Genomic DNA, 53,550 nt, shown 5'->3' on the forward strand with positions numbered 1-53,550 from the left:
GACGGTCCAGCCTTTGTCGCCCGGATCAGTCAGCGAACGGCCATCGAAGCCGTGCAGCCAGTCGCTCTTGCCCAGCTCGATGCGGTCGCCCTGGCCGGGTGTCTCGTGGTGCGCCACGACCCGCACGCCGAGCAGGCGGCCTTGTGCGGTCACGCCCACCAGCAGCTGGATCGAGCCGCCATAGCCATCCCGCGCCACGGGCTGGAGCACCACCGCCGTGGTCTGCCCCTGGAGCCGGGCGAGGTAGGCGGGCGCCGGCTCGTCGCGGCCCAGCAGCTTGGGATCGAAGGCGCTGATTTCGCTCTCCAGCGGATGGTTGTCGTAGCTGCCCCTGGGCAACAGCTCCAGCACTGCGCGACCTTGGAATTCGCGCTGGGCGGTGTCGATGCGCTGGGCGGTGAACTGGTGCACGGCCGCCACCACGCCAGCGGCGATCAGCGCCACCAGGCCCAGCGCCAGGAGGCTCTTGAGCAGCTCGCGGTTCATCGATCACCTGCCTTGAAGCCTTGTTCCGGCTTCTTGTGCCCATAGGTGCGCGGCCGGGTGAAGTAGTCGAGGGTCGGCGCGGCCAGGTTCATCAGCAGCACGGCGAAGGCCAGGCCATCGGGATAGCCGCCCCAGGCGCGGATCACGTAGGTGAGCAGGCCGACGCCGATGCCGAACAGCAGCCGGCCGCGGTTGCTGGTGGCGCCGGAGACCGGGTCGGTGACGATGAAGAAGGCGCCGAGCATGGTCGCGCCACTGAACAGGTGCAGCAGTGGCGAGCCGTGGGAGTCGGAGCCCGTGCCGTTCCAGAACAACAGGCTCATGACGAACAGCCCGCCGAGCATGCCCACCGGCGCGTGCCAGGTGAACAGCTTGCGCCAGAGCAGGAACAGCCCGCCGGCGAGGAAGGCCAGGTTGACCAGTTCCACGCCGCGTCCGCCGATGTTTCCGAAAGCGGCAGACTGCGCCAGCAGTTCTTCCATGGTCAGGCTGTGGTTGTTGCGCACCACGTCCAGCGCCGTGGCGCCGACCCAGGCGTCCGGCCCCTGGCTGGCGAAGCCGAAGATTTGTCGCAGGCCTTCGGCGAAACCGAGCGCGCTGTCCGGCGCCGGCCACTGGCTCATCTGCTGCGGGAAGGACACCAGCACCACCGCGTAGCCGACCATCGCCGGGTTGAACGGGTTCTGCCCGAGACCACCGTACAGGTGCTTGCCGAAGATCATCGCGAATACCGTGGCGACCGCGCTCAGCCACCAGGGCGAGTACGGCGGCAGGGCGAGGGCGAGCAGCACGGCGGTGACCAGGGCGCTGCCGTCCTTGAGGAAGAAGCTCACCGGGCGGTCGCGCAGCTTGAGCATGAGTGCCTCGGTGGAGAGGGCCAGCAGGCTGCACCAGAGCAGATTGAACAGCGTGCCGACGCCGTACAGGCCGATCAGCACCAGCGCGCCCGGTGCGCAGGCGGCCAGCAGGGTCAGCATGACCCGCTGCGTGCGGTTTGCTCCGGTGACGTGGGGCGAGCTGATGCGTGGCAGCTTCATCAAGGCGCCTCACCACTGGCGTCGGCAACGGCGCGTTCCGCGGCTTGCAGGCGCTCGCGGGCGGTGGCCAGTGCCGGGTCGCCGGCGCCTTCTCGCTCGAGCTTCTTCAGGTCGGCGCGGGCGTAGGCCAGTTCGGTCTTGGCGGCGCGCAGGGCGGCTGTCACCGGGCGCTTGTCGGTACGCACCAGGTCCGGCGGCGCCTTGCCGCTGGCGTCCTCGGTGGCATGCAGGGCGGCTTCCGCAGCGGCGAGCGTCTGGCGGATCGCTTCCAGTTCCTCGGCGGACGCACCCTCGCGCTCAGCGGCCCGCAGGGCATCGCGCTGGGCGATATAGACCAGCTTGGCCTGGCGCAGGGCAAGAACGCCGTCGACGGGCTGCCCGGTTTTCGGTTCGGTCGGCATGGCGATCCCCTGCAGTTCGTTGAGTTGGCACTCGGTGCGTTCGACGTCCGCGCGCAAGGAGGCGAGGGTGGCGCGCTGTTCGTTGCTGGGCGATTCGCCGAAGGCCTTCTCGGACTTCTTCAACTGGGCGCGGGCCATGGCGGCGTCGATCCTGGCCTTCTTCAGGGCCGCTTTGTCCGTGACGGGAGCGGCAGCCGGGGCTGGCTCCGCGCTGGTGCCTTGCGCTTCGGCAGTCGTCAGCGCGGCTTTCGACTGTTCGGCGGCGATACGCAGTTCGGCGACCTGGCTGCGCAGTTGTTCGGTGTCGTGGGCGGCCAGTTGCTTCTCGGCTTTCCTCAGCGCGACCTGGGCCATGCTCGCCTCGATCTTCAAGCGCTTGAGCTGGTCGGACGCATTGCCCACGGACTTCTCGGCCTTCACCCGCTCAATCACCGATTGCGCGGCCGGCGCGGCGAGGGTTTCGACCTCGGCTCGATCCTCCTGCGCGCGCGCCGCTCGCTCCTGGCGAGCCAGGCGGTCGGCGGTGCGGCGTTCTTCCTCGCGGCGCAGGCGCTCCTGGCGTTGCTCGAAGCGCAGGCGCCACTGCTCGGCCTTCAGCTGGCGCTGTTCCAGCTCGCGGATCTCGCCCTTGGACGCGCGGTAGTACTGCACCAGCGGAATGCTCGACGGGCAGACGTAGGCACAGGCGCCGCACTCGATGCAGTCGAACAGGTTGTGCGCCATCAGCTGGTCGTGGTCTTCGCCGAGGGCGAAAAAGTGCAGTTGCTGCGGCAGCAGGCTGGCGGGGCAGACCTGCGCGCAGTCGCCACAGCGGATGCAGGGCAGCGCCTGCGCCGGTGCCGGCAGCTCTTCGCGGGTGGCGGCCAGCAGGCAGTTGGCGGTCTTGATCAGCGGCACGTCCAGCGAGGGCAGGCAGTCCCCCATCAGCGGGCCGCCGAGCAGCAGGCGGTCCAGCTGCGCGTGGTCGAGGCCGGCGAAGTCCAGCAGCTCGCCCACGGGCGTGCCGATCAGCGCCTCCACATTGCACGGGCGCGCGAGTGCGGCGCCGCTCAGGGTGGTAATGCGCGAGATCAGCGGCCGCCCACGCAGCACGGCGTCGGCCACGGCCACGGCGGTGCCGACGTTCACGCAGAGCATGCCGATATCCGCTGGCAGCCCGCCGGATGGCACCTCGCGGCCGGTCAGTACCTGGATCAGCTGGCGCTCGCCGCCGGAGGGGTAGCGGGTCGGGACCGGTTGCAGGCGGATCGTCCGCTCGCCGAGGGCGGCCTGCACGGCGGCGATGGCCTCGGGCTTGTCGTCCTCGATGCCGAGCAGCACCTGCTGCGGCTGGAGGATGTGCATCAGCACTTCGATGCCTTCCACCAGTTCGGCGGCGCGCTCGCGCATCAGCAGGTCGTCGGCGCTGATGTAGGGCTCGCACTCGGCGCCGTTGATGATCAGGGTGTGCAGATCGTCCTGGGCGCGGGAGGCCAGCTTGGCGGCGGTGGGGAAACCGGCGCCACCGAGGCCGGCGATGCCCGCCTGGCGGATGCGCTGCAGCAGTTCGACCCCGGAGAGGGACACATACGCAGGTTTGGGTTCCAGCGTCGTCCATTGCTCCGCGCCATCGCTGTCGATGATGATCGCGGGCACCCTAAGGCCGGAGCCGTGCGGATAAGGTTGCTCGCTGATCTCGACCACGGTGCCGGACGTCGGTGCATGCAGCGCGGCACTGATGGCGCTGCCGGCCTCGGCGATCAGTTGGCCCTTGAGCACGTGCTGGCCGACTTCGACACAGGGCACGGCGGGCTCGCCGATGTGCTGCTGCAGCGGCAGCACCAGGCGGCGCGGCAGCGGCGGCCGCTGAATCGGCAGGGCGGTGGATTGCTGCTTGTTGGCCGGCAACTGCAGGCCGCCGGGAAAACGCCAGACCTGCGTGTTCATGCCGCCTGCTCCCGGTCTGTCTGGATCAGCCGGCCCTGCGGCAGCGGCCATTTCCAGTCGGTGACGCGCACCGGCAGGTCGCGCATCTCGATGCAGTCCACCGGGCAGGGTTCCAGGCACAGGTCGCAGCCGGTGCACTCATCGACGATCACCGTGTGCATCAGCTTGGCGGCGCCGACGATGGCGTCCACCGGGCAGGCGCGGATGCACTTGGTGCAGCCAATGCACTCGGCCTCGCGGATATAGGCCACCCGCAGCGGCGTCTCTTCGGCGGCGTCCAGCGGCAGGGGTTCTACGTCCAGCAGCTCGGCGAGAGCGGCGATGGTCGCGGCGCCGCCGGGCGGGCACTTGTTGATCGCATCGCCCCCGGCGATGGCCAGGGCGTAGGGCTTGCAGCCGGGATAGCCGCATTGGCCGCACTGGGTCTGCGGCAGCAGGTCGTTGATCTGCCCGGCGATGGGCTCAGCGGAGGCCTTTGCCCGCGCCGAAGCCTGGCGCAGCGCCACGGCGCCGGCGAGGCAAACCAGGATGATCAGCAGCGCCGCGATCATGGCTTGAGCAGCCCGCTGAAGCCCATGAACGCCAGGGACATCAGCCCGGCGGTGATCATGCCGATGGCCGCGCCCTTGAATGGCTTGGGCACGTCGGCGATGGCGATGCGCTCGCGCAGGGCGGCGAACAGCACCAGTACCAGGGTGAAGCCCAGCCCGGCGCCGAAACCCTGGAAGGTGGCTTGCAGGAAGCCGAACTCGGCCTTGCGCGCGTTGAGCAGCGCCACGCCCAGCACGATGCAGTTGGTGGTGATCAGCGGCAGGAAGATGCCCTGCGTGCGGGCCAGTAGCGGGCTGGTCCTGTTCACCAGCAGTTCGGTGAACTGCACCACCACGGCGATCACCAGGATGAAGCCGATGGTGCGCAGGAATTCCACGTCCAGCGGTTGCAGCACGTAGCGCTGCAGGATGTAGCCCAGCGCCGAGGCGAGGGTGAGGACGAAGGTGGTCGCCAGGGCCAGCGCGAGCGCCGTCTCGATCTTGCGCGACACGCCCATGAACGGGCAGATGCCGAGGAACTGCACCAGCACGAAGTTGTTGACCAGGATGGCGCTGACCAGGATCAGGGCGAGTTCGGTCATGGCTGGCTGTCCGTGCGCAGGCGTGGGCTGATCATGCTCAGATTCCGCTGATCAACAGGTCGATGGCGGCGATGATCTCCAGGCGCAGGTGCGCCAGGCTGCCCACCGGCTCGCCCAGCTCGCGGCGGGCGATGCCTGCCATCTGCGGGGTCAGCAGCAGGAGCGTTTCATCGCCCACGTGCACTTCCGGCATCAGCCGGTTGATACCGGCCAGGCCCTTGGCGCGGCTGAGCGGGATCACCATGCGCGTGTTCAGCGAGGCCAGCAGGTCGCTCTGCACGTCCAGCAGCAGCGGTATCGCCTCGCGGGTGCGCGGGTTGGTGTTGCGGTAGAGGTCGAACTGCTTCATCAGAAGCTCCGCAATCCATCGCTGAACACGCCGGTTTCCTCGACATGCTGGTTGTAGGTTTCGATGGCCTCGCGGTTCTGCTCCAGCCAGCGCTGGCCGAGGCGCTCCTTGACCACATCGGCCAGCGCCTCCTCCAGTACCGCCGAGAGGTTTACGTCCAGTTCACGGGCCTGTTTCAGCAGGTCGCTGTTGAGGCTCAGGTTGGTGGCTTTCTTCGGCGCCTGGGGGTCGTAGGTCGTGTGCATGGGCACCTCCACGGTAGATGCGCATAGGTTATGCGCATTGCTTCGCGGGAACAATCTTCCCGCTCCGTAAATCGGTTGCGGTGCCAGGGGCGGCGGGAGGAATATCGGCGGCTGCCGAACCCGATCGGTTTCCCTCACGGATGTCGCGATGCGCAAACCCCTGTCCGGATGCTTCACCGCCCTCTGCCTGCTGCTCTCCAGTGGCCTGGCTTCGGCCGCACCCTTCACCCGGGCTGACCTGGTTGGCTGGCCACGCATGAATGTCGCCGACTTCGCCTGCCTGCTGGAGCAGCGCACCGGTCACGCTGACGCGCAGTTCAGCTGCGCCGCCAGCAAGAAGCTGAGCAACTGGGGCGACGCCTGCCACGACACCGACCTCAGCTACGCCGGCCCGCAGTTGCCCGAGGCGCTGGCGCGCCAGCTCGACCCGCGCATCACGGCGGTGGACCTGGACTGGGAGTTCGGCCGCCTGCAATCGGTGAATGTCACCTTCGACAGGATCATGACCGCGGAAGAAGTTGCGGACATCTTCCCCGAGGTGAACCTGGAAGACCCGACGTCACGGGAAAACCTGAGCAACGCCTCGCTGCAGGATTGTGCCGAAGACGCCTCGTGCCTCTACCTCGAAGGCTTCGAGCACCTGGGCGGCGGCGATGTGGACTGCGAGGATGCTCAGTAGGTCATGCAGGCGGCGTTGAGCAGACCGATGCACAGCGAGGCGCCACCGAGGAATACGCCGTGGGCCAGGGTGTTGCTTTCGATGCCGGCCTTGAGCTCCGGCACCAGGCGCGACAGGCCGAGGAACACCAGCACCTGCACCAGCATGGCGATCACGCCCCAGATCAGCATGTCGACCAGGCTGACACTGTGGGCGATGGCGCTGGCCAGCGGCAGGGCGAAGCCCAGCAGGGTGCCGACCAGTGCCACGGCGGCGCTGATGTTGCCCTGGCGGATCAGCTGGATTTCCGCGTAGGGCGTCAGGCGGATGTAGAGGCTGGTGAACAGGCCGAACAGGCCGATGGCCGAGGCGAAGTAGGCGAGGAAATTGGGCAGGGTCTGCAGCAGGTTCATGGCGGATCCTTCAGACGAAATAGTGGGGAACGAAGCGGCTGCTGTCGCGGGTGATGGCGCTGGCGTCCTCGCGGATGCCCAGGCCGGCGGCCTGGCCGTCGATCACCCAGCAGCCCAGCACGGCGTAGTTGCCGTCGTGGTTGGCCAGCGGCGCGTAGCCCTGGTAGATGCAGGGCGCGTCGGCGTGGGGGCCGTCGCTTTCCAGCTGCAGGTCGCCGGCGACGATGCGGATGTTTTCGCCCTCGCGGGAATACAGCGGTTTGCGCACGTAGGCGCCGGGGATGTCCTGGCGGTAGCTGGCGGGCAGCAGGTTGGGGTGCTGCGGGTTGAGCTTCCAGAGGATCGGCAGCATGGCCTTGCTTGACATCAGCAGCTTCCAGGCCGGCTCCAGGAAACGGATGTCACTGCGCTCCAGGTGCTCGGCGAAGCTGTCCTGCAGCAGCCATTCCCAGGGGTAGAGCTTGAAGCAGTGGCGGATGTCCTGCTCGTACTGGTCGATGAAGGTGCCGCGCCCGGCGTGATGGCCGATGAACTCCAGCGGCAGGTAGCGCGTGGGCAGGCCGGCCTGGTGCGCGGTGTCGAGCAGGTAGAGGGCGTTGCCGGTGTCTTCCTCGTGACCGTCGATGGCGGTGAAGTGCAGCAGGCCGTCCGGGGCGATGGCCTTCCAGCGCGCGATCAGCTTCTCGTGCAGCGAGTTGAACTGGTCGGCAGCCGGGTTCACGTCGTTCAGCCATTGCCACTGCACCACGCTGGCTTCCAGCAGGCCGGTAGGGGTGTCGGCGTTGTATTCGAGCATCTTCGGCTGGCCTTCGCCGTTCCAGGCGAAGTCGAAGCGGCCGTACAGGCTCGGGTCCTGGCGGTTCCAGGAACGGATGATTTCCTCGCGGGCGCCCGGCGGCAGCCGGAAGGGCTCGAAGTGGCCGGTGCGGATTACCCATTCCACGCACTCCAGGTAGCGCTGGTGCAGGTCTTCGCTGGCGGCCTCCAGCGTCTCGATCTGTTCGAGGCTGAATTCGTAGGCCACCGATTCGTCCCAGTACCGGCCGTCGATGCTGTGGAAGGTGAAGCCGACCGCCTCGCAGCGCTCGCGCCAGTCGGCGCGCGGCGTCATGGTCAGGCGACGCATCAGCCGCCCCCGGAGAAGCGCGCGCCGGAGTGGCCGAAGCCGCCGCGGGTGACCAGTTGGCGCGATTGCACCTGGTAGGTCTGCGCGGTCTTCGGTCGCGAACCGTCCTCGTAGCTCGGCCCGCGGTAGCGCCCGGAACTGCTGCCACCGCCACTGCTGCTGGTGGTGGATTCCGGCTCGCAGGCATTGGGCGTGTTGCCCCAGTCCTTCAGGCAGTCTTCGCGGTTGGCATAAAGGTCGCGGTACACCGGGTTGTGGTGCAGCACGCTGTAGAGCACCCCGCCGGTGAGCAGGGTGGTGAAGACGATGTTGGATTTCTTCATGCTTGGTGGGTAGTGCGCCGGGTTCCGAGCTTGCGCCACAGCCAGCGCAGGATCAGCCCGGCGATCAGCAGCACGACCAGCAGCGGCAGGCCGAAGGCGGCGACCTGGATGGCATTGACGGTGCCGTCGGTGAGTTCGTCCAGCGAGTTGCCGAAGGCCTTGCCGATGCGCGACCAGCGCCCGGTCGGCTGGTATTCGCTGGAGAAGTCCAGGGTCAGCAGGTTGGTGGCGATGCGTCGTTGCTGCTGGGCCGCGTCCTGGCTGGCGGCCTGCAGCTGCTGCTCGACCTCGGCGGTGGCCTTGGCCAGGGCCAGCAGGTCGCTGACGCTCATGTCCTTGCGGCCCTGGAAGCCTTGCAGGGTCTGGTATTCGCGCTCCAGCCGGTCACGCAGTTGCTGGTTGTCGCTGACCGCCTGGGCGAGGTCTTCGGCACGGGTGCTGCGGCTTTGCAGCTGCCCGCCTTCGGCGGCGAGGGCGACGAGTTTTTCAACGCCTTCGGGGACGATGCGCACGACGAGGTGCGCGTTGCGCATCTGGCTGTCGCCGCTCTGCTCGATGGCGATCAGCTCGCACTGGCCGAAACGGTCCTGGGTGCAGGCGTCGCGGGAGGCGGCCAGTTGCGCGTCGATGCGCTCGCTGGCCAGGCGGATGCCGACCTGGTGTTCATAGGCGAGGAAGGATCCGGCTTTCGCCGCTTCCCCCTGGAAAGCGGCGCCGGAACCGGCGGCGTGCTCCGAGGGAGCGCCGCAGCCGGCGAGGGCGGCGCTCAGGGCGAGCGCAGCCAGGCGGTGCAGTTTCATCGATGGCCTCCTTGCCGTGATGGAGCGTCTTACTTGACGCGCTGGCCCGGCTTGGCGCCGCTGTCCGGGCTCAGCAGGTAGATCTCTTCACCGCCGGGGCCGGCGGCCAGGACCATGCCTTCGGAGACGCCGAACTTCATCTTGCGCGGGGCCAGGTTGGCCACGTACAGAGTCAGGCGGCCTTCGAGCTTGCTCGGGTCCGGGTAGGCGCTCTTGATGCCGGAGAACACGTTGCGCTTCTCGTCGCCGATATCCAGGGACAGGCGCAGCAGCTTGTCGGCGCCTTCGACGAACTCGCACTTCTCGATCAGCGCGATGCGCAGGTCGACGGCGGCGAAGGCGTCGAAGTTGATTTCCGCGGCCAGCGGGTCCTTGGTCAGTTCGCCGTTACCGGCGGGCTTGGGTGCGCTGGCGAGGAGGTCTTCCTTGGAGGCTTCGATCATGGCTTCGATTTTCGCGGGCTCGATACGGGTCATCAGCGGGTTGAACGGGTTCAGCTGGTGGTTGGCCAGCAGTTGCTCGTGGTCGGCCCACTTCAGCGGGGCGACGTTGAGGAAGGCTTCGGCGGCCACGGCCAGCTTCGGCAGCACCGGCTTGAGGAAGATCACCAGCTGGCGGAACAGGTTCACGCCCAGGGCGCAGATCGCCTGGACTTCATCCTGCTTGCCTTCCTGCTTGTTCAGGGCCCACGGCGCCTTGTCGGCGATCCAGGCGTTGGCCTGGTCGGCGAGGGCCATGATTTCACGCATGGCGCGGCCGAAGTCGCGGGCTTCATAGGCGGCGGCAATGCTCGGCGCGGCGTCCTTGAAGGCCTGGGCCAGTTCCGGCGCCGGGTTGGCGTCCACCAGCAGGCCGTTGTTGCCCTTGTGGATGAAGCCGGCGCAACGGCTGGCGATGTTCACCACCTTGCCGACCAGGTCGGAGTTGACCTTCTGCACGAAGTCCTCGAGGTTCAGGTCGAGGTCGTCCACGCCGCGGCCCAGCTTGGAGGCGTAGTAGTAGCGCAGGTATTCCGGGTCCAGGTGATCCAGGTAGGTGCGCGCCTTGACGAAGGTGCCGCGCGACTTGGACATCTTCTGGCCGTTGACGGTCAGGTAGCCGTGCACGTTCAGCGCGGTCGGCTTGCGGTAGCCGGCGCCTTCGAGCATGGCCGGCCAGAACAGCGCGTGGAAGTTGACGATGTCCTTGCCGATGAAGTGGTACAGCTCGGCGTCGGAGCCCTGCTTCCAGTAGGCGTCGAAGTCCAGTTCCGGGCGGCGTGCGCAGAGGTTCTTGAAGCTGGCCATGTAGCCGATCGGCGCGTCCAGCCAGACGTAGAAGTACTTGCCCGGCGCGTCGGGGATCTCGAAGCCGAAGTAGGGCGCGTCGCGGGAGATGTCCCACTCCTGCAGGCCGGAATCCAGCCATTCGGCGAGCTTGTTGGCCACCGATTCCTGCAGGGCGCCGCTGCGGGTCCACTGCTGCAGCATGGCCTGGAAGTCAGGCAGCTTGAAGAAGTAGTGCAGCGACTCCTTGAGCACCGGGGTGGCGCCGGAGATCGCCGATTTCGGGTCCTTCAGCTCGGTGGGCGCATAGGTCGCGCCGCAGGCTTCGCAGTTGTCGCCGTACTGGTCGGCGGTGCCGCACTTCGGGCAGGTGCCCTTGATGAAGCGGTCGGCCAGGAACATCTGCTTTTCCGGGTCGAAGTACTGGGTCACCGGGCGGGTGGCGATGTGGCCGGCGTCGCGCAGTTTCAGGTAGATGGCCGAGGACAGCTCGCGGTTCTCTTCCGAGTGGGTCGAGTGGTAGTTGTCGAACTCCACCAGGAAGTCGGCGAAATCACCCATGTGCTCGGCGCGCACGCCGTCGATCAGTTGCTCGGAGGTGATGCCTTCGCGCTCGGCGCGCAGCATGATGGCCGAACCGTGGGCATCGTCCGCGCACACGTACACCGCCTGGTTGCCACGCATCTTCTGGAAGCGAACCCAGATGTCGGTCTGGATGTACTCCAGCATGTGACCGAGGTGGATCGAACCATTGGCGTAGGGCAGGGCGCTGGTGACGAGGATCTTGCGGGCTTCGGACATGATGATCGGCCGTTCCGGTTAAAACGAGGGAATCGGCAACTATATAGGGGCGAGGCGAAATTTTCATCCGTGGGCCGCTTGGCTGCAGGGATGAGTACGTCCGTGCACATCAGGCGCGTGGGCTGTTCGCGAGCAAGCTCGCTCCTACGAAAAGCAGGCTCGCGCGGGCCTGGGCTGTAGGGGCGAGCTTGCTCGCGAACCCCGCCTACCCCTGATGATCCCGAGCAAGGCGGCGGCGAGAGGCGTAAGATGCCCGCCTATTCTGCTCAGTCTTTCATCGGGAGTACCCATGGGCGCCGCCAACCGAGCCACGGTGGAAAACCTTCTCCGCCAGATCAACGACCCCCACACCGGCCAGAACCTTCTGGACGCCGGTTACCTGCGCGAACTGGACATCCAGGGCGGGCGTATCTCGCTGACCCTGGAGCTGGGCTACGCCGCCGGCCTGTTCAGGAACGGCCTGGCGCAGACCGTGCAGATGGCCCTGGAAGCGCTGGAAGGCGTCGACTCGGCCCAGGTCAAGGTGGAAACCCACATCGCCGCGCACAAGGCCCAGGCCCAGGTGCCGGGCATGAGCAACGTGAAGAACATCATCGCCGTGGCCTCCGGCAAGGGCGGCGTGGGCAAGTCCACCACCGCCGCCAACCTGGCGCTGGCGCTGGCCCGCGAAGGAGCCAAGGTCGGCATCCTCGACGCCGATATCTATGGCCCGAGCCAGGGCATCATGTTCGGCATCCCCGAAGGCACCCGGCCGAAGATCCGCGACCAGAAGTGGTTCATCCCGCTGGAGGCCCACGGCGTGGAAGTCATGTCCATGGCCTTCCTCACCGACGACAACACCCCGGTGGTGTGGCGCGGCCCGATGGTTTCCGGCGCACTGCTGCAGCTGATCACCCAGACCGCCTGGAACGACCTGGACTACCTGGTCATCGACATGCCGCCGGGTACCGGCGATATCCAGCTGACCCTGGCGCAGAAAGTCCCGGTGGCCGGCTCGGTGATCGTCACCACCCCGCAGGACCTGGCCCTGCTCGACGCGAAGAAAGGCGTGGAGATGTTCCGCAAGGTCAACATCCCGGTGCTGGGCGTGGTCGAGAACATGGCCGTGCACATCTGCTCCAACTGCGGCCATGCCGAGCACCTGTTCGGCGAAGGCGGCGGCGAGAAGCTGGCCGCGCAGTACGGCGTGGAGCTGCTGGCGTCGCTGCCGCTGTCCCTGGCCATCCGCATGCAGGCTGACGGCGGCAAGCCCACCGTGATCGCCGATCCGGAAAGCCAGCTGGCGATGATCTACCAGGAAATGGCCCGTTGCGTCGGCGCCCGCATCGCCCTGAGCGAGAAGGCCGCGCCGGACATGCCGAACATCTCCATCAGCGACGACTGATCCGCAGGGACTGCCATGCGCAAGGATGCGAAATGCGCCGCCGGCTGGCTGCTGGCGGCGTGCCTGGGTCTCGCCGGCTCAGTGGCACGGGGCGCCGACGAGGATTCTGCCAACTGGCAGGCCCAGTGCGTGATAGACGGGCAGCCGGTAACCCTGGACTTCCGTTCTGTCTCGGGCGATGCCTTCGAGGATGACATGGCCGTGCAGGCGCGCCGGGCCGATGGCGCCAGCCAGGCCCTGCCACTGCCGCCAGGCCTCTACCACGCCACCGGCCTGCTTGGCAGCCCGGCAAGTGCCTGCGACCCCGTGCCGCTGCTGGACATGGGCAACGGCCTCGGCCTGTTGCTCGTGGTGCGCGACAACCGCCCCGGCCTGCCGGTGGTGGATGCGCTGCTGCTGGACCTCGCCACCCTGCAGGTGGTGGACAAGCGCCTGGGTGACCCCGGTGCGGTGGAAGGTCTGCTGAAAACCGCCAGCCTGGTGCTGCGCCAGTCGCCGCCGGGAGTCGACCTGCGCCTGGTGCGCGAGGCGGTGCCTGGCGCCGAGTGCGATTGCGCCGACGCCTATGCCGAAGACTGGCTGCGTTTCTCGGTGGACCAGCGCAAGCTGCGCACGAACTGGCTGCCCTGAGAACCTACGGAAACCATTCCGTCCCGGCGCCGACAGGAAACTGGCCGCTGCGCAATTCCTCCTGCGTGAGCTCGCGGCCGGTCCAGAGCCGGACCTTGCGCGCACCGGCCCCGCGGCAGAGCTCGTACAGCCCGCGGATTTCCACCTGCGTCAGGCCGCCTTCGAGCAGCTCCTGAGGGTGCAGGATCAGCACCGGCGCGGCCTTGAGCAGAGACCTGGGCGCGAGTCGGCCGACCAGCAGCTTCAGGGTCATCTCGGCGAAGGAGAAATTGGCCAGCAAGGAGCGGGGATGGTCGAAGCCGTTGACGATTTCGACGCCCTCCTGGCCCTGCAGTTGCTGGGCGGCCTCGCCGGCCGCCAGAACCCTGGGCTTGCCATCTTCATAGCGCAGCGCCAGCAGGGGCCGTTCGCTGAATGCTTCGCCGGACGGGAGCACCACGCCGCTGATCCACTGGCGCGAGAGTTTCAGGTATAGGGTGGACGAAAAATGATCAAACACAGGCGGCCTCTTCCATGAGTCGATGCGCAGCAGGTTATGCAAATCCACGCTTGAGCGTCGACCATCCAGCCGCACCCTTTGCCGGAAATTGTGACGCCCGGTAAGATTCGCCTTCTTTTTTCAACCGCCGCACAGGACACCCGCCATGAGCATCAAATCGGACAAGTGGATTCGCCGCATGGCTCAGGAACACGGCATGATCGAGCCGTTCGTCGAGCGCCAGATTCGCGGTGCCGATGATAGCCGGGTGATTTCCTACGGTGTTTCCAGCTACGGCTACGACGTACGCTGCGCTGCCGAATTCAAGGTGTTCACCAACATCCACTCGGCCGTGGTCGATCCGAAGAACTTCGACGAGAAGAGCTTCGTGGACATCAACAGCGACGTCTGCATCATCCCGCCGAACTCTTTCGCCCTGGCCCGTACCGTCGAGTACTTCCGCATCCCGCGCGATGTGCTGACCATCTGCCTGGGCAAGAGCACTTACGCGCGCTGCGGCATCATCGTCAACGTGACCCCGCTGGAACCCGAGTGGGAAGGCCACGTGACCCTGGAATTCTCCAACACCACCAACCTGCCGGCGAAGATCTACGCCCATGAAGGCGTGGCGCAGATGCTGTTCCTCCAGTCGGACGAAGCTTGCGAAGTGTCCTACCGCGATCGCGGCGGCAAGTACCAGGGCCAGACCGGCGTCACCCTGCCCAAGGCCTGATCGCCTTCCGCGTCATGAAGAACCGGGCCTTGGCCCGGTTTTTTATTGGAACGAAGAACCTGTAGGAGCGAGCTTGCTCGCGAACGCCCGGCTCGATTCCCTTGGGGGGAAAGGTTCGCGAGCAAGCTCGCTCCTACAAAGGGCAGTGCGCCAGGACGAACGCCGCGCGCTCCTGCGGACTGCACAGCGGCAGCTCCAGCAGCCGATAGCCCAATGCTTCGTAGACCTCAACCATGACCGCGGCTGTTCGCTGCGCCTCGGCGAAGCCCTGCCGACGTTCGGCATCGTTGCGGTAGATGGCTTGCCACGCGGGCGCCAGGAACACGGTTGACGCGTAGCGCAGTCGCTGCGCGGCGGCTTCCAGTTCGTCCGTCATCGGCAGGCCGCAGAGCCGTGCATACCCCAGCACATCCGGCAGGCCGCGATCGAACAGCCACTGGCCACCCGCATCGAGCGCTCGCTCGCGAGTCGTCAGTGCGTGCTCGAACATTTCCCGGCAGAAGGCCTCCCGGTTCGCCCACGGCAGCGCATCGCCGCCACGCGCCCGTTGCTCGCGGATGATGGCCCGGCCGCCTTCCTCGACGATGTTCAGGCCGTGATGGCGGTGCAGGTGCTCGAGCAGAGTGCTCTTGCCGGCGCCGGGGCCGCCGGTGATGACGATGAGGGATTCGGACATGGCGATGACTCCTGGGAAAGGATACGGGGGAGTACCAGCCGGGGAAGGTCTTGCAGGAAGGAAATGCAGCGGAGGAGAGGCGGGAAAAAAGAAAGGCACCCAAGGGGTGCCTGAATATGATCATGGAGTAAGTCGACAAATCTGATTCCGGGGTGGGAGCGAAGTTCCCGGCCCCCGGAAAAATTTTTCAGATCATCACTTTTCGGGCACCAGCGTCAGGCGCTTCACGCCGTAGACCTTCTCCAGGTTCTGCGACTGGAAGGGGAAGCTCATGTAGTTGCCCTTCAGCCAGGCGTCGATGCCGTCGGCGTAGTGCGGGCTGGCCGGGTTGCCGGACTGGCCGCTGCTGTTGAGGCCGATCATCGGCTCGCTCTGGCCGAAGTCGACGACGATGCGCATGGCCGGGATCAGCCAGGTGTTGAAGTCCTGGCCCCAGTGGTAGGCCGAGACGTTCAGCGTGCTGTGGTCGCCGCCGGCCGGGTAGGGGCCGCGGTCCAGGTAGCCCTTGATCGCGCCGAGGCTGGCGCGCTCGCCGGCACTCAGGTTGGGCGCCATCTTGGTGCTGTCGCTGACCCACTCGTAGGTGTGCAGCTTGCCCCACTGCCAGGCGTGGCGGTCGCTGCCCAGCTTCTGTTCGCAGAAGGCGGTGGCGGCAGCCAGGCTGCGGGCGAGGATTGCCGGCTTGTCTTCCTTCTGCGGGGTGCGGGTGTCATCCCAGAACGGGCTGTCGTCACGGCCCAGCAGATGGTCGGCCTGGGCCGAGTAGGAGAGGTTGGTGGTCTCGACGAAGGCCTTCCAGGACGGGCTGTCTTCCGGGCCCAGCTCGTCGAGGAAGATCTGCTTGGTGCTTTCCTGCAGGAAGGCTTCGTACAGCGCGGCGTCGCCGGAGGTGGCCGAGAGCTTGCCGTCGAACGCCATGATCCGGTCCAGCGCTTCGCGGGCGCGGGCGCGCTGGTCGGTGGGCAGGGCGTCGATGGCTTTCTTCAGCGGCTGCGCCATGCCCGGTGCGTCCAGCATCGACTGCAGCTTGCCGGCAAAGGGCGTGGTCTGGTCGTACTGCATGGCGATCATGCTGCGGTAGTCGTGGCTCTTGCTGCCACCGGCGAGCTGGGCGATGCGCTCGTAGCGCTCCGGGTAATACCAGGAGCTGGACAGCTGCGCGCCGTAGCCCGGCTGCACGCTGCGGTGGTTGGCGGTGCCCAGCCAGCCTTGCTGCGGGTCCTGGTCGGACGGGTGGAGGATCGGGTCGGCGTAGCCGTCCCAGTCATAGCGGCCGTCCCAGCCGGGCGAGGGCAGCAGGCCGCGGCCTTCCTTGCGGTTGGGGAAGCGCCCGGTGACCTGCCAGCCAATGTGCTTCTCGTCGGCGAACACGATGTTCAGCGCCATGGCGCGCACGTCGCGGGTGGCGTCGAAGGCCTGCTCGACGTTCTTCGCGCGGGACAGGTCGAAGAAGGCGTCGAGGGTGCGGTCGGTCTCGCCCTGGATGCTCTGGTAGGCGATGCCGTAGCCACTGGACAGCGGCAGCGGTTGCAGGTCGTGCTTGCGCTCGCCCAGGGCGCTGTTGAGCAGCGGACCGTGGCGGGTCTCGTAGATGACTTCGCGGACCGGGCTCTGGCCCTTGATGAAGAAGGTCTCGTTGCGCTCGATGGCCGGTTTCCACTGGCCATCGGCGAGGTAGTAGAGCTTGCTGCCCTGGCGCTTCACCTGTTCCAGGAAGAGGTCCTGGTTGTCGCCCATGACCATGGTCATGCCCCAGGCCAGCTTGCCGTTGAAACCGGCGACCACGCCCGGCACGCCGGCGATGGAGACGCCCGCGGCGTTGTACTTGGGCGAGCGGATCTGCACGTAGTTCCACACCGAGGGCATGGACAGCGGCAGGTGGGTGTCGTTGGCCAGGATGCTCTTGCCGCTGCGCGTACGCTGCGGGGCGATGGCCCAGTTGTTGGACGCGGCGACGCCCATCATCTGCAGGGCGGCGACCTGCCCGGCAGCGCGATCCAGGGCGTCGAGGCCGGCGATCCTGCCATCCAGGCGCAGGCCCTTGAGTTTGTCCGCTTCCTCGAACGGCAGCGCTTCGTCCGGGTAGATCGGCGTCAGCCAGGGCAGCTTGTCGGTGCCGACTTTCTGCGCCAGGACCAGGGAGGCGATCTCCTCCTGCAGGTTCACCGCCAGGCCGAAGTTCAGCAGGCTGAAGACCAGCGCGGAATCTTCCGGCTTCCAGTACTCGGGGCGGTAGCCGGACTCGGCGAGGTCCATCGGCAGCTTGTCGCGGTAGCGGTACAGGTAGGCGTTGACGCCGCGTGCGTAGGTCTCGAAGAAGCGCTTGAGGCGCGGCGAGGCACCGGCGTAGAGGGCGTCCGCGGCCTTCTTCAGGTTCACCGTGCGCATGAAGCGGTCGGTTTCCAGGGCGCCGGGACCGACCATCTCGGACAGGCGCCCCTGGGCCATCAGGCGCAGGCCGACCATCTGGCTGATGCGATCGCTGGCGTGCACATACCCCAGGGTGAACAGCGCGTCGTGGAAAGTGCTGGTCTCGATCAGCGGCATGCCCAGGCTGTTGCGGCGGATCGATACGTTGTCCGCCAGGCCCTTGATCGGCTGCACGCCGTAGCTCGGCGGCAGGCTGTCGGAATAGCGGTCATTCAGCCAGCCCTGGCAGCCGGTAAGGCTGACAGCGGCAGTGACGGTGGCGGCAAGGCCGAAGCTGGAAAGCCGGCGGAAGGCACGCGGGGCCATGGGGATGTGCTCCTGCACAAAGAGGGTCGCGGAAAAGGCGCTACGTTAGTGAGCCGAGGATAGCTGTGCAAGCCGCGCGGGGCGGGATTTTCAGCAGCCGACGAATAGTTGGGCCGGACAGCAGAAGGCCCGCGCTGGGCGGGCCTTCTTCGCAGTGCTCGGGGCCTGGGTCAGGCGCCGTGGCACTTCTTGTACTTGCTGCCGCTGCCGCAGGGGCAGGGATCGTTGCGGCCCACGTCCTTGAGCGGGTTACGCGCAGGCTCCTGGCTGTGGTTGCAGTGCGGGCCGTGCACGTGGCCATGGTCATGGTGGTGGTCATGATCGTGGTCGTGGTTGCAGTTCGGACCGTGTACGTGGGGTTCCTGGCTCATGGTGACGCTCACTCGGGGATGAAATCGCCGGGAATTATCTCGCCATTGCGGGCGATGTGCACGCTCTGTCCGAAGAGCAGGCCGGTCTTCACTTCACCGTCGAGGCGATAGCGGATCGGCTTGTCCGGGTCTTCCAGCAGCTTGACGATGTACTTCATGTGCCGCCACAGGTTGGTGGTCACCGGCACTTCGAAGGTTTCGTGGCCGTTGGCCGGCACTGTGAACCAGTTATTCGACTCGCCTTCGGCGAGGTCGATATCGTTCAGCTTGACCTTGTAGGCCAGGCCGCGAACCGGAAGGCTGAAGTCATTCGGGTTGTCGATGCGGAAATGCAGGACGAACTCCTGCTCCAGCAAACGAGCTTTCACGACGTCTACTTTTTGCAGCTTCACGTCGGGTTGCTCGAAATTGCCTGACATCCAGCCACAGCCGGAGACGAGGCTGAACAGCCAGAACAGGCTGAGAATTCTTATCATTTGCGCCTGATAATTCATGTCTACCCCTCAAGACGCCCCAGTGTACCAAGCACCTGCTCGGCCGCAAGTTGTTGTTACGTTAAAAGAAGCTGCACCATACTGGCCGAATGTAACCGGCGGGTTAACACAGGAGAGTGAAGATGAGCCGCTATGAGATTGCCTTCTCGGGACAGACCGTTCCGGGTGCTCAGCTCGACACGGTCAAAGCCAACCTGGCCAGGCTGTTCCAGGCCGACGCGCAGCGCATCGAACTGCTGTTCTCCGGTCGCCGCATGGTGATCAAGAACAACCTGGATGCCGAGGCCGCGGAAAAGTACCGCAGTGTGATCGAGCGCGCTGGCGCTGTCGTCGAAGTGGTCGACATGGAAGCGCAGATCGAGGAGATCGAACTGGCCCCACCGCCGCCTGCCGAGCCCGTCAGCGCACCGGTACAGCCGGCTGCATCTGCCGCTGCGCCACAGGGGCGTCTGAAAGTTGCGCCGCGTGACGAGTACATGGCCGCTTTCGCCGACGTGGATGCGCCGGACTTCGGCCTGGCCCCGGTAGGCGCCGACCTGCAGGACGAAAAGCCCGAGGCCCAGGCGCCGCGCGTGGACCTCAGCCAGTTCAGCGTTGCCCCGGTGGGCAGCGACATGGGCCAGGCCAGGCCTGAACCGACGGCGCCTGCGCCGGACACCAGCCACCTCAAGCTGCAGGACTGATCAGTCGCCCTGGTGCGGGTCGTCCTTGTAGACGAACTTGGGCATTTCCCAGCGGAAGCGGATCGCCAGCATGCGGAACAGGAAGCCGGCGGACAGGGTGATCAGCATGGCCTGCTCCTTGGGCAGGTCGATCTGCAGGCAGATCAGGTAGCACCAGGCGCTGGCGAAGGACACGCTGGCGTACAGCTCGCGGCGGAAGATCAGCGGCACGTCGTTGCAGAAGATGTCCCGCAGGATGCCGCCGAAGACCCCGGTGATCACGCCGCTCACGGCGGCGATCAGCAGGCTGTGGCCCATCTCCAGGCTGACCTGGCAACCGATCAGGGTGAAGGCCACCAGGCCAACGGCGTCCAGTGCGAGGAACATCGAGCGCAGGTGGCGCATCAGCGGGGCGATGAACACGGTGAACAGCGCGGCGCCGGCAGTCAGTGCCAGGTACTCCGGGTGACGCACCCAGGTCAGCGGGTAGTGGCCCAGCAGCATGTCGCGTACCGAACCGCCGCCCAGGGCGGTGACGCAGGCCACCAGTACCACGCCGAACAGGTCCATGCTCCGCCGGCCGGCGGACAGCGCGCCGGTCATGGCTTCGGCGGTGATGGCGATGATGTAGAGAACGGTCAGCAGCATGGCGAGGTCCGGCAGGGGTAGCCGGTGCGGCGAAACACCGCCGCCCCGGAAAAAAGCGCGGATTCTAGCCCAGACACCGAACGCCCCCAAGTGGGGCGAGTTCGCGCCTTACTCGATCCTGTCCTACTCAATCCAGGGACCGCAGCATTTCTTCAGCTTGCCGCCGGCGCCGCAGGGGCAGGGGTCGTTGCGTCCCAGCTTCATCGGCACGGTGGGGTCGAGGAAGTACCAGCGCCCGTCGCGCTGGACGAATCCCGAGCACTCACGGTGGCTGTGCTCGCCACCGGCATCATGCCAGCGCGCAATGAACGTCACCCGTGCATGTTCCGGCTGGCCGCCGAGCACTTCATGGCTCACCACCTCCAGGCCCAGCCAGGTGCTGCCCAGGCTCCAGGTGCGAATGGCGTCCAGGTCCAGGCCCTGTTGCTGGGCGGGGAGCGTCGTATCGCGCAGGTAATCCACCAGGCCCAGTGCGTAGGCGCTGTAGCGCGAGCGCATCAGCGCCTCGGCGGTGGGCGCCGCGACGCCGGCGTGGAAGCGCCCGCAGCAGTCGGGCAATGGGCGGCCGCTGCCGCAGGGGCAGGTCGGTTCGGTCATGGTCACCACCAGTACTTGCCGAAGTTTTGCGGGTTGGCCCAGAACTTCGCATTGAGCCAGTCCGGGACCTGTTTGTATTCGTGCAGGTCGTAGGTGAACAGGGTGATCACCTGGGCGTCGCGCTGGAAGCGCTCGCTGGCCTGCATGGCCAGGGCGTAGAAGTCGGCGTCCTGCGCCTGGGCGGCGTCGAGGTCGACCAGCACGGCCACGCGGCTGCTGTTGAGGTTGCGGATGCCCCCAACCAGTTGCTGCGCATCGCGGCGCGGCAGATGTTCCAGGCAGTCGGCCAGCAGCGCGAGGTCGTAGCGCTGGCCGGCCAGTTCCGCCGGCAGGGCGCCGGCGTCGGCGTGAAACAGTTCGCAATCCGGATGTGCCGCGAGAAAGGCGTCCACCGCTGGAATCTGGCTGGCGCCCACCAGCAGGAGGCGCTGCGGCGCGTAGCGATCGAGCAGGGCGGCAAGGGCTTGTTGCGGCGTGCGTGTCGAAATCATGGGGCTCGTCGAAGGCGGAAAATAATGAACGAAGACTAGCGTGTGACACCCATATGGCCTAGTGCTGGCGCATTCTGTCAGTCACGTCTTTACTCGGTAATTGTCGGTCAAGACCCGATCATTAGAGGAGACATAACTTTATGAGCATCACAAGGACCGCTTTACCCCTGCTGCTGGTAAGCACGTTGCTCACCGGCTGCGCAGGGTTGCAGAAGTCCGATTGGCCAACCTGCGCCGTGGTTGGCGGTGTCGGCGGCGCCGGTCTGGGTTCCATCGAAAGCAGCGCTTGGGCCGGTTGGGGAGCCCTGATTGGCGGTGTGCTGGGTGCGTCCTACTGCTGGGTGCATGGCGCCGCAGAGCAAGTGGCCGAGGTTCCGCCGCCTGCACCGGCTCCTGAGCCTGCTCCGGCTCCGCTGCCCAAGGAAGAGACCATCGTGGTGCGTGACCTGCACTTCGCCTTCGACTCGTCGAAGATCGATGCGCAGGACAAGGACAAGCTCGACACCATCGCTACCCGCCTGAAGGGTGAGGCTGCGAGCACCGAGCTGAACATTGGCGGTCACACCGACAGCATCGGTACCGACGCCTACAACCAGAAACTGTCCGAACGCCGCGCCAACGCCGTGTCCAACTACCTGGTCGATTCTGGCGTACCTGCCAGCAGCATCAAGTCGGTCGTCGGCTATGGCGAGAGCCAGCCGGTTGCGGACAACAAGACCAAGGAAGGCCGCGCCGAGAACCGTCGCGTGGAAATCAAGATCACCCGCCAGTAAGTCCGGCGTGATCTGTGCAAAGGGGGCCCTCGTGGCCCCCTTTGTCATTCCCGGTTGCCACTGGCATAGGCCGGGACAGAGGCGTATGTTCCCCGGCAAAGAAAAACACGGGGGCACTTCATGAAAGCGTTGTTGGGGCTGGGCAAACTGATTGCCCTGTTGTTCTGGCTGGCGGTGCTGGCGAACCTGATCCAACCCTTCGCACATCCCTTCGCGCTGCTGCTCAATGCGGCGGGCGCGCTGATCCTGCTGATCCACATTCTCGAAGTCCTGGCGCTGCGCAAGCGTCTGCAGGGCCGCCCGCATCCGGGCATGGACCGCCTGCAGATCCTGCTGTTCGGCGTGTTCCATTTCGCGACCCTGCCGCAGCCGGCAGCGGAGCAACCGGCATCGGCAAAAGTAGAAGGAGATACCCATGCGTAAGTCGTTGCTGGGCCTGGCGCTGTTCGCCCCGCTGGCGTGTTCGGCCGCCGGCACTGTCTCGGTGGAGGCCAACACCGTGCTGCGCCTGCCGGTGAAGGGCGAGAGTCTGAGCCTGGACCGCATCAGCGTCGGCCCGGAAGGCGCGCTGCTGATTCCGTCGCGGGTCAAGGAGCTGAAGGTCGGCGAGCTGGACCTGGCGAAGAATGCGCGGATCGGCGTGTTCCCCGGCAACGATGCGCTGCAGATCGAGGTGCAGCACGGCAACCTCGCCGACGGCAGCGTGATCGCCGCGCAAGGCAGTTCCGGCAGCTTCGAGAAGCCGGCCAGCAGCGGCCGCAACCTGGTGCTGCGGCTACAGGACGTGGCGGTGGAAAACCTGCTGATCGACGTCCGCGGTGGTGTCGGCGCGCCGGGCTATGATGGCCTGGACGGCGGCAGTGCGCAGACTTCCGGCTGCCTGTGGGGTAGCGGGAAGTCCGCCGGTAACGGCCAGAACGGCGCCGACGGCCAGACTGGCGCGTCCGGCGGCGTGGTGCGTCTGGAAGTACCTGAGCAGTTCGATGTTGCGAAGGTCAAGGTTCGCCTGGAAGGCGGCGCCGGCGGAGCGGGCGGCAAGCCCGGCAAGGCCGGTCCGCGCAGCAGTGAGAAGGGCTGCTGGTTCTATTCAGTGGCGGGCGAGAAGCCCGGTGCGGAGGGGCAGGGCGGTGCGGAAGGGGCGAAGGGCAGCGAAGGCCGCCTGGACGTGAAACGCTTCTGAATCGATGTCATCGAGAAAAAGCCCGCCCGGTAACGCGCGGGCTTTTTTCTTGGCGGTGCGGGGGCTTACCAGTGCGGGCGGGCGGCGACGAAAGCCACCAGCGCCATGCCGATCAGCAGGTTCAGGCCCACGGTCTTGCGGATCTTGCCCAGCGCAGCGCCGCCGGCCGGCCAGTCCTCGGCGCCCACCGCGCGGCGCAACTCCGGCAACTGCAGCGCCTGGATACGCAGGAACAGCGCGAGCATCGCCACATACAACCCCATCATCACCTGCACGTAGCGCGGCGCGCCGGCCATGCCGTTGAAGCTCAGGTGCAGCATGCCTACGCCGGTCACCGGCAGCAGGATCACCGCGGCCCACACCCAGCGGAAGAAGCGCGGGAAGACCTCCAGCCACAGCTTCAGCCGGGGCGGCGCCTCCAGCGCGGCGACGGCGGCCGGGCGCAGGACCATCCAGGCGAAGAACATGCCGCCCACCCAGACCAGGGCGGCCAGGACGTGCAGGGCATAGACGAAGGCAAAGGGTGTCATTCGGACGATCTCCGCTGGCGATTGAAGTCAAGCGCGCTATCATAGCCGCCGATTCGAACCACTGAAAATTTATCCAGCATCCGGATGTGTCCTCAAGGCATGCTCCGGGGCCCGGGAAGTCCATGCTCAGCACCGAACTCAAGGCTACGATCCAGGGCGCCTACTCGCGTTTCCTCGAAGCCAAGGAACTCAAGCCGCGCTACGGCCAGCGCCTGATGATCGCCGAAGTCGCCAAGGTCCTGGGGACCATCGCCAGCGACGAGGAAGGCCATCGCCTGGGCGATGCCGCCGTGGTCGCCGTCGAAGCCGGCACCGGCACCGGCAAGACCGTCGCCTACAGCCTCGCCGCCATCGCCTGCGCCAAGGCCGCCGGCAAGCGTCTTGTGGTCGCCACCGCCACCGTCGCCCTGCAGGAGCAGATCGTCCACAAGGACCTGCCCGACCTGCTGCGCAACTCCGGCCTGTCGTTCAGCTTTGCCCTGGCCAAGGGGCGCGGGCGCTACATGTGCCTGTCCAAGCTCGACCACCTGCTGCAGGAAGGCCAGGCGCAGAGCGCCACCGCCCAGCTGTTCGAGGAGGAAGGCTTCCGCATCGACGTGGACGAGACCTCGACCAAACTGTTCAACCAGATGATCGAGCGCCTGGCCGGCAACCGCTGGGACGGCGACCGCGACTCCTGGCCCGAGGCCATCGAGGACGCGCAGTGGGCGCAGGTCACCACCGACCACAGCCAGTGCACCAACCGCCATTGCCCGAACTTCCAGCAGTGCGCCTTCTACAAGGCGCGCGAAGGCATGACCAAGGTTGACGTGATCGTCACCAACCATGACCTGGTGCTGGCTGACCTGGCGCTGGGTGGCGGCGCGATCCTGCCGGACCCGCGCGACACCCTCTACGTGTTCGACGAAGGCCACCACCTGCCGGACAAGGCCATCGGCCACTTCGCCCACTTCACCCGCCTGCGTGCCACGGCCGACTGGCTGGGCCAGGTGGAGAAGAACCTGACCAAGCTGCTGGCGCAGAATCCGTTGCCGGGTGATCTCGGCCGCCTGATCGAGCAGGTGCCGGAGCTGGCCCGCGAGCTGCGCACGCACCAGCAGTTCATGTTCACCGCCTGCGAGGAGGTCGGCGACTTCCGTGCCGGCGAGGACATGGAAGGCCGCGAGCGGCCACGCCATCGATTCGAGGGCGGGGTGATCCCCGAGCACATCCGCGAGATGGGCATCGAGCTGAAGAAGGGCTTCTCCAAGCTCACCGACCTCTTCACCCGCCTGACCGAACTGCTCAAGGAAGCCATGGACGGGGAGGGCAGCGTCGGCATCGCCAGCCACCAGGCCGAGGAGTGGTACCCGCTGTTCGGCAGCCTGCTGTCCCGCGCCCAGGGCAACTGGGAACTGTGGACCGCCTTCACCAGCGAGGACCCGGAAGACAGCCCGCCCATGGCGCGCTGGCTGACCCTCGCCGAGAGCGGCACCTTCTACGACATCGAAGCCAACGCCAGCCCGATCCTCGCCGCCGAGACCCTGCGCCGCAACCTGTGGAACGTGGCCTATGGCGTGCTGGTGACCTCCGCGACCCTCACCGCGCTGGGCACTTTCGACCGCTATCGCATGCGCGCCGGCCTGCCGCGCGCGGCCGTCACCGCCGTGGTGCCGAGCCCGTTCCATCATGCCGACGCTGGCGTGCTGCGCGTGCCCGACCTCAAGGCCGACCCGCGCGATGCTGCCGCCCACACCGCAGCGATCATCCGCGAGCTGCCGGAGATCGTCGAAGGCTCGCGCGGTTCGCTGATCCTGTTTTCCTCGCGCAAGCAGATGCAGGAAGTCTTCGACGGCCTGGACCGCGACTGGCGCAAGCGCGTGCTGATCCAGGGCAACCTGTCCAAGCAGGAAACCCTGAACAAGCACCGCTCGCGGGTCGACGATGGCGAGCCGAGCGTGCTGTTCGGCCTGGCCAGCTTCTCCGAAGGGGTGGACCTGCCCGGCGCCTATTGCGAGCACGTGGTCATCGCCAAGATTCCCTTCGCGGTGCCGGATGACCCGGTGGAAGCGGCGCTGTCGGAATGGATCGAGGCGCGCGGCGGCAATCCCTTCATGGAGATCGCCGTGCCCGACGCCTCGCTGCGCCTGGTGCAGGCCTGTGGTCGCCTGCTGCGGACCGAGCAGGACCGCGGCACCATCACGCTGCTGGACCGCCGCGTGGTGACGCAGCGCTACGGCAAGGCCATTCTTAATGCATTGCCGCCGTTCCGCCGCGAAATTGCTTGAGTGTGCGGGAGCGAGTTCCCGCGCTGGCTGTCAAACGATCGCCCGCCGCCCGGCGGGCGTGTTGCAAGGATTCGAATCCATGACTTCGATGCGTTGGCATCTGCCTCTGCTGCTCAGCCTGGCCATCGCCAGTGCCCCGGCCTGGTCGGCCGGCGGCAATGAAACCCTGTTCAACTTCGTCAAGCCGATGGCCGTGGTCACTGTCACCACGCAGAACGCCGATCTGCCCAGCTCCACCGCCGAGGCCACGCCCGAAGGCGAAATCCTGCGCCGGGTAAACTTCAACCCCGCGCCGCAACCGACCCTGCGTCTCGCGCCTTCCAGCGGCAGCTGGGACTGGTCCCAGGCCGACAGCGTCAGCCTGCGCATCCAGAACGCCATGGACTGGGCGATCACCCTGGAAGTGGAAATCGAAGGCGTCGCCGGCGCCCCCGGCCTGCGCGCGAGCATCGCCCTGCCGCCGGGGCCGGCGCAGACCCTGGTGATCCCGCTGCACGCTATCGCCCCGGAAGACTTCGGCATGCGTGCCGGCGTGCCCATGCCCGTCACCCAGGACGGCCAGCGCCTGCTGCTGGCGAGCAAGGTCAGCGGCGAGCTGAACCGCAGCCAGGTGGGTGCGGTGAAGCTGTTCCTCACCTCGCCCAAGGCGGCGCAGGACATACTGGTCGGCCGCTTTGGCACCCGCGCCGGCAACGACGAGTACCACAAGGCCTACACCGGCATCGTCGACGCTTTCGGCCAGTCCACCCGCAGCGACTGGCCGGAGAAGGTGAAGAGCCCCGAGCAACTGGCCAGCGCCTGGAAAACCGAAAGCGAGCAACTGAAGAAGTGGCAGCCGGCGCCCGGCCGCGATGCCTTTGGTGGCCTGCTCGACGGCCCGGCCTTCGAAGGCACCGGCTTCTTCCGTACCGAGAAGCGCAATGGCCGCTGGTGGCTGGTGACGCCGGAAGGGCACTCGTTCTGGTCCATGGGTGTCAACGCGGTGAATGCCGACAGCAGCCAGACCTACGTGGAAGGCCGCGAATACATGTTCGCCAGCCTGCCCAAGGAGGATGAGCCGCTGGCCGCCTTCTACGGTCAGCGCGATGACCGCAGTGGCGTTGGTGCCCAGCAGGGACGCGCGTTCGGCAATGGCCGCTGGTTCGACTTCTACGCCGCCAACCGCTTCCGCGCCGACGGCGGCCTGAGTGCTGACGCCGCCGCGCTCGCCTGGCGCGAGCGCACCGTGCAACGCCTGGGTTCCTGGGGCTTCAATACCCTGGGTGACTGGAGCGATCCGGCCTTCGCCGACGATCCGCGCCTGCCCTACAGCGTGCCGCTGTCCATCAGCGGCGATTACGCCACGGTGAGCACCGGCTACGACTGGTGGGGCGCCATGCCCGACCCCTTCGACCCGCGCTTCGCCATGGCTGCCGAGCGCGCCATCGCCATCGCCGCCCGTGACCACCGCGAGGATGCGTGGCTGCTGGGCTACTACGCCGACAACGAGCTGGCCTGGGCCGGCCGTGGCGACGACGACCAGGCGCACTTCGCCCTGGCTTTCGGCACGCTCAAGCTGTCCACCGACAGCCCGGCCAAGCGCGCCTTCATCAAGCAGCTCAAGGACAAGTACGAGGAGCACGAACAGCTTGCCGAGGCCTGGGGCGTGCAGCTGGGTTCCTGGGAGGACCTCGATGCGCCGGGCTACCAGGCGCCGGTACCGAGCGAAGCGCACCCGGCCATTGCCCAGGACTACAGCGCCTTCCTGCGCCTGTATGCCGACCAGTACTTCAAGACCCTGAAGGACTCGCTGCAATGGCATGCGCCGAACCACCTGCTGCTCGGCCCGCGCTTCGCCGTCAGCACGCCGGAGGCGCTGGCCTCCTGCGCGCAGTACTGCGACATCCTCAGCTTCAACCTCTACGTGCCGCTGCCGCAGCAGGGCTTCGACGCCAACTACGTGCGCAGCCTGGACAAGCCGGTGCTGATCACCGAATTCCACTTCGGCTCCCGCGACCGCGGGCCTTTCTGGGGCGGCGTCGCCGAGGTGTACAACGAGCAGCAGCGTGGCGAGGCGTACCAGCGCTTCCTCGCCGCGGCCGCGAAGGAGCCGAACATCGTCGGCGCGCACTGGTTCCAGTACCTCGACCAGCCGGTGACCGGCCGCCTGCTCGACGGCGAGAACGGTCACATCGGCCTGGTCGGCATCACCGACCTGCCGTTCACCGGCTTCGTCGACGCCGTGCGCAAGGCCAACCAGCAGACGCTCAAAGGCATCGACGAACTGGCCCGCGCCGCAGCCAAGGTGGCGCCGGAGCCGCAGCCGAAACCCACACCGGCCTCTGACGACAGCGACGACGAGGAACAGGCCTCGGAGCAATGATCCGACATTCGTGAAGCCACACCCTGCCTTCGGCAGGGTTCCCAGGGGCGGAGCGCGCTGAAAGAATGGCGCCTTCGCCCCTGCTCATTTCTGGAGTTTGAGATGACCCTGAACGGCCACTGCGATCCGCGCTTCACCCCCGTTGCCGATGCCTTCAGTGCGCTGTTCGAAGACCCGCAGGAACGCGGCGCAGCGCTGTGCATCCAGGTCGGCGGCGAAACCGTGGTCGATCTCTGGGCTGGCAGCGCGGGCAAGGAGCCGGGCCAGGACTGGCAGGCCGATACGCTGCTCAACCTGTTCTCCTGCACCAAGACCTTCGCTGCCGTTGCTGCCCTGCAACTGGTGGGAGAGGGCCGGCTCGATCTCGATGCGCCGGTGGCGCGCTACTGGCCGGAGTTCGAGCAGGCCGGCAAGCAGGGCGTCACCGTGCGCCAGCTCCTGTGCCATCGCGCGGGCCTGCCGGCGATCCGCGAGCCGCTGGCGCCCGAGGCGCTGTATGACTGGGACACCATGACGGCCGCGCTGGCCGGCGAAACGCCCTGGTGGACGCCCGGCGCCGAGCATGGCTACGCCCCCATCACCTACGGCTGGCTGATCGGCGAAGTGATCCGCCGTGTCGACGGTCGCGAGCCGGGTGCCGCCATCGTCGCGCGCACGGCCGAGCCATTGGGGCTGGATTTCCACATCGGCCTGGATGACGCCGAATTCCACCGGGTGGCGCACATTGCCCGGGGCAAGGGCAACCTGGGCGACGCCGCGGCGCAACGCCTGCTGCGAACCATGATGACCGACGCCGCCGCACTCTCCACCCGCGCCTTCACCAATCCGCCTTCGGTACTCACCAGCACCAACAAACCGGAATGGCGGCGCATGTCGCAGCCGGCGGCCAATGGCCACGGCAATGCGCGCTCGCTGGCGGGCTTCTACGATGGCCTCCTGCAGGGCAAGTTGCTGGATGAAGCGCTGCTGGCCGAGCTCACCCGCGAGCATGCCGTCGGCGAGGATCGAACTTTGTTGACCTGTACGCGCTTCGGTCTTGGTTGCATGCTTGACCAGCCGAGTGTCGCCAATGCCACCTACGGCCTCGGCCCGCAGGCTTTCGGGCATCCGGGCGCCGGCGGTTCCATCGGCTTCGCCGACCCGCAGCGCGAGGTGGCCTTCGGCTTCGTGGTCAACACCCTTGGCCCCTACGTACTGATGGACCCACGCGCCCAGCGCCTGGCGCGCCTCACCGGCGACTGCCTGTAGCGACGAGCGGGAGGAACCTTCCTCCCGCCGCACCTTCTTAAGGTCGTCCGCTTTTGCCGTCGTGCTTGCGTGCGTGACGGCGCTCCCCTGCGCGCAAACATGCGCCGCTCGTCAGTTCGAGATTAAAATCTCGTTCCAACTGAGTAAGTTATGTACAACTCTTAAGCCGATTGCTGAAGTCAGGGTGCCCCCGCCTACCGGTGGCGCCTGGCCTCCCTTCATGTTCCGACTTTATGGTATCGCTCCCATGAACCTGCTGTTCTCGAACTCGCTGAAAGTCTCCACCCTTGCCCTGTGTGTCGGCCTTTCCGCCTGCAGCCAGTTTCAATCCCAGGATCAGGCCAACGGCCAGGCCAAGGTTCCGGAAAGCGCCGCTGCGGCCAAGCCCGCCGCTGGATCCGACCACTGGTGGTGGCCCTTCGGTGGCGACCAGGCGGCCACTGCCGCCGCGCCCGCGCCGGAGAAAAAGCCCGTTGAAGCGCCGAAAGTCGCCGACGCCGGCAGCCAGCAGCCCGGTGGCCACTGGTGGTGGCCCTTCGGTGTGAGCGACAGCAAGCCCGGCGCCGAGAAGCCCGCGAAGCTGCAGGACACCAAGGTCAGCAAGGAGTGGCTGGACCAGCACGAGAAGTCCCTGCGTGAAGCGGTAGCCGGCAGCAAGTTCACCGTCGAGCGCCGCGAAAACGCCCTGGTGCTGATCGCGCCGGTGGAAGGCTCCTTCAATCCCAAGCGGCCTGAGCTGCTGCTGCCGATCACCCTGGCGCCGCTGGGCAACGTGGCGAAGATGCTGCAGAACGATCCGGAGAGCGGCGTACTGGTCCTCGGCCACAGCGACAGCTCGGGCGACAAGGCGAGCAACGACAAGGTCAGCCTGCAGCGTGCCCAGGCGGTCTCCTCGATCTTCCGCCTCAGCGGCCTGGGCGCCGACCGCCTGCGCCTGAAGGGCGTCGGCTCCAGCCTGCCGCGCGCCGACAACGCCAGCGCCGAAGGCCGCGCGCTGAACCGCCGCGTCGAAGTGCTGGTGACCCAGCGCACCAGCCTGCTGGCACTCGCCCAGGCCAACTGATCCGCCGCACGCAAAGCGTCATTCCGCCTGGAATGACGCTTGTCGTGGATCAAGCGCGAAGGCGCAACTCTGGATAAGCTTAAGGACTTCTTCTGCAGGAGATTTCCGATGGCTCAGACCCTGGCCGATATGCGCCGTGAATACACCCGTGACGGACTGACCGAGACCCAGGCGCCCGCCGAACCGTTCAGCCTGTTCAACCAGTGGTTCGAGGACGCGGTGAAGACCGAGCAACTGCCGGTCGAACCCAACGCGATGATGCTCGCCACCGTGGACGCAGACGGCCAGCCGCACTGCCGCGTGCTCCTGCTCAAGGGCCTGGACGCGCGCGGCTTCACCTTCTTCAGCAACTACGAAAGCGCCAAGGGCCAGCAGCTCGGGGAAAACCCGCGCGCGGCCATGACCTTCTTCTGGCCGGCGCTGGAACGCCAGGTGCGCATCGAGGGACGGGTCGAGAAGGTCTCGAGCGAAGAGTCCGCTGCCTACTACCGTGTGCGCCCGCTGGGCAGCCGTCTGGGAGCCTGGGCCTCGCCGCAGAGCCGGGTGATCGACGGCCGCGGCGAACTGGAGCAACTGCTGGCCGAGACCGAGCAACGCTTCGCCGACAGCGCGCCGAGCTGCCCGGAATTCTGGGGCGGCTACCGCCTGCTGCCAAGCCGCATCGAGTTCTGGCAGGGCCGCCCGAGCCGCCTGCACGACCGTCTCAATTTCCGCAACGAAAATGGCGTCTGGGTACGCGAGCGTCTCGCGCCCTGATCTTCTGCTCTTCGTAGGAGCGAGCTTGCTCGCGAATCGCCTCACCGTTGGGGGTGTTCGCGAGCAAGCTCGCTCCTACAGGTCAACTCAATTTTCAGGTCTGAATCGGACCGATCGCGGACGAAGTCCGCTCCTGCGCACGCCGGAAAAACAGTGCTGCGGTGTAGGATGCCCTCCATCCTTCCGCACAACGGACCTGTCCCCATGAAAGTCGTCATCGCTCCCGACTCCTTCAAGGAGAGCCTCTCCGCCCCCGAGGTCGCCGAGGCCATTGCTCGTGGCTGGCTGCGTGCCCGGCCCGGTGACGAAGCCCTGCTGCGGCCCATGGCCGACGGCGGCGAAGGCACGGTGGACGCGGTGCTGGCGGCACGGCCGGGCGAGCGCCGCGAGCTGGACGTCTGCGGCCCGCTGGAACAATCGGTGAAAGCCCACTGGGGCTGGCTGGACGACGCCACGGCGGTGATCGAGATGGCGGCCGCCAGCGGCCTGCACTGGGTCCCGGAGGGGCTGCGCGACGCTACCCGTACCACCAGCCGGGGCACCGGAGAATTGATCCGCGAAGCGCTGGATGCGGGGGCGAGGAAGATCATCATCGGCCTGGGTGGCAGTGCCACCAATGACGGCGGCCTGGGCTTGCTGCAGGCGCTGGGCGTGAGCTTTCTCGATGGCCAGGGCAAGGAGCTGGGCGCCGGTGGCGCGCGGCTCGCGGAGCTGGAGCGCATCGACCTGTCGAACCTCGACCCGCGACTGAGCTCAGTCGAGGTCGAAGTAGCTGCCGACGTGAACAATCCCCTTTGCGGTCCCCATGGCGCCTCAGCCGTCTTCGGCCCGCAGAAGGGCGCGAACCCGGAGCAGGTGCAGCAACTCGACGCCGCGCTCAAACGCTTCGCCGAAGTCGCGGCGCTGGCCCTGGGGCAGGATCACAGCCTGTTCCCCGGTGTCGGTGCCGCAGGTGGCCTGGGCTTCGCCTGCCGGGCCTTCCTCAAGGCGCGGTTCCGCCCGGGCATCGAGTTGATTGCCGAGCTGTCGGAGCTGGAGGCGGCGCTGGCCGGCGCATCGTTGGTCATTACCGGCGAAGGGCGGCTGGACGGCCAGAGCCTGCACGGGAAGACGCCGGTGGGCGTGGCCCATGTCGCCCGTCGCGCGGGCGTGCCGGTGATCGCGCTGGCGGGCAGCGTCGGCGAAGGGCTGGCCGAATTGCGTGAAGCGGGGATCGAGGCTGCGTTCAGCCTGGCGCCGGGGCCCATCACCCTGGCTGATGCCTGCGCACGGGCGGCGCAGGAACTGGAAAGCCGCGCCGAAGCGCTGGCGCGCTTCTGGTCGCTGGCTCAGGCCGCGCGGTAGTCGTCGGCGGCGCGCTGCAGCCAGTCGGGCAGGTCGCGGCGCTTCACCTTCTCGCGCTTGGCGTCGGCCAGGCGCTGCAACAGATAGATACGTTTTTGCGGATCATCGCCAGCCAGCGACAGCGCCAGGTCGCGGTCCATCCAGCGGCGGATGCGCCAGTAGATCCACCAGTGGAAATACAGGCCGGCGGCGGTGGTGACGACGATGATGAAATAGTCCATGTGGGTATCCGAGTGGGGCGCTTCTGCTGCGGGCACCAGCCTAACCGATCCCCTGGCAGGAAAAACTGAGCCACGGCAGGCGTTTTCGGCGGATTTGGCACAAACTGTACGAAAGCTGAATCGAGATCAGCATGTTTCATGACCTGGCGTGACAGGCGGGCTGCCGTCGGAGTCTAATAGCCGTAGCCCTACTCGGAGGTTCCCTAATGCGTAAAACTGCCCTGATCGCCGTGACTTTCGCGGCCCTGGCCATGACCCTTGGTGGTTGCCAGTCCAGCCTGACCGGCGACACCTACACCCGTGAAGAAGCACGTACCGTACAGAACGTTCGCATGGGTACCATCCAGGCCCTGCGCCCGGTGAAGATCGAAGGCACCAAGACTCCCATCGGCTCCGTTGCCGGCGCCGCCGTTGGCGGTATCGGCGGCAGCGCCATCGGTGGCGGCAAGGGCAGCTATGTCACCGCCATCATCGGCGCCGTGGCCGGCGGCCTGCTCGGTGCAGCCACCGAGGAAGGCCTGACCCGCACCCAGGGCGTGGAAATCACCGTTCGCGAAGACGATGGCAGCACCCGTGCCTACGTCCAGCAGGTCGACGAAGGCGCCGTGTTCCGTGTTGGCGAGCGCGTGCGCATCCTGACCGTCAACGGTACCAGCCGCGTCGCTCACTGACCCGGCCACGGCTGCCCACCCGTGGCAGCCAGCGAAAACCAGCGCGCGACAGTCGTTTCGACTGTCGCGCGCTATCGTTTGGGGGATTGGAAATCCGGCGCAGCTCAACGCGCGCGCGGCCCACACCTGTATTTTCGTAATACTTCAATCCATGACGTGTAATCGATAGATATGGATAATCGTCGCCGTTGCAAGCCGGCCGCCTGTGCGCGGTGTTGTTTGTCTGGACGCCGCCCGGCGGTGAAAAGGAGTGGGTCATGACGTTGGCGCTGATCATCGCGCTGCCTTTCTTCGGGGTATTGCTGCCGCTGCTGACCGAGCGTTTCGGCCGAACCGCCTGCGCCGCCGCCACCGGGCTGGTGCCGCTGCTGGGCCTGGTCCTGCTGCTAGGCCAGCGCTCGGTGCTGGGCGCCGAGGCTCAGGTGCAGCGCCTGGAGTGGTTGCCGCAGGTGGGCCTGAACCTCAGCCTGCGCCTGGATGGCCTGGGCTTCCTGTTCGCCCTGCTGATCCTCGGCATCGGCCTGCTGGTGATCCTCTACGCCCGCTATTACCTGTCCGAGAGGGAACCCGCCGGGCGCTTCTTCGCCTTCCTGCTGCTGTTCATGGGCGCCATGCTCGGCGTGGTGCTCAGCGAAAACCTGCTGCTGATGCTGGTGTTCTGGGAGCTGACCAGCCTGTCGTCGTTCCTGCTGATCGGTTTCTGGGGCCATCGCTCGGACGCGCGCAAGGGCGCGCGCATGTCCCTGGCGGTGACCGGTGGCGGCGGCCTGGCGCTGCTGGCCGGCATCCTGCTGATCGGCCACGTGGTTGGCAGCTTCGAACTCTCCACGGTGCTCGGCGCCCGCGAGGTGCTGCAGGCCAGCCCGCTGTTCCCGCTGGCACTGTGCCTGGTGCTGCTGGGGGTGTTCACCAAGTCCGCACAGTTCCCGTTCCATTTCTGGCTGCCCCACGCCATGGCGGCGCCGACACCGGTGTCGGCCTACCTGCACTCGGCGACCATGGTGAAGGCCGGCGTGTTCCTGCTGGCGCGCCTGTACCCGCTGCTGTCGGGCAATGACCTGTGGTTCTACCTGGTCAGCCTCACCGGTCTGGCGACCCTGCTGATGGGCGCCTTCATGGCGCTGTTCCAGAACGACCTCAAGGGCCTGCTGGCTTATTCGACTATCAGTCACCTGGGCCTGATCACCCTGCTGTTCGGCCTGGATTCGCCCATGGCCAACGTCGCGGCGATCTTCCACATCATCAACCACGCCACCTTCAAGGCTTCGCTGTTCATGGCCGCCGGGATCATCGACCACGAGACCGGCAGCCGCGACATGCGCCGCATCAACGGCATGTGGAAGTACATGCCGCACACCGCCGTGCTGGCGATGGTGGCGTCGGCGTCGATGGCCGGCGTGCCGCTGCTCAACGGCTTCCTCAGCAAGGAGATGTTCTTCGGCGAGACCCTGGCGCAGAACATGATGGGCAGCTTCAACTGGCTGATCCCGGCGCTGGCGACCGTGGGTGCGCTGTTCTCGGTGAGCTACTCGGTGCGCTTCATCCACGACGTGTTCTTCAATGGCGAGCCGATCAACCTGCCTAACCCGCACCCTCACGAGCCGCCGCGCTACATGAAGGTGCCGGTGGAAATCCTCGTGCTGATCTGCCTGCTGGTCGGCGTCATGCCGGGCGTCATCGTCGGCCCGCTGCTGGCCGGCGCCGCCGCGTCGAGCCTGAATGGCGCGCTGCCCGAGTACAGCCTGGCGATCTGGCACGGCTTCAACGCGCCGCTGGCGATGAGTTTCGTCGCCACCGCTGGCGGCGTGTTGCTCTACGTGCTGCGCAAGCCGCTGTTCGACTGGTACGCCGGGTTGCCGGCGATGGACGCCAAGCTGGTGTTCGAACAACAGGTGCAGCGTGTGGTGCGCTTTGCCACCCGAGTGACTGGCTACCTGGAGAACGGCTCGCTGCAGCGCTACTCGATGTTGCTGGTGCTGGCCGCGGTCATTGTGGTGCTCACCGCGCTCGCGCCGCTGCCGAGCATCGAAGGTGATCGGCAGCAGACAGCCCTGGACGGCATCACCGCCCTGGGCCTGGTGCTGCTGGCGATCGCCGGACCGTTGACCGTTTGGTTCCACCGCCAGCGCCTGACCGCGCTGGTCATCCTCAGCATCGCCGGCCTGCTGGTGGCGCTGGCCTTCGCCCGCTTCGCCGCACCCGATCTCGCGCTGACCCAGCTGTCAGTAGAGGTGGTGACCATGGTCCTGCTGATGCTGGCGCTGTACTACCTGCCGGCGCGCACACCGAAGACCTCCAGCAGCCTGCGTCGCCTGCGCGATTTCGTGATCGCCCTGGGGGCCGGCGTGATGGTCACGCTGCTGACCTACGCCGTGCTCACGCGGCCCTACGACAGCATTGCCGGCTACTACCTGGAGAACAGCGTCTCCGGTGGCGGCGGGCACAACGTGGTGAACGTGATCCTGGTGGACTTCCGCGGCTTCGATACCCTCGGCGAGATCACCGTGCTGGCGATTGCCGCGGTCGGTATCTTCGCGCTGCTCGACGGCCTGCGCCTGCTGCGTCGCGAGCGTGACGACGAAGGGCGTGCCTGGGCGAAAGACCGCTTCCCGCCTATCCTCGCCACGCTGTCGCGCCTGCTGCTGCCGCTGGCGCTGCTAGTCTCGGTGTTCATTTTCCTGCGCGGCCACAACCTGCCGGGCGGCGGCTTCATTGCCGGGTTGATCACCTCGGTGGCGCTGATCCTCCAGTACATCGCCTGCGGCAGCCGCTGGGTGAACACGCGCCTGCCGCTGGACTACAGCCGTCTCGCCGGCCTCGGCGTGCTGATCGCCGGGCTGACCGGCCTGGGCGCCTGGTTCTTCGGCTTCCCGTTCCTCACCTCGGCGTTCGGCCACTTCCACATTCCGCTGGTGGGCGACGTCGAGCTGGCCACCGCCATGCTCTTCGACCTGGGCGTGTACTTCACCGTGGTTGGCGCGACGCTGTTGATTCTCTCGGGCCTCGGTTCGGTCACCGCACCACCGGAGCCGATGCTGTCCAAGGAGGCGCACTGATGGAAGCGCTGTTCGCCATCGCCCTCGGTCTGCTGACCGCCAGCGGCGTCTACCTGCTGCTGCGCGCGCGTACCTTCCCGGTGGTGCTGGGGCTGACCCTGCTGTCCTACGCGGTCAACCTGTTCCTCTTCGCCATGGGCCGGCTGGCCGGCGACCCGGCAGTGATCGGCCAGGTCGCCAACGCCGGCGACCCGATTCCCCAGGCGCTGGTGCTGACGGCCATCGTCATCGGCTTCGCCATGACCGCCTTCGTCATCGTCCTGGCCCTGCGCGGGCTGGCGGACACCGGTGGTGATCATGTCGACGGTGGCGAAGGAGAGGAAAGCCGATGAACCACTGGCTGATTCTTCCGGTCCTGCTGCCGCTGTTCGCCGGTTGCGCACTGCTGCTCGTGGGTGAGCGCCTGCAGCGCGGCCTGTCGCTGCTCGCGACCCTGGCGCTGCTGCCGCTTTCCGCCGTGCTGCTGCAACAGGCCGACAGCGGCGTGGTGCAGTTCTACGCGCTGGGCAATTGGCAGCCGCCGTTCGGCATCATCCTGGTGCTGGACCGCCTCAGCGCGCTGATGATCGCTGCCACCGCGCTGCTCGCCAGCCTGTCGCTGATCTACGCGGTGCGTGGGGATGACCGACGCGGCAAGCGCTTCCATGCGCTGTTCCAGTTCCAGCTGCTCGGGTTGAACGGGGCGTTCCTCACCGGTGACCTGTTCAACCTGTTCGTGTTCTTCGAGATCCTGCTGATCGCTTCCTACGCGCTGCTGCTGCATGGCGGCGGGGCAGGGCGCGTGCGCGCGGGTGTGCACTATGTGGTGCTCAACCTGGTCGGTTCGGCGTTCTTCCTCCTCGCGGTGGGCACGCTCTACGGCATTACCGGCACTCTGAACATGGCGCACATGGCCGAGCGCGTCGCGCATTTAGGTGCCGAGCAGGCGCCGCTGGTACGCGCGGCGGCGCTGTTGCTGCTGGTGGTGTTCGGCCTGAAGGCCGCTCTGCTGCCGCTGTACTTCTGGTTGCCGAGGGCTTACGCCGAGGCCAGCGCGCCGGTGGCGGCGCTGTTCTCGATCATGACCAAGGTGGGCATCTACTCGATCCTGCGCGTGTACACGCTGATCTTCGGCGAGCAGGCCGGCGAGCTGGCCAACCTCGCGCAGGCCTGGCTGTGGCCGCTGGCGCTGGCCGGGATCGTGGCCGGGGCGCTGGGCGCGTTGGCGGCGACCACGCTGCAGGGCCTGCTGTCTTACCTGGTGGTGGTGTCCGCCGGTACGCTGCTGGCAGCCATCGCCCTGGGTACGCCGGAGGCGCTGTCCGCCGCGCTCTACTACCTGCTGCACAGCATCTGGGTAGCCGGTGGCTTGTTCCTGCTGGCCGACCTCATTGCCCGCCAGCGCGGCGAGAAGGGCGGCCGCCTGGTCCAAGGCCCGGCGCTGCTGCAGCCGCACCTGCTGGGGGGGGCGTTCTTCTTCGGCGCTATCGCGGTCGCCGGCCTGCCGCCGCTGTCGGGCTTCCTCGGCAAGCTGATGCTGCTGCGCTCGGTAAGCGAAGGTAGCGAAGCCATCGCGCTGTGGAGCGTGGTACTGGTCAGCGGTCTGGTCACCATCATCGCCCTGAGCCGCGCCGGCAGCACGCTGTTCTGGCGCACCGGACTGAGCGTGCTGGGTAGCGCCAATCGCGAACCGCTGAAGATGCTGGCGAGCTTCGGCCTGCTGGCCAGCGCGCCGCTGATGGTGGTCGCTGCTCGGCCACTGATCGCTTATACGCAGGCTACGGCGGCGCAATTGCTGGACGCCGGGCTCTACCGCCAGGCGATCCTGCTGGGAGGTGGCGCATGACCCGGCGCATCTTCCCGCACCCGTTGCTCAGCGGCGTGCTGCTGCTGAGCTGGCTGTTGCTGGTCAACGATTTCTCCCTTGGCCACTGGCTGCTCGGTGCGTTCCTTGGCCTGACGATCCCGCTGCTGTGCCGCAACCTGCTGCTGGCCGCGCCGCGCATCCAGCGGCCGGGCCTGCTGCTGCGCTTCATCGGCCTGGTGCTCTACGACATAGTCGTGGCCAACCTGCAGGTGGCAAGACTGGTGCTCGGGCCGAAGGCAAACCTGCAGCCGGGCTTCGTCGAGATTCCCCTGGAGCTGACCGACGATCTCGCCATCAGCATCCTCGCCAGTGTCATCACCCTGACCCCGGGCACCTGTTCCGCCGACCTGTCCGCCGACCGTCGCACGCTGCTGGTCCACGGCATCGACGTACCGGACCCACAGGCGCTGGTGGCGGACATCAAGGCGCGCTACGAGGCGCCGCTGAAGGAGGTGTTCCCGTGCTCGGCATCGTGATCCCGATCTGCCTGGCGTTGCTGGGTATCGCCGTGCTGCTCACCGTGGCGCGGCTGATTCGCGGCCCATCGGCGGCGGATCGCATCCTTGCGCTGGACACCCTGTCCGTGGAGGCCATCGCGCTGATCGTGCTGTTCGGCATCTGGAAGGGCAGCGGCCTGTACTTCGAGGCGGCGCTGCTGATCGCGGTGATGGGCTTCGTCAGCACCGTGGCCCTGTGCAAGTTCCTGCTGCGCGGAGACATCATCGAATGAGTGTTCTGATCGAAGCGCTGGTCTGCCTGCTGTTGCTGGCCGGCAGCCTGTTCGCCCTGCTCGGCGCCATCGGCCTGTACCGGCTGCCGGACTTCTACACGCGCCTGCATGCGCCAACCAAGGCCTCGACCCTGGGCGTGGGCGGAGTGGTGCTGGCTTCGCTGCTGTACTTCAGTACGCGCGGCGAGGGCGTCAGCCTGCATGAGGTCCTGATCACCGTGTTCCTCTTCATCACCGCGCCGGTCAGCGCGCACCTGCTGGCCAAGGCGGCGATGCAGCAGCGCGTGCCGGCGGAGCGGGGGACCCAGGGCAAGCCCTGGGAGTGATTTTGAGCCTTGTTTGTGCTGCTTCTGGATTGGGTGACCTGCGTCGCTTCAACGAGGCCTCCTGAACGGGGCAGTCGGAGCGTGCGGGTGTTTTTCTGGAATCCTTTCAGAGCCAGAGCGGTGTTGCTCTTCGTAGGAGCGAGCTTGCTCGCGAACCGCCCTGGCGCTGGAGCCGCCGGTGAGTTTGTTCGCGAGCAAGCTCGCTCCTACAGTTCGAATCCGGCCCATACAGTTTCCCCACGATTCTGTACCTGTCGGCCGCCGGTGCGCGCCTCCTATACTCCGGGGACCTTTTGACTGGAGCGTCCCGTGCAGCAATCCCGGCCGTTCGCCCTCGCGTGCCTGGTGCTGGCCATGGCGCTCTGGGGCAGTTCCTTCATCGCACTGAAGTTCGCCTTCCAGGAAATGCCGGCCATGTGGGTGATCTTCGCCCGTATGGCGCTGGGCAGCCTGATCTTCCTCGCCGCCTGGCGCTGGCGCGGGCGTATCGACTACCGCCCTGGCGACTGGAAGTGGCTGCTGGCACTGGCCGCCTGCGAGCCCTGCCTGTACTTCATCTTCGAGTCCCTGGCGCTGCAGCAGACCAGTGCCGCGCAGGCCGGGATGATCACCGCGCTGCTGCCCCTGCTGGTGGCGGTCGGCGCCTTCTTCCTGCTGCATGAGAAGATCGCCCGCAATACCTGGCTGGGCTTCGCCCTGGCGGTGCTCGGCTCGCTCTGGCTGACGCTGGCCAGCGAGCCGGACCGCCACGCGCCCAATCCGCTGCTGGGCAATTTCTACGAACTGCTGGCGATGCTCTGTGCCACCGGTTACACCCTGCTGCTCAAGCACCTGTCGGCGCGCTATTCACCCTTCATCCTCACCGCAATGCAGGCGTTCATCGGCTCGCTGTTCTTCCTGCCGCTGGCGCTGGCAACCTCCGGGCTGCCGGCAGCGCCCGGCCCAACCGGCTGGTTCGCCCTGGTCTACCTGGGCAGCGTGGTCACCGTCGGCGCCTATGGCCTGTACAACTTCGGCGTCAGCCGCCTGCCGGCGAGCCAGGCGACCGGTTTCATCAACCTGATCCCGGTGTTCACCCTGATTTTCGCCGCGTTGCTGCTGGGCGAGGTGCTCAGCGGCCAGCAGGCGCTGGCCGCCGGCCTGGTGTTCATCGGCGTCGCCCTCAGCCAGTGGCGCAGTGCGCCGCCCACATCGCCCGCCGGTGTGCTGGACTGAACCCATTGAACCGCTTGCCCTGCCAGGAGAACGACACGATGGCCACCCAGGAACGCAACTGGACCCGTGAGGCGATCCGCATCATCGAAGCGGATTTCCAGCGCAGCGCCGATACCCACCTGATCCCGTTGGACCTGCCCGGCCTGCCGGGCGTGGAGCTGTACTTCAAGGACGAGTCGAGCCACCCCACCGGCAGCCTCAAGCACCGCCTGGCGCGCTCGCTGTTCCTTTACGCGCTGTGCAACGGCTGGCTGCGGCCGGGCGCTCCGGTGATCGAGGCGTCCAGCGGCTCTACGGCCATTTCCGAAGCCTATTTCGCCCGGCTGCTCGGCTTGCCGTTCATTGCCGTGGTGCCGGCCAGCACCTCGAAGGAGAAGATCGCGCAGATCGCCTTCTACGGCGGCCAGGCGCATCTGGTCGACGACCCGACGCAGATCTACGCCGAGTCCGAACGCCTGGCGAAGGAAACCGGCGGCCACTTCATGGACCAGTTCACCTACGCCGAGCGCGCCACCGACTGGCGGGCGAACAACAACATCGCCGAGTCGATCTTCCAGCAGATGCGCCACGAGCGCTTCCCCGAACCGGCCTGGCTGGTCTCCAGCCCCGGCACCGGCGGCACCCTGGCGACCCTGGGGCGCTTCGCCCGCTACCGCCGGCATGACACCCGCGTGCTCTGCGCCGACGCCGAGCGCTCGGTGTTCTTCGATTCCTACCGTACCGGCGACCGCGACCTGACCCTGAGCTACGGCTCGCGCATCGAAGGCATCGGCCGCCCTCGCGTGGAAGCCTCCTTCCTGCCCAACGTGCTCGATGCCTGCTGCAAGGTGCCCGACGACCTGTCGCTGGCGGCCATGCACTACCTGGCCCGGCGCCTGGGGCGGCACGTCGGCGGCTCCAGCGGCACCAACCTGATCGGCGCCCTGCTGGTGGCGCGGCAGATGGTGGCGCGGCGCGAGAGCGGCTCGGTGGTGGCGATCCTCTGCGACAGCGGCGAGCGCTACGAGACCACCTACTACAACCCGTTGTGGCTGATTTCCCAGGGTTTCGACCTCGATCCGCTGATCGAGGCCGTGCGCCAGTGCGCCGAGCACGGCGCCGCGCTGCCCGGTGATCTGCCTTGCATCGGACTGGACTGATCCCATGGAGGGACGCATGAAAACCATCGGCCTGATCGGCGGCATGAGCTGGGAATCGACCATTCCCTACTACCGGCAGATCAACGAACGCATCAAGGAAAAACTCGGCGGCCTGCACTCGGCGAAGATCGCCCTGTACAGCGTGGACTTCCACGAGATCGAGCGTCTGCAGCATGCCGGTGACTGGGACGCCGCCGGCCGTGTGCTGGCTGACGCGGCCCGTTCGCTGAAGGCGGCGGGTGCGGATTTCCTGGTGCTCTGTACCAACACCATGCACAAGGTGGCGCCGGCCATCGAGGCGGCGGTGGATATCCCGCTGCTGCACATCGCCGACCCGACCGCCGAGGCGATCCGCGCGGCGGGTGTTGCCACGGTCGGCCTGCTGGGCACGCGCTTCACCATGGAGCAGGCGTTCTACAAGGATCGCCTGGTGGACAAGTTCGGGCTCAAGGTGCTGACGCCGAGCGAGGCCGAGCGCCAGGTCGTGCACCGGATCATCTACGAGGAACTGTGCCTGGGGCGGATTCGCGACGAATCGCGGGAAGAGTACCGGCGCATCATCGCCGCGCTGGTGGAGCAGGGCGCCGAAGCGGTGATCCTCGGCTGCACGGAGATTTCCCTGCTGGTCGGCCCGGCGGACGCCTCGGTGCCGCTGTTCGACACCACTGCACTGCATGCCCTGCACGCGGCCGACGCCGCCATTTGAGGAGACCTCACAGCATGAGCTTCATCAGCCTGAGAGTGCGTGCGGCGTTCATCATGCACGGCTACGACGAGCAGAACCGCGAGGTGATCGAGCAGGTCTCCGACCCGGACTTCGTCGAGAAGCTGGTGCGCGTCGAGCGCATCCAGTCGATCAGCGAAAAGTACGTGCTGGTGACCGCCAGCGATGGCCGGCTGGCGTACTGGGAGTACGAGGGGGAATTCGCCGTGCTCAAGGCGCGGCTGGTGGCGGCGGGGCTGCTCGTTTGAGGTTGCCGGCGGATAACCTGTTCCACGTTATGCGCCCTACGGTGCCGAAATTACCAGGGGTGTAGGAGCGGACTTTGTCCGCGATGGCATCCGGCGCGATGCGGACCGATCGCGGACGGAGTCCGCTCCTACGTCCCGGCTGGCAGTTGCCGCGCGCCGGCCGATCAATCCCCGCTGGAGCCGCCCGGGTAGGCGCAGCCGCGCATGACCTTGTTGTCCAGGCGCAGCTCGGCGGACAGATTGCTCAGCGCGCCGCTCATGCTGTCCTGGCAGCGTGCCGGAGCGACCCACAATTCGACCTTCTCACCGTTGGCCTCGCTGGAATAACTGGTGCTGCCGTCGGGCACGCCTTCGGCGATGTACGGCAGCGCCAGGGATTCCTTGCCCGGCTGCTCGATCAGCATGCCCTGGCTGTTCACCAGCACGCTCCAGCCCGGCTCGTTGCCGTGGGCGCGGACTACCGCGCGCTTGAAGTTCGGGTCGTCGCAGCCCGAGCCTTCGTGCTGCAGGCGATAGACCTTGGCCACTTCCAGCTTGCCATCGGTGCCCTGGGCGCTGCTGCCGCTGAAGCTGCCGCGCAGGTCGGCGTACAGCGAGGTCGCGCCGTCGTTGAACATCTCAAGCGCATCGCGGGGCAGGCCGGTGTTGCCGGTGTCCTCGATGCTGAAGCGGCGCTGCTCGGTGCAACTGCGGAACACCAGCTTGCCGTCCTGGCGGGTCAGTTCGCCCTGCAGGCGGGTGGAGGCGTTAAGATCGGTCTTGTTCGGCGTCCACACCTGGCAGGCGGCGAACAGGGGCAGCAGGCTGAACAGAATGAAACGGCTGGATCGCATGGAACGGGCTCCCTCGAAAGTGCGCCCACGTTACCCAGCGAAGCCGGCCACCTCAAGCTGACGAGGAGGATTTCGGATGATTCGTTGCAAGCGCGCCTACGAACCGGCGGCGCAGGAAGACGGCCAGCGGGTGCTGGTGGACCGTCTGTGGCCACGGGGGATTCGCAAGGAAGACCTGCACATGGCGCTGTGGGCCAAGGAGGTGTCGCCGTCCAACGAGCTGCGCCAGCGCTTCCACCACGACCCGAATCTGTTCGAGGACTTCCGCAAGGCCTACCACGGCGAGCTGAATGCCCACCCGGAGCACTGGATGGGCCTGCTGGCCCTTGCGCGCAAGGGCACGCTGACGCTGCTCTATGCGGCCAAGGACGAGGAGCACAACAACGCGCAGGTGTTGGCGGAGTTCCTCGAGGACGAGCTGGAGAAACAGGGTGAGGGCAGCTCGCCTGTTTGCTACGCGGGCAAGTCGGAATGACCGTGTAGGAGCGCGCCATGCGCGCGATCGCGGGCACGGCCCGCTCCTACAGAGGGCGACAGAGTTCGCCGGTTACCAGATCTTGTAAACCTGCCCGCTCTGCTTGCCTTCCACGCTGCGGGCGAAGCCCAGGGCGGCATCGGCGGCCGGCACCGGCTTGAAGCCGCGGAAGAAAGGCGCGTAGCCCTCCATCGACTCCACCAGCACGTTCGGGCTCACCGCGTTGATCCGCTGGCCGCGCGGCAGTTCCAGGGCGGCACTGCGCACGAAGCCTTCCACCGCGCCGTTGACCAGGCTGGCCGAGCTGCCCAGCACGATGGGCTGTTCGCTGAGGATGCCAGTGGTGAGGGTGAAGGAGGCGCCGTCGTTGGCGTACTGGCTGCCGATCAGCACCAGGTTCACCTGGCCCATCAGCTTGTCCTTCAGGCCGACCGCCATTTCCGCCTCGCCCATTTCCGCCAGCGCGCCGAAGTGCACCTTGCCGGCGGCGCTGATCAGGGCGTCGAATCCGCCGACCTGCTCGAACAGCGCGCGGATCGAGGCGCTGTCGGTGATATCCACGCGATAGTCGCCGCTGTTGCGACCGACGCGGACGATCTCGTGGCGCTGGCCCAGTTCGTTGGCGACGGCTTGGCCGAGGGTGCCGCTGGCGCCGATCAGGATGATTTTCATGAAGGCTCTCCACTGAGGTGGTTTGGCTGAAAGTGAATTCAGTCTAGAGTGACCTTCTGTTTTGATAATCCAGTCAATCGACAACCTTTGGTTTTCATATGGAAACAATCGCCAGCGACCTGGAAGACCTTTCCGCCTTCGCCGTGCTGCTGGAATGCGGCAGCTTCACCCGTGCCGCGGAGAGGCTCGGCTGCAGCAAAGGCCAGCTGTCCAAGCGCATTTCCGCGCTGGAGCAGGCGCTGGGGGCGACCCTGGTGCACCGCACGACCCGGCGCCTGTCGCTGACCGCCGCCGGTGCCGCATTGCTGCCCGAGGCCCAGGCGCTCAACGCCCAGGCGGCGCGGGCGCGGCAGGCGGTGCTGGCGTTGCAGGAGGAAGCGCAGGGCAAGGTGCGGTTGAGCGTGCCGGTGTCGCTGGGCGAGACCTTCTTCGATGCCTGGCTGATGGAGTTTTCCCGCCAGTACCCGGACATTCGCCTGGAACTGGATCTCTCCAACGAGCGCCGTGACCTGGTGGCCGACGGCTTCGACCTGGCGATCCGCTCCGGCAGCCTGGCGGTGGACGAGCGCCTGGTGGCGCGGCCGCTGTTCGCCCTGCAGGAGCTGACCTGTGCCACACCGGACTACCTGGCCGAGCACGGCGTACCGGAAACGCCGGCGGAGCTGGCCGGCCATTCCTGCCTGCAGAACACCCATTATCAGGACAGCGACGTCTGGCTCTACCAGCGCCACCATGAACTGTTCCGGGTGACGGTGAATGGATTGCTGGCGAGCAACCACTACACCTTGCTGAAGAAAGCGGCGCTGGCCGGCGCGGGGATCAGCCGGCTGCCGTCCTACATGATTCAGCAGGAACTGGCTGAAGGCAGTCTCGTCTGGCTGCTGCGCGACTACCAGACCCGGACCCAGCCGGTGTTCCTCATCCATGCGTACCAGAGCCGCTTGCCGCGCCGCACCCAGCTGCTGGCGGACTACCTGCTGCGCTGGTTCGAGCGTAGCCGGATGCAGTTGGTCGCCCTGGAAGGCTGACAGAGTTTTCGTTCAGCTCCGTTCAGCATTGGTTCAGAGAGGGTTCAGGGGGAGTTCAGGGACCCATCGTTAGGCTTTCACCATCACTTTTGAGAGCCTTCCGAGGTCACCACCATGAACCGTCCCACTCTGCTGCTGACAGCCCTGTTCGCCAGCGCCGCTCTGCTGAGCGGCTGCGCTTCCAACCTGTCGGGTTCTTCCTACTCCCGTGCTGATGCCCGCGCCGTGCAGAACGTGCGCATGGGCACCATCGAGTCCCTGCGTCCGGTGCAGATCGAAGGCACCAAGACGCCCATCGGCACCCTGGCCGGCGCGGCGGTCGGCGGTATCGCCGGCAACTCCATCGGCGGTGGCCGCGGCAAGGCCATCACCACCATCCTCGGCGGCGTGGCCGGCGGCGCGGCGGGCTCGGCGGTGGAAGAGGGCATCACCCGCACACAGGGCGTGGAAATCGTGGTCCGCGAGGATGACGGCGGCACCCGTGCCTATGTGCAGGCGGTCGATTCGCAACAATTCCGCGTCGGCGATCGCGTTCGCATCATGTCCGTCAACGGCGCCAGCCGCGTGACCCTCTGACCTGACGCGGAGATCCCACCATGCGCCGCCTGTTGATCGCCCTGCTGCTGATCGTCGGCTCTGGCACCGCCATGGCCGATGAGGACGGAGGCTTCTGGTACCTGCAGACCAGCGTCTACACGACCCACTGGACCAAGGATCCGGAGCACAACAACCACCAGGAACTGATCGGTCTCGAGCGTAACCGCGCCGATGGCATCGTCTGGGGCGGCGCGACCTTCAAGAACTCCTTCAGCCAGCGCTCCAACTATGTCTACGCCGGCAAGCGCTTCGACTGGGAAGGCACGCCGTTCTACGCCAAGGTCACCGGTGGCGCGCTGCAGGGTTATCGCGGCGACTACCGCGACAAGATTCCGCTGAACCGCTACGGCGTGGCGCCGGCGATCATTCCTTCGGTCGGCGCGCATCTGGGGCCGGTCGGTGCCGAGTTCGTGGTATTGGGAGGCTCCGCAGCGATGGTTAACGTCGGCGTACGCTTCTGAGTTTTCCCAAGGCAAGAATGGCGCGGGCCGCGGTGTCAGTTCACCGCGGCCCGCGCCGTTTCTGTTTCTGTTGGACGTGAGTGTCAGCTGGCGACTTCCTTCAGTGCCTTGTCCAGGCAGTCGATGAACAGCTCGGCGTGTTCCTGCTCGAAGGCCAGCAGCGGGCGGATCTTCAGGATGTTCTCCAGTGGCCCGGCGGCGCTGATCAGCACGCCGCGCTCGCGCATGCTGTTGACCACCTGGCGGGTCTGGTTGGCAGCGGGGGACTTCGACGCGCGATCGGTGACCAGTTCGACGCCGAGGAAAAGCCCCGCGCCGCGCACGTCGCCGATCAGTTCATGGCGCTCGGCGAGCTGGCGGATGCCCTGGAGCATAAAGGTGCCGATGCGCTGGGAGCGCTCCTGCAGTTTTTCGTCGCGGATCACGTCGAGTACCGCCTGGGCCGCCGCGCAGGACACCGGGTTGCCGCCGAAGGTGTTGAAGTAGCGCACCTCGCGGCCGAAGCTTTCGAGGATTTCCGGGCGTACCACCACGCCGGCGATGGGCTGGCCGTTGCCCATGGGTTTGCCGAGGGTGACCAGGTCCGGTTGTACGCCGTGGCGCTGGAAGCCCCACATGGCGTCGCCGGTGCGGGCGAAGCCGCTCTGCACTTCGTCGGCGATGTAGAGCAGGCCTTCGTCCTGGGCGACTTTCACCGCTTCGGCGAGGAAGCCCGGCGGGCCGGCCAGCACGCCGTCGCTGGCGAAGATGCCATCGAGCAGCAGCGCGGCGGGCTTGATGCCGTGGGCGCGCAGATCGGCGATGGCGGCGCGCACGTCGTCGGCGAACAGCTTGCCGACGTTCTCTGCACCCAGCCGGTAGGCGTCCGGGGCAATCACGGTGCGCGCGTGGGCGGGGAGGGTGATGCCTGCGCCGAGGGACGGCGACAGTTCGGAAATGGTGCCGGTGACGCCGTGGTAGGCGAAGCGGGTGATGATCACCCCGGTGCCGCCGGTGTACTGGCGGGCGATGCGCAGGGCGAGGTCGTTCGCCTCGCTGCCGGTGCAGGTGAACATCACCTGGTCCAGGCCATCGGGGAAGGTGGCGAGCAGGTCTTCGGCGTAGTCGAGGATGCCTTCCTGCAGGTAGCGGGTGTGGGTGTTGAGCACTGCCGCCTGGCTGGCGATCGCCTGCACCACGCGGGGGTGGCAGTGGCCGATGGAGGCGACGTTGTTGTAGGCGTCGAGGTAGCGGTTGCCCTGGTTGTCGTAGAGCCATACGCCCTCGCCGCGCACGGTGTGCAGCGGGCGCTCGTAGAACAGCCGGTAGGCCGGGCCGAGCAGGCGCGCGCGGCGCTCGATCAGGCGGCGTTCCGCATCGCTCAGGCGCTCGGCGTCGGCGGCGCTGAATCCGTTGGGCATGGTCATGGGCGGGGCTCCTGTTGTTTGGCGCAGGCGGCGAAGATCTGCTCCTGCGCCTGTTCCCGGCTCAGGCGGGCCAGGCCTTGCACGGCCTGCCAGGCGTGGCGGGTGTTACGCAGGATGTAGTCGCGGTTCTCGGGATGCAGGCTGGCGCGCCAGGCGGTGATGCTCAGGGTCATGATCAGGCGCGTGGCGATCAGGTCGGCGAGGATTTCCTGTTCCTCGGCCAGCAGCGGGCAGCGGCGATGGTAGGCGGCGATCATCTCGCAGGCGGTGGCCAGCGGCGCGTCCGGCTCGCCGACCTGGTAGGCGGCGGCGACGCCGAGGTCGTTGATCAGCGGCGCGTGAACCATGTCGCCGAAGTCGAGGATGTTGCGCACCCGGTCCGGATGCTTGGCATCGACGATGACGTTGTGCGGGTTCAGGTCGTTGTGGATGACCTGGGCGCGCAGCGTGGCCTGGCGGGGCAGGGCGTGGCGTTCGAAATTGTCGAGGAAGCGCTCGACCAGGGCGCGCTGGTCTCGATCCTGTATGTAGACCAGCAGGTTGCGCAGGCGCGAGGCGTGCTTGAGGTCCCAGAGCAGTTCGTGGTCGGCGGTGGCCGGGTGTTCGAAACCCTTGAGCGCCAGGCCCAGGCGGGCCAGGTCGTCGCCCAGGTTCTCGCGCAGGGCGCGGCTGCGTTGCGGGACGCGGTGCAGCGGGACACCGTCGACGAAGGAGAACAGCCGGGCAATCATCGGCTGGCCATCGACAGTGATGGGAATCTGGTGCTCGCCGTTCAGCGAGGGATAGACGCGCTGCACCGCCAGGGTCGGGTCTTCGGCCTCCACGCGGAGCAGGGCGCGGGTCTGGAAGTCCACGACCTGCGGGTCCTCCAGCGGGTGCGAGAGCTTCAGCAGGCGGTCGTCGCCATGGCCATGGGCGATGTGGAAGTTCAGGTCGCGTTCGCCGGCGAGGCGGTTCAGCGTGCCGCGCTGGCCGAAGTATTCGTCGGCGATGGCAGCGGCCTGGGCGTCGCTCACCTGGGCGGGGGCCGCTTCCAGCAGGTGATCGTGGACGGGAGCGGTATTGAGGGGCACGGGTACATCTCCAGCAGGGTTCAGCGGTCGTTCGGTATTGCGGCCGTGCGAGGTGGCGCGTCCGCCCGGCGCGGGGCCGGGCGGACGCCATCCACTTACTTGCTAGCCCAGGCGTTGAAGCGGGTTTCCAGTTCCTCGCCGTGGTCGATCCAGAACTCGGTATCCATGGCGCGCGCGTTCTCCAGGTTCTGCGGCGCAGTGGGGAGTTTCGGCGCGATGGCGGCGTCGATCAGCGGGATGGTGTTCTTGTTGGTCGGGCCGTAGGGAATGTTCTCGGCGAAGACCTTCTGGTGCTCAGGCTTGTTGGCCAGGGCGATGAACTGCTCGGCCAGCTCCTTTTTCGGGCTGCCCTTGACGATGGCCCAGTGGTCCAGGTCGTAGATGCTGCCGTTCCACTGGATGGCGAAGTCGCGGCCTTCCTTCTGCGCGGTGGCGACGCGGCCGTTGTAGGCCGAGGTCATCACCACGTCGCCGGCGGCCAGCCATTGCAGCGGTTGCGCGCCGGCTTCCCACCACTGGATGTAGGGCTTGATCTCGTCGAGTTTCTTGAACGCGCGGTCCACGCCTTCCTTGGTGGCCAGCACCTTGTACAGGTCGGCCTGTTTCACGCCGTCGGCTTCCAGGGCGAACTCCAGGGTGAACTTGGCGCCACGGCGCAGGCCGCGCTTGCCCGGGTACTTCTTCACATCCCAGAAGTCGGCCCAGCCGGTGGGTGCGCTGGCGAGTTTCTTGGCGTCGTAGGTGAGTACCGTGGACCAGATGAAGATGCCCACGCCGCAGTCGCTCACGGCGGCGTCGAGGAAGTCGGCCTGCTTGCCGAGCTTGCTCCAGTCGAGCTGCTCGAACAGGCCTTCGCTGCAACCGCGCATCAGTTCCGGGGATTCCACCTCGACCACGTCCCAGCTGGTCTTGCCGGTGTCGGCCATGACCTTGATCTTGGCCATCTCGCCGTTGTACTCGGCGCCCTGCACAGTGACCTTGGCCTGCTGTTCGAAGGGTTTGTAGAAGGCCTTTTCCTGGGCCACCTTGTTGTCGCCACCGAACGACACCACGGTCAGTGTCTCGGCGTGGAGCTGGGCGGCGCCGCCGGCCAGCATCATCAGTGCTATGGCTTTCTTGAACATGCGATGACTCCTGAGCGGGCCAATCCGGCCCATGAATAAGAGGGCAGCTTCAAGAGTGGGGCGCTACGCCAGGCCAAGCTGAAAGGCCGGCTGATACGCCCTCGGACATCAGGGAGAGGAACGGGCGGAACAGGTGCGGTCGATCATGGGAATGTGCTCCGTTTCTTGTTGTTGTTCGGATAGCTCGTTGTAGGACCAAGCTGGACCGATTAAAACATCTTCCAAAACATGATGCATCATGTTTTTATTGATGCCATCGCTTCACGGATGTTCACAGATCGCGCGCCCCGATGGGGCACAGATAGCGGCTCAGACTTGAGAGGGAAGCACCATGAACCAGACCCGCACACTGCTGCTCACCGGCGCCAGCCGCGGCATCGGCCACGCCACGGTGAAGCATTTCAACGCCGCCGGCTGGCGCGTGTTCACCGCCTCGCGCCAGGACTGGAGCGCCGAATGCCCCTGGGCCGAAGGGCTGATCAACCACATCCACCTGGACCTGGAAGACATCGACAGCGTGCAGGCCAGCCTGCCGATGATCCGCGAGAAGCTCGGCGGCTCGCTGCACGCCCTGGTGAACAACGCTGGCATCTCGCCCAAGGGCCCGGAAGGCGAGCGCCTGGGCGTGCTGGGCAGCGACTATGGCACCTGGCTGAAGGTGTTCAACGTCAACCTGTTTTCTACGGCGCTGCTGGCGCGCGGCCTGTTCGACGAACTGAAGGCGGCCAAGGGCTCGGTGATCAACGTCACTTCCATCGCCGGTTCCCGCGTGCATCCGTTCGCCGGAGCTGCCTACGCCTGCTCGAAGGCCGCGCTGGCGGCGCTGACCCGCGAGATGGCCCATGACTTCGGCCCGCACGGCGTGCGCGTCAACGCCATCGCGCCGGGGGAGATCGATACGGCCATCCTGTCCTCGGGCACCGAACTGATCGTCGAGCGCGACATTCCCATGCACCGCCTGGGCAAGCCGGAGGAGGTCGCCTCGCTGATCCACTTCCTCTGCACCAGCGGCGCGTCCTACGTGAATGGCGCGGAAATCCACGTCAACGGCGGCCAGCATGTGTGAACACGCTGGCATCCGGCGCGCTCAATCCGCATCATGCGCGCCGGAAATGCCGCAGCACGCGATGAGAAAGCGATGAACTACCCGATCGATGGCCTGAATCACTCCTACCTGGGCAGCGGCGTCTACGCGCTGCTGCGCGAGGCTTTGATCACGGGTCGATTCAAGCCGGACGACCGCCTGCGCATCCGTGACCTGGCCCAGCAACTGGGCACCAGCGTCACCCCGGTGCGCGATGCCATCCTGCAGCTGGCCAAGGAACAGGCGCTGGTGCTCAAGACCCCACGCGATATCCGTGTGCCACTGCTCACCCGCGAGCAGTACCTGGAGATCCGCAGCATCCGCGTGGCGCTCGAAGGTCTCGCGGCCGAGACCGCCGCTGCGCGCGCCAGCGATGAGCAACTGGGCGAGCTGGAAGCCAACATCCGCGAGAACCTCGACGCGATCCACGCCGATGACATGATCCTGGCGCTCAAGCTCAACCAGGCCTTCCACTTCGCCCTCGCCGACATTGCCGGCATGCCGCTGCTGCGCGCCTTCCTCGACAGCCTGTGGATGCGCACCGGCCCGCTGATCGCCCAGGCCTACGCCGACTTCAACGAGCGCATGGCCATCGAACACCACTGGGACGTCCTGCGCGCCCTGCGCGAGCGCAACGGCGCCGCCGCCCGCGAGGCGATCCACGCCGACCTGCTGGACGGCAGCGAGAAGATGCTGGAGTTCATCGCCCAGACCGAAGCGCCGGAGCAGGAAGCCGGCTGAGCCTGCCCGCTCCCTGCAGGAACGGGCCACGCCCGTGATCGCGGGCATGGCCCGCTCCTACAGGTTTCGCTCTGAAGTTCGGGGTTCTACAGAAGCGAACGCTCAGACCGCTCCATCCTTGCGCAGTGCTGCAATGGCCGCGGCGTCGTAACCCAGCCTGTCCAGTACCTCATCCGTATGCTCGCCCAGTTTCGGGCCGATCCACTCGGCGCTGCCGGGGGTGTCGGAGAGCTTGGGGACGATGCCGGGCATGCGGAAGGACTTGCCGTCCGGCAGCTTGGCCGAGAGGAACATCTCCCGCGCGAGGAACTGCGGGTCGCTGAACATGTCTTCGGCGGAGAAGATGCGGCTGGCCGGCACCTCCGCTTCGTTCAGCACCTTGAGCACGGTATCCAGTGATTCGGAACGCGCCCAGCGATCGATGATGCCGTACAGCTCGTCGCGGCGCGCATCGCGACCATCGTTGCTGGCCAGGGTCGGGTCGTCGGCCAGGTCGAGGCGGCCGATGGCGGTCATGAAGCGGCGGAAGATGGCGTCGCCGTTGGCGGCAATCTGCACATGTTTGCCGTCGGCCGTGGTGTGCACGGAGGAGGGCGTTATACCGGGCATGATGTTGCCGGTGCGTTCGCGGATGAAACCGAACACGTCGAACTCCGGCACCATGGATTCCATCATGGCGAACACCGCCTCGTAGAGCGCCACGTCCACCACCTGCCCGGCGCCGCCGTTCACTTCGCGGTGACGCAGCGCCATGAGCGCGCCGATGACGCCCCACAGCGCGGCGATGGAGTCGCCGATGGAGATGCCGGTGCGCACCGGCGGTCGGTCCTCGAAACCGGTGATGTAGCGCAGCCCGCCCATGGACTCGCCCACCGCGCCGAAGCCCGGCTGGTCCTTGTACGGGCCGCTCTGGCCGAAGCCGGACAGGCGCACCATCACCAGCTTCGGGTTCAGCGCGTGGATCACCTCCCAGCCCAGGCCGAGCTTCTCCAGCACGCCGGGTCGGAAGTTCTCGATCAGGATGTCGGCCTCGGCCAGGAGTTTCTTCAGCACCTCGCGGCCTGACTCGTGCTTGAGGTTCAAGGTCAGCGAACGCTTGTTGCGCGCCTGCACGAACCACCACAGCGAGGTGCCCTCGTAGAGCTTGCGCCATTTGCGCAGCGGATCGCCGCCGTCGGGCGACTCGACCTTGATCACTTCGGCGCCGAATTCCGCGCACAGGCGCGAGGCGAAGGGGCCGGCGATCAGGGTGCCGAGTTCGATGACCTTGAGGCCGGCGAGGGGTTTGGCTGTGCTGTTCATCGAAGGGTCCGAGCAAGGAGAATGGCGGGACTCTAACCCGTGTGCGCGGCTTCGAACAGGCCGCCGGGCAGGCGCCCGGTATCAGCGCTTTGCGCCGGCCTTGAGCGCGCGTAGAGTAACGGCATTCAGAAGTTTCTTACTCCAACTCGCCCGGTTTCGGGCAGGTACACCGTGATGCGTGCGTCTTCTTCCA

At 66.7% G+C, this 53,550-nt stretch carries 59 protein-coding genes (1 of these 59 cut by a window edge); 31 read left to right on the forward strand and 28 right to left on the reverse strand.

Features of this window, described 5'->3' with window-relative positions:
- The 7 genes in view from rsxG to UB43_RS07770 are tightly spaced (at most 37 nt apart) and all read right to left on the reverse strand, a layout consistent with a single transcriptional unit that may run on beyond the window.
- Window positions 1–486: the 5' portion of an electron transport complex subunit RsxG gene (gene rsxG / locus UB43_RS07740; RefSeq protein ID WP_045209841.1), read on the reverse strand. 150 nt of this gene lie to the left of the window's left edge; the window shows 486 of its 636 coding nt (coding positions 1–486); it begins with the start codon at window positions 484–486; its stop codon lies beyond the left edge, outside the window.
- Entirely contained in the window at window positions 483–1,523 is a 1,041-nt protein-coding gene (locus UB43_RS07745) for an RnfABCDGE type electron transport complex subunit D (RefSeq protein ID WP_045209842.1), read from the reverse strand. The genes rsxG and UB43_RS07745 overlap by 4 nt, the downstream gene beginning before the upstream one ends.
- On the reverse strand, window positions 1,523–3,850 hold the full coding sequence (gene rsxC / locus UB43_RS07750) for an electron transport complex subunit RsxC (protein ID WP_045209843.1): 2,328 nt from the start codon (window positions 3,848–3,850) through the stop codon (window positions 1,523–1,525). The genes UB43_RS07745 and rsxC overlap by 1 nt, the downstream gene beginning before the upstream one ends.
- Window positions 3,847–4,401 carry an electron transport complex subunit RsxB gene (gene rsxB / locus UB43_RS07755; RefSeq protein WP_045209844.1) on the reverse strand — a complete coding sequence of 185 codons (555 nt, stop codon included), beginning with the start codon at window positions 4,399–4,401 and terminating at the stop codon, window positions 3,847–3,849. Before rsxB ends, rsxC begins: the two co-directional genes overlap by 4 nt.
- On the reverse strand, window positions 4,398–4,982 hold the full coding sequence (rsxA, locus tag UB43_RS07760) for an electron transport complex subunit RsxA (protein WP_045209845.1): 585 nt from the start codon (window positions 4,980–4,982) through the stop codon (window positions 4,398–4,400). Before rsxA ends, rsxB begins: the two co-directional genes overlap by 4 nt.
- 37 nt (window positions 4,983–5,019) lie before the next feature.
- Complete coding sequence (locus UB43_RS07765; protein WP_045209846.1) at window positions 5,020–5,331, reverse strand: CcdB family protein; 312 nt, start codon at window positions 5,329–5,331, stop codon at window positions 5,020–5,022.
- Window positions 5,331–5,576: a type II toxin-antitoxin system CcdA family antitoxin gene (locus UB43_RS07770; protein ID WP_045209847.1), complete on the reverse strand. Its 246-nt coding sequence runs from the start codon at window positions 5,574–5,576 to the stop codon at window positions 5,331–5,333. The genes UB43_RS07765 and UB43_RS07770 overlap by 1 nt, the downstream gene beginning before the upstream one ends.
- 148 nt (window positions 5,577–5,724) lie before the next feature.
- Here UB43_RS07770 and UB43_RS28805 point away from each other — a divergent pair, with 148 nt between their 5' ends.
- Window positions 5,725–6,255: a hypothetical protein gene (locus UB43_RS28805; protein ID WP_052969517.1), complete on the forward strand. Its 531-nt coding sequence runs from the start codon at window positions 5,725–5,727 to the stop codon at window positions 6,253–6,255.
- On the opposite strand, the gene UB43_RS07780 is transcribed toward UB43_RS28805, so the two are convergent.
- The 5 genes from UB43_RS07780 to metG are packed head-to-tail and all read right to left on the reverse strand — an operon-like array spanning window position 6,249 to window position 10,962.
- Window positions 6,249–6,647 carry a DUF350 domain-containing protein gene (locus tag UB43_RS07780; protein WP_045209848.1) on the reverse strand — a complete coding sequence of 133 codons (399 nt, stop codon included), beginning with the start codon at window positions 6,645–6,647 and terminating at the stop codon, window positions 6,249–6,251. The two genes, UB43_RS28805 and UB43_RS07780, sit on opposite strands and share 7 nt — an antisense overlap.
- A 10-nt stretch (window positions 6,648–6,657) precedes the next feature.
- Complete coding sequence (locus UB43_RS07785; RefSeq protein WP_045209849.1) at window positions 6,658–7,773, reverse strand: glutathionylspermidine synthase family protein; 1,116 nt, start codon at window positions 7,771–7,773, stop codon at window positions 6,658–6,660.
- Window positions 7,773–8,096: a hypothetical protein gene (locus UB43_RS07790; protein WP_045209850.1), complete on the reverse strand. Its 324-nt coding sequence runs from the start codon at window positions 8,094–8,096 to the stop codon at window positions 7,773–7,775. Before UB43_RS07790 ends, UB43_RS07785 begins: the two co-directional genes overlap by 1 nt.
- A complete protein-coding gene (locus UB43_RS07795; RefSeq protein ID WP_045209851.1) occupies window positions 8,093–8,896 on the reverse strand; it encodes a DUF4349 domain-containing protein in 804 nt (267 codons plus the stop codon). The genes UB43_RS07790 and UB43_RS07795 overlap by 4 nt, the downstream gene beginning before the upstream one ends.
- A gap of 29 nt (window positions 8,897–8,925) precedes the next feature.
- Entirely contained in the window at window positions 8,926–10,962 is a 2,037-nt protein-coding gene (metG, locus tag UB43_RS07800; protein WP_045209852.1) for a methionine--tRNA ligase, read from the reverse strand.
- Window positions 10,963–11,251: 289 nt separating this feature from the next.
- Between metG and apbC the strand changes: the two genes are divergently transcribed.
- Both apbC and UB43_RS07810 read left to right on the forward strand, forming a co-directional pair.
- Window positions 11,252–12,346, forward strand: coding sequence for an iron-sulfur cluster carrier protein ApbC (gene apbC / locus UB43_RS07805; RefSeq protein ID WP_045209853.1), 1,095 nt, complete (start codon window positions 11,252–11,254; stop codon window positions 12,344–12,346).
- Window positions 12,347–12,361: 15 nt separating this feature from the next.
- On the forward strand, window positions 12,362–12,976 hold the full coding sequence (locus UB43_RS07810; RefSeq protein WP_045209854.1) for a hypothetical protein: 615 nt from the start codon (window positions 12,362–12,364) through the stop codon (window positions 12,974–12,976).
- A gap of 4 nt (window positions 12,977–12,980) precedes the next feature.
- Here UB43_RS07810 and UB43_RS07815 read toward each other — a convergent pair whose 3' ends face one another.
- On the reverse strand, window positions 12,981–13,523 hold the full coding sequence (locus UB43_RS07815; RefSeq protein ID WP_177329780.1) for a rod shape-determining protein: 543 nt from the start codon (window positions 13,521–13,523) through the stop codon (window positions 12,981–12,983).
- A 97-nt stretch (window positions 13,524–13,620) separates the two neighbouring features.
- Here UB43_RS07815 and dcd point away from each other — a divergent pair, with 97 nt between their 5' ends.
- The gene (gene dcd / locus UB43_RS07820) at window positions 13,621–14,187 is read left to right on the forward strand and encodes a dCTP deaminase (protein ID WP_017521037.1); all 567 of its coding nucleotides are present in this window, start codon (window positions 13,621–13,623) and stop codon (window positions 14,185–14,187) included.
- Window positions 14,188–14,320: 133 nt separating this feature from the next.
- Here the strand turns inward: dcd and UB43_RS07825 are convergent, their stop codons facing one another.
- From UB43_RS07825 to UB43_RS07840, 4 genes are all read right to left on the reverse strand, one after another.
- Window positions 14,321–14,863, reverse strand: a complete 543-nt coding sequence (locus tag UB43_RS07825; protein WP_045209856.1) for an AAA family ATPase — start codon at window positions 14,861–14,863, stop codon at window positions 14,321–14,323.
- Window positions 14,864–15,058: 195 nt separating this feature from the next.
- Window positions 15,059–17,599: a penicillin acylase family protein gene (locus UB43_RS07830; RefSeq protein WP_045209857.1), complete on the reverse strand. Its 2,541-nt coding sequence runs from the start codon at window positions 17,597–17,599 to the stop codon at window positions 15,059–15,061.
- 170 nt (window positions 17,600–17,769) lie between these two features.
- Complete coding sequence (locus UB43_RS07835) at window positions 17,770–17,970, reverse strand: SEC-C metal-binding domain-containing protein (RefSeq protein WP_045209858.1); 201 nt, start codon at window positions 17,968–17,970, stop codon at window positions 17,770–17,772.
- Between the two features lie 8 nt (window positions 17,971–17,978).
- A complete protein-coding gene (locus UB43_RS07840) occupies window positions 17,979–18,464 on the reverse strand; it encodes an LEA type 2 family protein (RefSeq protein ID WP_045209859.1) in 486 nt (161 codons plus the stop codon).
- A 122-nt stretch (window positions 18,465–18,586) separates the two neighbouring features.
- On the opposite strand from UB43_RS07840, the gene UB43_RS07845 reads away from it, so the two are divergent.
- Complete coding sequence (locus tag UB43_RS07845) at window positions 18,587–19,147, forward strand: hypothetical protein (RefSeq protein ID WP_045209860.1); 561 nt, start codon at window positions 18,587–18,589, stop codon at window positions 19,145–19,147.
- On the opposite strand, the gene UB43_RS07850 is transcribed toward UB43_RS07845, so the two are convergent.
- The 3 genes from UB43_RS07850 to UB43_RS07860 form a co-directional block, all read right to left on the reverse strand.
- Window positions 19,148–19,774, reverse strand: coding sequence for a trimeric intracellular cation channel family protein (locus UB43_RS07850; protein ID WP_156160370.1), 627 nt, complete (start codon window positions 19,772–19,774; stop codon window positions 19,148–19,150). It lies immediately after the preceding gene.
- Window positions 19,775–19,897: 123 nt separating this feature from the next.
- A complete protein-coding gene (locus tag UB43_RS07855) occupies window positions 19,898–20,371 on the reverse strand; it encodes a YchJ family protein (protein WP_045209861.1) in 474 nt (157 codons plus the stop codon).
- A 2-nt stretch (window positions 20,372–20,373) separates the two neighbouring features.
- Window positions 20,374–20,862 carry a DUF6231 family protein gene (locus UB43_RS07860; protein ID WP_045209862.1) on the reverse strand — a complete coding sequence of 163 codons (489 nt, stop codon included), beginning with the start codon at window positions 20,860–20,862 and terminating at the stop codon, window positions 20,374–20,376.
- 140 nt (window positions 20,863–21,002) lie between these two features.
- On the opposite strand from UB43_RS07860, the gene UB43_RS07865 reads away from it, so the two are divergent.
- The 3 genes from UB43_RS07865 to UB43_RS07875 all read left to right on the forward strand — a co-directional run bounded on the left by UB43_RS07865 (window position 21,003) and on the right by UB43_RS07875 (window position 22,815).
- Window positions 21,003–21,635 carry an OmpA family protein gene (locus UB43_RS07865; RefSeq protein ID WP_045209863.1) on the forward strand — a complete coding sequence of 211 codons (633 nt, stop codon included), beginning with the start codon at window positions 21,003–21,005 and terminating at the stop codon, window positions 21,633–21,635.
- Window positions 21,636–21,755: 120 nt separating this feature from the next.
- On the forward strand, window positions 21,756–22,058 hold the full coding sequence (locus UB43_RS07870) for a DUF1145 domain-containing protein (RefSeq protein WP_045209864.1): 303 nt from the start codon (window positions 21,756–21,758) through the stop codon (window positions 22,056–22,058).
- Window positions 22,051–22,815, forward strand: coding sequence for a hypothetical protein (locus tag UB43_RS07875; protein ID WP_045209865.1), 765 nt, complete (start codon window positions 22,051–22,053; stop codon window positions 22,813–22,815). Before UB43_RS07870 ends, UB43_RS07875 begins: the two co-directional genes overlap by 8 nt.
- Window positions 22,816–22,880: 65 nt before the next feature.
- Here UB43_RS07875 and UB43_RS07880 read toward each other — a convergent pair whose 3' ends face one another.
- A complete protein-coding gene (locus tag UB43_RS07880) occupies window positions 22,881–23,345 on the reverse strand; it encodes a CopD family protein (RefSeq protein WP_045209867.1) in 465 nt (154 codons plus the stop codon).
- A gap of 122 nt (window positions 23,346–23,467) precedes the next feature.
- Here UB43_RS07880 and dinG point away from each other — a divergent pair, with 122 nt between their 5' ends.
- The 6 genes from dinG (at window position 23,468) to UB43_RS07910 (ending at window position 32,385) form a co-directional block, all read left to right on the forward strand.
- The gene (dinG, locus tag UB43_RS07885; RefSeq protein WP_045209868.1) at window positions 23,468–25,612 is read left to right on the forward strand and encodes an ATP-dependent DNA helicase DinG; all 2,145 of its coding nucleotides are present in this window, start codon (window positions 23,468–23,470) and stop codon (window positions 25,610–25,612) included.
- Window positions 25,613–25,691: 79 nt separating this feature from the next.
- Window positions 25,692–27,974 (forward strand): beta-galactosidase, encoded by a 2,283-nt coding sequence (locus tag UB43_RS07890; RefSeq protein WP_045209869.1) that lies wholly within the window; start codon window positions 25,692–25,694, stop codon window positions 27,972–27,974.
- A gap of 102 nt (window positions 27,975–28,076) precedes the next feature.
- Window positions 28,077–29,222 (forward strand): EstA family serine hydrolase, encoded by a 1,146-nt coding sequence (locus tag UB43_RS07895; RefSeq protein WP_045209870.1) that lies wholly within the window; start codon window positions 28,077–28,079, stop codon window positions 29,220–29,222.
- Between the two features lie 247 nt (window positions 29,223–29,469).
- Window positions 29,470–30,285, forward strand: coding sequence for an OmpA family protein (locus tag UB43_RS07900; protein ID WP_045209871.1), 816 nt, complete (start codon window positions 29,470–29,472; stop codon window positions 30,283–30,285).
- A gap of 108 nt (window positions 30,286–30,393) precedes the next feature.
- On the forward strand, window positions 30,394–31,041 hold the full coding sequence (gene pdxH, locus UB43_RS07905; RefSeq protein WP_045209872.1) for a pyridoxamine 5'-phosphate oxidase: 648 nt from the start codon (window positions 30,394–30,396) through the stop codon (window positions 31,039–31,041).
- Window positions 31,042–31,245: 204 nt separating this feature from the next.
- Window positions 31,246–32,385, forward strand: coding sequence for a glycerate kinase (locus UB43_RS07910; protein WP_045209873.1), 1,140 nt, complete (start codon window positions 31,246–31,248; stop codon window positions 32,383–32,385).
- Here UB43_RS07910 and UB43_RS07915 read toward each other — a convergent pair.
- Window positions 32,370–32,606, reverse strand: coding sequence for a hypothetical protein (locus tag UB43_RS07915; protein ID WP_045209874.1), 237 nt, complete (start codon window positions 32,604–32,606; stop codon window positions 32,370–32,372). The genes UB43_RS07910 and UB43_RS07915 overlap by 16 nt on opposite strands.
- Window positions 32,607–32,812: 206 nt before the next feature.
- Here UB43_RS07915 and UB43_RS07920 point away from each other — a divergent pair, with 206 nt between their 5' ends.
- The 11 genes from UB43_RS07920 to UB43_RS07970 all read left to right on the forward strand — a co-directional run bounded on the left by UB43_RS07920 (window position 32,813) and on the right by UB43_RS07970 (window position 42,561).
- A complete protein-coding gene (locus tag UB43_RS07920; RefSeq protein ID WP_045209875.1) occupies window positions 32,813–33,277 on the forward strand; it encodes a glycine zipper 2TM domain-containing protein in 465 nt (154 codons plus the stop codon).
- Window positions 33,278–33,534: 257 nt separating this feature from the next.
- On the forward strand, window positions 33,535–36,333 hold the full coding sequence (locus tag UB43_RS07925; protein WP_045209876.1) for a monovalent cation/H+ antiporter subunit A: 2,799 nt from the start codon (window positions 33,535–33,537) through the stop codon (window positions 36,331–36,333).
- Window positions 36,333–36,665: a Na+/H+ antiporter subunit C gene (locus UB43_RS07930; protein WP_045209877.1), complete on the forward strand. Its 333-nt coding sequence runs from the start codon at window positions 36,333–36,335 to the stop codon at window positions 36,663–36,665. Before UB43_RS07925 ends, UB43_RS07930 begins: the two co-directional genes overlap by 1 nt.
- Entirely contained in the window at window positions 36,662–38,158 is a 1,497-nt protein-coding gene (locus tag UB43_RS07935) for a monovalent cation/H+ antiporter subunit D (RefSeq protein WP_045209878.1), read from the forward strand. The genes UB43_RS07930 and UB43_RS07935 overlap by 4 nt, the downstream gene beginning before the upstream one ends.
- Window positions 38,155–38,655: a Na+/H+ antiporter subunit E gene (locus UB43_RS07940; protein ID WP_045209879.1), complete on the forward strand. Its 501-nt coding sequence runs from the start codon at window positions 38,155–38,157 to the stop codon at window positions 38,653–38,655. The genes UB43_RS07935 and UB43_RS07940 overlap by 4 nt, the downstream gene beginning before the upstream one ends.
- Complete coding sequence (locus UB43_RS07945) at window positions 38,640–38,909, forward strand: K+/H+ antiporter subunit F (protein ID WP_045209880.1); 270 nt, start codon at window positions 38,640–38,642, stop codon at window positions 38,907–38,909. The genes UB43_RS07940 and UB43_RS07945 overlap by 16 nt, the downstream gene beginning before the upstream one ends.
- On the forward strand, window positions 38,906–39,235 hold the full coding sequence (locus tag UB43_RS07950) for a Na+/H+ antiporter subunit G (RefSeq protein WP_045209881.1): 330 nt from the start codon (window positions 38,906–38,908) through the stop codon (window positions 39,233–39,235). The genes UB43_RS07945 and UB43_RS07950 overlap by 4 nt, the downstream gene beginning before the upstream one ends.
- Window positions 39,236–39,544: 309 nt before the next feature.
- Window positions 39,545–40,450, forward strand: coding sequence for a DMT family transporter (locus UB43_RS07955; RefSeq protein ID WP_045209882.1), 906 nt, complete (start codon window positions 39,545–39,547; stop codon window positions 40,448–40,450).
- Between the two features lie 38 nt (window positions 40,451–40,488).
- Window positions 40,489–41,589, forward strand: coding sequence for a PLP-dependent cysteine synthase family protein (locus UB43_RS07960; protein ID WP_045209883.1), 1,101 nt, complete (start codon window positions 40,489–40,491; stop codon window positions 41,587–41,589).
- Between the two features lie 16 nt (window positions 41,590–41,605).
- Window positions 41,606–42,295, forward strand: a complete 690-nt coding sequence (locus UB43_RS07965; protein WP_045209884.1) for an aspartate/glutamate racemase family protein — start codon at window positions 41,606–41,608, stop codon at window positions 42,293–42,295.
- Window positions 42,296–42,309: 14 nt separating this feature from the next.
- Window positions 42,310–42,561: a hypothetical protein gene (locus UB43_RS07970; RefSeq protein ID WP_045209885.1), complete on the forward strand. Its 252-nt coding sequence runs from the start codon at window positions 42,310–42,312 to the stop codon at window positions 42,559–42,561.
- Window positions 42,562–42,725: 164 nt separating this feature from the next.
- Here UB43_RS07970 and UB43_RS07975 read toward each other — a convergent pair whose 3' ends face one another.
- Window positions 42,726–43,394 (reverse strand): COG3650 family protein, encoded by a 669-nt coding sequence (locus tag UB43_RS07975; RefSeq protein WP_045209886.1) that lies wholly within the window; start codon window positions 43,392–43,394, stop codon window positions 42,726–42,728.
- Between the two features lie 76 nt (window positions 43,395–43,470).
- Here UB43_RS07975 and UB43_RS07980 point away from each other — a divergent pair, with 76 nt between their 5' ends.
- Window positions 43,471–43,869: a DUF488 domain-containing protein gene (locus UB43_RS07980; protein WP_045209887.1), complete on the forward strand. Its 399-nt coding sequence runs from the start codon at window positions 43,471–43,473 to the stop codon at window positions 43,867–43,869.
- A 72-nt stretch (window positions 43,870–43,941) separates the two neighbouring features.
- Here UB43_RS07980 and UB43_RS07985 read toward each other — a convergent pair whose 3' ends face one another.
- The gene (locus UB43_RS07985) at window positions 43,942–44,541 is read right to left on the reverse strand and encodes a short chain dehydrogenase (RefSeq protein ID WP_045209888.1); all 600 of its coding nucleotides are present in this window, start codon (window positions 44,539–44,541) and stop codon (window positions 43,942–43,944) included.
- A 98-nt stretch (window positions 44,542–44,639) separates the two neighbouring features.
- Between UB43_RS07985 and UB43_RS07990 the strand changes: the two genes are divergently transcribed.
- From UB43_RS07990 to UB43_RS08000, 3 genes are all read left to right on the forward strand, one after another.
- The gene (locus UB43_RS07990; protein ID WP_045209889.1) at window positions 44,640–45,569 is read left to right on the forward strand and encodes a LysR family transcriptional regulator; all 930 of its coding nucleotides are present in this window, start codon (window positions 44,640–44,642) and stop codon (window positions 45,567–45,569) included.
- A gap of 114 nt (window positions 45,570–45,683) precedes the next feature.
- On the forward strand, window positions 45,684–46,145 hold the full coding sequence (locus UB43_RS07995; protein ID WP_045209890.1) for a glycine zipper 2TM domain-containing protein: 462 nt from the start codon (window positions 45,684–45,686) through the stop codon (window positions 46,143–46,145).
- A 20-nt stretch (window positions 46,146–46,165) separates the two neighbouring features.
- Window positions 46,166–46,627, forward strand: coding sequence for a hypothetical protein (locus UB43_RS08000; RefSeq protein ID WP_045209891.1), 462 nt, complete (start codon window positions 46,166–46,168; stop codon window positions 46,625–46,627).
- Window positions 46,628–46,710: 83 nt separating this feature from the next.
- Here UB43_RS08000 and UB43_RS08005 read toward each other — a convergent pair whose 3' ends face one another.
- The 3 genes from UB43_RS08005 to UB43_RS08015 form a co-directional block, all read right to left on the reverse strand.
- Window positions 46,711–48,033 carry an aspartate aminotransferase family protein gene (locus UB43_RS08005; protein ID WP_045209892.1) on the reverse strand — a complete coding sequence of 441 codons (1,323 nt, stop codon included), beginning with the start codon at window positions 48,031–48,033 and terminating at the stop codon, window positions 46,711–46,713.
- Entirely contained in the window at window positions 48,030–49,106 is a 1,077-nt protein-coding gene (locus UB43_RS08010) for a phosphotransferase (protein ID WP_045209893.1), read from the reverse strand. Before UB43_RS08010 ends, UB43_RS08005 begins: the two co-directional genes overlap by 4 nt.
- A gap of 95 nt (window positions 49,107–49,201) precedes the next feature.
- The gene (locus UB43_RS08015) at window positions 49,202–50,230 is read right to left on the reverse strand and encodes an ABC transporter substrate-binding protein (RefSeq protein WP_045209894.1); all 1,029 of its coding nucleotides are present in this window, start codon (window positions 50,228–50,230) and stop codon (window positions 49,202–49,204) included.
- 331 nt (window positions 50,231–50,561) lie between these two features.
- Between UB43_RS08015 and UB43_RS08020 the strand changes: the two genes are divergently transcribed.
- Together UB43_RS08020 and UB43_RS08025 are read left to right on the forward strand one after the other, a co-directional pair.
- Window positions 50,562–51,296 (forward strand): SDR family NAD(P)-dependent oxidoreductase, encoded by a 735-nt coding sequence (locus UB43_RS08020; RefSeq protein ID WP_045209895.1) that lies wholly within the window; start codon window positions 50,562–50,564, stop codon window positions 51,294–51,296.
- A 72-nt stretch (window positions 51,297–51,368) separates the two neighbouring features.
- On the forward strand, window positions 51,369–52,055 hold the full coding sequence (locus UB43_RS08025; RefSeq protein ID WP_045209896.1) for a GntR family transcriptional regulator: 687 nt from the start codon (window positions 51,369–51,371) through the stop codon (window positions 52,053–52,055).
- Window positions 52,056–52,157: 102 nt separating this feature from the next.
- On the opposite strand, the gene UB43_RS08030 is transcribed toward UB43_RS08025, so the two are convergent.
- Window positions 52,158–53,357, reverse strand: a complete 1,200-nt coding sequence (locus UB43_RS08030; protein WP_045209897.1) for a CaiB/BaiF CoA-transferase family protein — start codon at window positions 53,355–53,357, stop codon at window positions 52,158–52,160.
- Window positions 53,358–53,550: the final 193 nt, after the last annotated feature.

Origin of the sequence: Pseudomonas sp. 21, from assembly GCF_000955805.1 — a bacterium.
Classification (GTDB): domain Bacteria; phylum Pseudomonadota; class Gammaproteobacteria; order Pseudomonadales; family Pseudomonadaceae; genus Pseudomonas.

Bases quoted from the DNA above. Each gene is read 5' to 3' on its own strand.
- UB43_RS07745 (WP_045209842.1), bottom strand. From the start codon at position 1,523: ATGAAGCTGCCACGCATCAGCTCGCCCCACGTCACCGGAGCAAACCGC.
- rsxC (WP_045209843.1), bottom strand. From the start codon at position 3,850: ATGAACACGCAGGTCTGGCGTTTTCCCGGCGGCCTGCAGTTGCCGGCC.
- rsxB (WP_045209844.1), bottom strand. From the start codon at position 4,401: ATGATCGCGGCGCTGCTGATCATCCTGGTTTGCCTCGCCGGCGCCGTG.
- rsxA (WP_045209845.1), bottom strand. From the start codon at position 4,982: ATGACCGAACTCGCCCTGATCCTGGTCAGCGCCATCCTGGTCAACAAC.
- UB43_RS07765 (WP_045209846.1), bottom strand. From the start codon at position 5,331: ATGAAGCAGTTCGACCTCTACCGCAACACCAACCCGCGCACCCGCGAG.
- UB43_RS07770 (WP_045209847.1), bottom strand. From the start codon at position 5,576: ATGCACACGACCTACGACCCCCAGGCGCCGAAGAAAGCCACCAACCTG.
- UB43_RS28805 (WP_052969517.1), top strand. From the start codon at position 5,725: ATGCGCAAACCCCTGTCCGGATGCTTCACCGCCCTCTGCCTGCTGCTC.
- UB43_RS07780 (WP_045209848.1), bottom strand. From the start codon at position 6,647: ATGAACCTGCTGCAGACCCTGCCCAATTTCCTCGCCTACTTCGCCTCG.
- UB43_RS07785 (WP_045209849.1), bottom strand. From the start codon at position 7,773: ATGCGTCGCCTGACCATGACGCCGCGCGCCGACTGGCGCGAGCGCTGC.
- UB43_RS07790 (WP_045209850.1), bottom strand. From the start codon at position 8,096: ATGAAGAAATCCAACATCGTCTTCACCACCCTGCTCACCGGCGGGGTG.
- UB43_RS07795 (WP_045209851.1), bottom strand. From the start codon at position 8,896: ATGAAACTGCACCGCCTGGCTGCGCTCGCCCTGAGCGCCGCCCTCGCC.
- metG (WP_045209852.1), bottom strand. From the start codon at position 10,962: ATGTCCGAAGCCCGCAAGATCCTCGTCACCAGCGCCCTGCCCTACGCC.
- apbC (WP_045209853.1), top strand. From the start codon at position 11,252: ATGGGCGCCGCCAACCGAGCCACGGTGGAAAACCTTCTCCGCCAGATC.
- UB43_RS07810 (WP_045209854.1), top strand. From the start codon at position 12,362: ATGCGCAAGGATGCGAAATGCGCCGCCGGCTGGCTGCTGGCGGCGTGC.
- dcd (WP_017521037.1), top strand. From the start codon at position 13,621: ATGAGCATCAAATCGGACAAGTGGATTCGCCGCATGGCTCAGGAACAC.
- UB43_RS07825 (WP_045209856.1), bottom strand. From the start codon at position 14,863: ATGTCCGAATCCCTCATCGTCATCACCGGCGGCCCCGGCGCCGGCAAG.
- UB43_RS07830 (WP_045209857.1), bottom strand. From the start codon at position 17,599: ATGGCCCCGCGTGCCTTCCGCCGGCTTTCCAGCTTCGGCCTTGCCGCC.
- UB43_RS07835 (WP_045209858.1), bottom strand. From the start codon at position 17,970: ATGAGCCAGGAACCCCACGTACACGGTCCGAACTGCAACCACGACCAC.
- UB43_RS07840 (WP_045209859.1), bottom strand. From the start codon at position 18,464: ATGAATTATCAGGCGCAAATGATAAGAATTCTCAGCCTGTTCTGGCTG.
- UB43_RS07845 (WP_045209860.1), top strand. From the start codon at position 18,587: ATGAGCCGCTATGAGATTGCCTTCTCGGGACAGACCGTTCCGGGTGCT.
- UB43_RS07850 (WP_156160370.1), bottom strand. From the start codon at position 19,774: ATGCTGCTGACCGTTCTCTACATCATCGCCATCACCGCCGAAGCCATG.
- UB43_RS07855 (WP_045209861.1), bottom strand. From the start codon at position 20,371: ATGACCGAACCGACCTGCCCCTGCGGCAGCGGCCGCCCATTGCCCGAC.
- UB43_RS07860 (WP_045209862.1), bottom strand. From the start codon at position 20,862: ATGATTTCGACACGCACGCCGCAACAAGCCCTTGCCGCCCTGCTCGAT.
- UB43_RS07865 (WP_045209863.1), top strand. From the start codon at position 21,003: ATGAGCATCACAAGGACCGCTTTACCCCTGCTGCTGGTAAGCACGTTG.
- UB43_RS07870 (WP_045209864.1), top strand. From the start codon at position 21,756: ATGAAAGCGTTGTTGGGGCTGGGCAAACTGATTGCCCTGTTGTTCTGG.
- UB43_RS07875 (WP_045209865.1), top strand. From the start codon at position 22,051: ATGCGTAAGTCGTTGCTGGGCCTGGCGCTGTTCGCCCCGCTGGCGTGT.
- UB43_RS07880 (WP_045209867.1), bottom strand. From the start codon at position 23,345: ATGACACCCTTTGCCTTCGTCTATGCCCTGCACGTCCTGGCCGCCCTG.
- dinG (WP_045209868.1), top strand. From the start codon at position 23,468: ATGCTCAGCACCGAACTCAAGGCTACGATCCAGGGCGCCTACTCGCGT.
- UB43_RS07890 (WP_045209869.1), top strand. From the start codon at position 25,692: ATGACTTCGATGCGTTGGCATCTGCCTCTGCTGCTCAGCCTGGCCATC.
- UB43_RS07895 (WP_045209870.1), top strand. From the start codon at position 28,077: ATGACCCTGAACGGCCACTGCGATCCGCGCTTCACCCCCGTTGCCGAT.
- UB43_RS07900 (WP_045209871.1), top strand. From the start codon at position 29,470: ATGAACCTGCTGTTCTCGAACTCGCTGAAAGTCTCCACCCTTGCCCTG.
- pdxH (WP_045209872.1), top strand. From the start codon at position 30,394: ATGGCTCAGACCCTGGCCGATATGCGCCGTGAATACACCCGTGACGGA.
- UB43_RS07910 (WP_045209873.1), top strand. From the start codon at position 31,246: ATGAAAGTCGTCATCGCTCCCGACTCCTTCAAGGAGAGCCTCTCCGCC.
- UB43_RS07915 (WP_045209874.1), bottom strand. From the start codon at position 32,606: ATGGACTATTTCATCATCGTCGTCACCACCGCCGCCGGCCTGTATTTC.
- UB43_RS07920 (WP_045209875.1), top strand. From the start codon at position 32,813: ATGCGTAAAACTGCCCTGATCGCCGTGACTTTCGCGGCCCTGGCCATG.
- UB43_RS07925 (WP_045209876.1), top strand. From the start codon at position 33,535: ATGACGTTGGCGCTGATCATCGCGCTGCCTTTCTTCGGGGTATTGCTG.
- UB43_RS07930 (WP_045209877.1), top strand. From the start codon at position 36,333: ATGGAAGCGCTGTTCGCCATCGCCCTCGGTCTGCTGACCGCCAGCGGC.
- UB43_RS07935 (WP_045209878.1), top strand. From the start codon at position 36,662: ATGAACCACTGGCTGATTCTTCCGGTCCTGCTGCCGCTGTTCGCCGGT.
- UB43_RS07940 (WP_045209879.1), top strand. From the start codon at position 38,155: ATGACCCGGCGCATCTTCCCGCACCCGTTGCTCAGCGGCGTGCTGCTG.
- UB43_RS07950 (WP_045209881.1), top strand. From the start codon at position 38,906: ATGAGTGTTCTGATCGAAGCGCTGGTCTGCCTGCTGTTGCTGGCCGGC.
- UB43_RS07960 (WP_045209883.1), top strand. From the start codon at position 40,489: ATGGCCACCCAGGAACGCAACTGGACCCGTGAGGCGATCCGCATCATC.
- UB43_RS07965 (WP_045209884.1), top strand. From the start codon at position 41,606: ATGAAAACCATCGGCCTGATCGGCGGCATGAGCTGGGAATCGACCATT.
- UB43_RS07970 (WP_045209885.1), top strand. From the start codon at position 42,310: ATGAGCTTCATCAGCCTGAGAGTGCGTGCGGCGTTCATCATGCACGGC.
- UB43_RS07975 (WP_045209886.1), bottom strand. From the start codon at position 43,394: ATGCGATCCAGCCGTTTCATTCTGTTCAGCCTGCTGCCCCTGTTCGCC.
- UB43_RS07980 (WP_045209887.1), top strand. From the start codon at position 43,471: ATGATTCGTTGCAAGCGCGCCTACGAACCGGCGGCGCAGGAAGACGGC.
- UB43_RS07985 (WP_045209888.1), bottom strand. From the start codon at position 44,541: ATGAAAATCATCCTGATCGGCGCCAGCGGCACCCTCGGCCAAGCCGTC.
- UB43_RS07990 (WP_045209889.1), top strand. From the start codon at position 44,640: ATGGAAACAATCGCCAGCGACCTGGAAGACCTTTCCGCCTTCGCCGTG.
- UB43_RS07995 (WP_045209890.1), top strand. From the start codon at position 45,684: ATGAACCGTCCCACTCTGCTGCTGACAGCCCTGTTCGCCAGCGCCGCT.
- UB43_RS08000 (WP_045209891.1), top strand. From the start codon at position 46,166: ATGCGCCGCCTGTTGATCGCCCTGCTGCTGATCGTCGGCTCTGGCACC.
- UB43_RS08005 (WP_045209892.1), bottom strand. From the start codon at position 48,033: ATGACCATGCCCAACGGATTCAGCGCCGCCGACGCCGAGCGCCTGAGC.
- UB43_RS08015 (WP_045209894.1), bottom strand. From the start codon at position 50,230: ATGTTCAAGAAAGCCATAGCACTGATGATGCTGGCCGGCGGCGCCGCC.
- UB43_RS08020 (WP_045209895.1), top strand. From the start codon at position 50,562: ATGAACCAGACCCGCACACTGCTGCTCACCGGCGCCAGCCGCGGCATC.
- UB43_RS08025 (WP_045209896.1), top strand. From the start codon at position 51,369: ATGAACTACCCGATCGATGGCCTGAATCACTCCTACCTGGGCAGCGGC.
- UB43_RS08030 (WP_045209897.1), bottom strand. From the start codon at position 53,357: ATGAACAGCACAGCCAAACCCCTCGCCGGCCTCAAGGTCATCGAACTC.